This window comes from Pseudomonas migulae NBRC 103157 (assembly GCF_002091715.1).
GTDB lineage: Bacteria > Pseudomonadota > Gammaproteobacteria > Pseudomonadales > Pseudomonadaceae > Aquipseudomonas > Aquipseudomonas migulae_A.
Window position 1 is genome coordinate 1 of the sequence record NZ_BDAG01000032.1, and the last position, 56709, is coordinate 56709.

Below are 56709 nucleotides of genomic sequence, written 5' to 3' on the forward strand. Positions count from 1 at the left end.
AGCTTGCTGGCGATGGACGTTAACGATGACGCGGGCTGTCTGAATGAACGCGTCGCCCAGACGCTTTTCGCCAGATCAAGCCGGCTCCTACAGGGAATCCCACACGCTTTTGATTCCCACCACTCATCAGGCCGAGCGTTAGCTCGCCTTCAGCTTTTGATCTGAGCGCCCCCTCGAGAGGCCGAACGAAAGGGGCAAGAGCCCTTGGTTACTTGGGGCTCTTCCAAGTGACTCGCCGTAAGGGCGAAACCAATAGCCGCCATCACCAAAAAAACGGATATTCACACCAACCGTAAAAACACCAAACCTCACTCACCCACCCGCCGCCCCGGAAAAAACAGCTCAAAACACGTCACCCCCTCACTGCTGCTAACGCTGTAACCCCCGTGATGCAACTGCATGATCGTCGCCACAATCGACAACCCCAAACCATTGGAATGAGCCGAGCGCTCGCGGGATTCGTCGACCCGGTAAAAACGTTCAAACAACCGGGGCAAGTGTTCGGCAGGGATGGTCGGGCCATGGTTGCGCACAATCAATCGGATGCCGTCAGCCGTAGGCGTGGCGCGAATGAACAGCTCGGAATGCGCCGCGCCGTACTTGATAGCGTTGGCGCAAAGGTTGGCCAGCGCACGGCGCAACAGCATCGGTTCAGCCCAGATCACGCCGCTGCCTTGGGCGTCGATGCTGATCCCGACGTCTGCTGCCGGCCCTTCGAAGTAGTCGGCCATGCGCTCCATTTCATCGGCGGCGTCCAGTTCCTGGCGTTGGCTCAGGGCACTGGCCGGATCGGTGCGCGCCAGAAACAGCATGTTGTCGAGCATCCGCGCCAGACGCTCAAGTTCTTCGACGTTGGAGGCGAGCAGCTGCTGATAAGCTTCGACGCTGCGGTTCTGCTGCAGCGCGACCTGGGTTTCGCCAAGCAGATTGTTGATTGGCGTGCGCAGTTCATGGGCCATGTCGGTCGACACCTGACCCAGTTGCATGAACCCCTTTCCCAGCCGGTCGAGCATCGCGTTCAATGCCTCGATCATCGGCAGCAGTTCCCGAGGTGCGCCCTGGCCATCGAGACGCTCGGTGAGGTTGCCGACGCCGATGCCGTGGGCGTGCCGGGCCAGGCGCCGTACCGGCAACAGGCCGCGATGTACCAGCAGATAACCGGACAGCGCCAGCAGAATCGCTGCCACGCTGGCAAACAGGTACACGTTGAGGCGGTAGCGGGCGAGCACGGCGGTGCGTTCGGTCATCAGGCGCCCGGTGACCACTTGCAGGCTGCCCATGTCGCCGGAATCGATGGTCGCCGCCAACGCCGCGAAAGGCACGCCATCCACGCCGGGGTAGTGCTGCACGTCGCTCAGACTCAGCGGATGGTCCATTGACACCGGCGCCAGCGACGGCATGGCAAGGTTGCCGGGGTTGACCACCAACAAGGGTTTTTGTCCCGGTGCGCCGATGGTCAACAGGGCTTCACGATTGCCCAGCATGTTCTGGAACAGCGCCGGTTTCGTTCGGATCAGCTCCAGCGTATTGCTGTCGTTGAGGAAGGTGCGCAGCTGATCGATGCGGTTCACCAGCGCGGCGTCGTCTCGGCGGATCAGTTCGCGCTCCAGGTCGCGGTACAGCGCCACGCCCAACAGGGTCAGCGAAACAAAGGCTAGCAGGGCAAACACCAGCGCCAGGCGCAGTGTCAGGGAATGGCGAAGACGACTCATGGCTGAGTATCGAAGCGGTAGCCGATGCCGCGCACGCTATGGATCAGCTTGAGCTGGAACGGGTCATCGATTTTCAGGCGCAAGCGGCGCACGGCGACGTCGACGACGTTGGTGTCACTGTCGAAATTCATGTCCCAGACCCTTGAAGCGATCATCGAGCGCGACAACACCTGGCCCTGATGCGTGGCGAACAGGTGCAGCAGGGCGAATTCCTTGTTGGTCAGGGTGATCTTGACGCCTGCGCGGGTGATGCGGCGCTTGAGCACGTCAATTTGCAAGTCGTCCACGTGCAATTGTTCTTCTTCGCGGGTGGGACCACGGCGGGTCAGGGTGCGCAGGCGCGCCACCAGTTCGGCGAAGGAAAAAGGCTTGATCAGGTAATCGTCGGCGCCCAGTTCCAGGCCCTTGATGCGGTCGGCGATGTCATCCCGGGCAGTGAGAAACAGCACCGGCGTGTCGGCCTCCTTGCGCAAGCGGCGCAGGACCTCCCAACCATCCATTTTCGGCATCATCACGTCGAGGACAATGACGTCGAAATCGTGCTCCAGGGCCAGGTGCAAACCGTCGGCGCCATCCCGCGCCAGGCTGACGGAGTAACCGAGCTCCTGCAGGCCGTTGAGCAGGTAGTTACCCGCTTTGGGTTCGTCTTCGACTACGAGGATGTTCATGGGGTTGTGCCTCAGACAATTGGCGCCAGTGTAGCCGGATCAATGATCATTGGTGCAGCCGGTGCCGTTGACCTGGTAGTCCAGCACATGCTCGCGACCCTGGTGGTCCAGGTAGTCGAGCCGCGCCGGAATCAGGCCGCACTGCTGCGAAATATCGGTGCTGGACAGGACTTTATCGACATCCAGGTGCACGAAAAAGCCGGTCTTGTCGTGGATCACCGGCGCCGTGGTTGTCTGCGTATCGGCAAACGCCGAACCGGTGGCGAGGAGGGCGGCGAAACCGAGGATAAACATTTTCATGATGAGGTTCTCTATTCGGGTTTTTGGTGGCTGCCGGCGGGTGGCCTGACAATGAATTGAGGTTAACCAGGCGATCCGGACAGCCGACCAACAGTTCAATGACAAAGTTGTAATGAAACGGCCTCGGCGTTATGGCTGGCGGCCGGACGCTTCGAGGATCAGGTCGGTGATTTCCTTGGCGTGGGAGACCAGCGACAAGTGGCTCGACGGCAGTTCGATGGTGGTCGCGCCCATGCGCTTGGCGAGGAAGCGTTCGAGGTCCGGATTGATGGTCTGGTCGAGGCTGGAGACCGCATACCACGACGGTTTGCTGTGCCAGGCGGCTGCGGTGGTGCGATCAGTGAACAGGGTTTTGGCGATCGGTTGCTGCACAGCGAACAGTTGCATCGCCTTGTCGTGGGGCACGTCGCTGGCGAAGTATTTGAGGAAGGCGTCCTGCTTCAGGCTGACGAAACCATCGTGTTCTTCGGTGCCAGCGCGCACGGGCATGGTCGGGTATTTGCCCGACAGTGCGACGAAATCTTCCCCGGCGTCCGGCGCGCGGGCGGCGACGTAAACCAGCGAGCTGACCTTTGGATTGACCCCGGCTTCACTGACCACAGTGCCGGCGTAGGAATGGCCGACCAGAACTGTCGGGCCGTCTTGCTGATTGAGTACGCGCTGGGTCGCGGCGACGTCGTCGGCAACCGAAGTCAGCGGGTTTTGCACCGCTGTGACGTGCAGTCCGGCAGCCTGCAACCGCGAGATTACGTCCGCCCAACTCGAGCCATCGGCCCAGGAACCGTGCACCAGCACGACGTTGTCGGCCTTGACCGGCGCGATGTCGCTGGCCATGGCGGACCCGGTGCCGAGCATCAACAGGCTGGCGGCGATCAGGCAGAGTTTGCTTAATGGTTTCATGGTATCGACCCTTGTCGTCTTCAGTGGGAGGCGTCGCCCGGTGTGGGTGACAGACGACGCCACTGTAGGAAGCGAGGGTGCTGGCTACGCTGACAAGTCGATGACAAGTTTGTAATGCAGGGCTTTGGATAGGCGCAGGTCTTTCGCCTGCCATCGCCAGCAGGCCGGCTCCTACAGATTGTTGTCGTTCATGCGATCATCGAGTCCCTGTAGGAGCCGGCTTGCTGGCGAAGGGGTCGCAGAGTTTCATCGATCCAGACGACTGCCGTACGTCGGCGTCGAGGAACGGTCACCCACTCATACACTTCCAATCGAAGACAATACTTGGGAGTTAGACCATGACCGATGTTCTGAGACAGGATGCCCTGGCGGCCTGGTACAAGCTCCTCGCACACCCCGAAATTCGCATGGATGTTGAGGAGCAGTATGACGAGTTGCTCAAGGCAGCCGATGAGATGGAGCGCAAGGGACTGATCAGCAGCGCTGAATGGCGAACCCTGGTACGCGAGGCCGGGGTGGCGTTTTCCAATGCGACAGAAGGGGTGGGCAAAGGCACTTAGGGCCCAATCCGCTCACCGGCTTCCTTTTCAGCCTGCTGCGCGAACCATTGCAGGATCAGCGTGCAGGCGGGATGTGCAGCGGTTGTAGGTTGCAGACTCAACGAGTTTGTTATCCGGCCGTGAAGCAGGACGGTTGAGCACGCGTCTGTGGAGCAAGCTGAAAACCAATACCTGATCGTCAGGTGTAGGCCAGCAGCCGACCGCACACCACCACGGCGAGCCACAACGCGATCGACAGCAGCGCCTGGCATTTTGCGATGCCGGGCGCCGCGACAGCAGTGTTCCATCGATTGACTGAACGATAGACGCCGACGTGGAACAGCGTTGCATTGAGGCCTGCCGTCGCAATCAGGCAAAGCTTGAGGATGAAAACGCTGTTGGAGGCGAAATCATGTGGGTGGGCTGAAAACATCATCAGTCCGGCAGGCACGATCAATAGCAGTGCAGCGACTGACCAGGTCAGGAGGTGGCGAGCGAGGTCGGTCACGGCAATGTTTTTCGACAGCCCGAGCACCCGCAGGTCAAACATCACGACCGAGCCGACCAACACCGCGAACCCGATGATGTGAACCACCTCCACCATCGGATACAGCCACAGGTCGCCCCGCATGGCGGCGCCCAGTGACGAGTCACCCACCCAGTCCAGCCAGCTGTCCGCACCGGGTTCCACGCCGGTATTGAGGGTTTGCATCAGCGTAACTCTGTGGTTTTGCCGCCCACCGTAATGCGTTCGGCGCGCAGTTCATCCGGTTTGTTGCGATTCTGATAGCCGACCACACTGGCCGTGCTGCCGACACTTAGCATCTCCTTGGAAAGACCACGGTTTTCCATGCGCGAGGGCGGGGCCAATACCACGTTCCAGGTCTTGTCCGGTGTTTTGAGGCGCACGAATCCATGAGGATGGGAGTAACCCGACTCTTCGATCGTGCCATTCAATTGCAAGGGATTGTCGGAGTCGTATTCACTCCAGCCGTGATGAGCGAACGCTGCGGTTGCCGTCAGTATCAGTGATAAACCAATGCCGCCGAGGATGCCTTTCATGACCTGTCTCCTGATGCACGTCATCTACAAACTCAAGTCGCGAAGTCCAGTCGGTTTTTAGAATAGCTGTCCGTTTTCAGTGTTACGTCGATGACTCGACGATTAGTGTTTCCAGAAAAGTAACTGGCTGAAAATCAAACGGTTATTCACCTGTCTTGGATCACCCGGCGCTTAACAGCCAACCCGCAACCCCGCAGCCGAGCACCACCAGCCACGGCGGTAGCTTCCAGAACATCAACGCAACAAGGGCAACCAGCGCCAGACCGAAGTCCTGTGCGGTGAAAATCGCACTCGTCCAGACCGGTTGATACAGGGCAGCCAACAGCAGGCCGACCACCGCTGCATTCACCCCGGCCAGTGCCGCCTGTGCGCGCAGATTGCTGCGCAACCGTTCCCAAAAGGGTAAGGCACCCAGGACCAACAGGAACGATGGCACGAAGATCGCCAGCAGGCAGATCAACCCGCCGAGCCATCCCGACGGCGCAAGACTCGTGGATGCGCCGAGGAACGCCGCGAACGTGAACAGCGGACCCGGCACGGCCTGCGTGGCGCCATACCCGGCGAGAAACGCTTCATTGCTGACCCACCCCGAAGGCACCACCTCGGCTTGCAACAGCGGCAGTACGACGTGGCCGCCACCGAACACCAGTGAGCCGGCCCGGTAGAAGGCATCCACCAGCGCCAGGGTTTGACTCGGATAGAGTTGATTGAAAATCGGCAGGCCGATCAGCAGTGCCAGAAACAGCGACAACCAGATCGCCCCGGCCCGGCGGCTGAGGGGGATGGGCAGAGGATCGTGCCCGTCGCGCTGCGCGGGCTTGAACAACAGCAGGCCGGCGACACCGGCGGCGATAATCACCCCGACCTGCGCCCATGCGGACGGTTCAAGCAGAACAACGCAGGCTGAAATCATCATGAGGGCGACGCGCAGCCCATCCGTACACAGGTTTCGCGCCATGCCCCATACCGCTTGGGCAACCACCGCGACGGCCACCACTTTGAGCCCGTGCAGCGCGCCGGGCGAGAGGAGTGCACCGTATCGGGAAAGCCCCAGTGCAAACAGGATCAGGGCAACGGCCGAAGGCAGCGTAAAGCCGGCCCAAGCGGCGAGCGCTCCACAGTATCCCGCCCGGGACATGCCCACCGCAATGCCGACCTGGCTGCTGGCCGGTCCGGGCAGGAATTGGCACAGCGCCACCAGATCCGCATAACTGCGCTCCGTCAGCCAGCGCCGTCGTGTGACGAACTCGTCACGGAAGTAGCCCAGGTGAGCGATGGGGCCGCCAAAAGAGGTCAGCCCGAGGCGCAGGAAAATGATAAACACCGACCATGGGCTGCTGCGGCTATCGGCACGGGGTTCGTCCATGTACGCGTCTTCCTGAAATGAAGTGATTCACTGTTGTATGCCGCCATTCTAACCATGGCCTACGCTTATCCCGAGATGGATGTTCATTGATCGGGGTATTCGCCCTGATCGACGTTCAACCGGCGCCCCATAAAAACAAAAGTCTCGGGAGAAAACGCATGTTTGCATTGTTACGTCGATCCACCCGTTGCCTCGCGGTTGTCGTCACGACCGCTGTGCTCACAACGCCTGCCTTTGCGCTGGATACCGTCAAATTCATGGCCCCCGGTTCGGTCGGCGGCGGTTATGACCAGACCGCCCGTGTCCTGGGCAAAGCCTTGATTGAAGCCAAGGTCGCCAAATCCGCCACCTTCGAAAACAAGGGAGGAGCAGGGGGCACGCTGGGGCTGGCGCAGTTTGCCAACAGCACCAAGGGCGATCCGGATGCGTTGCTTGTGGTTGGCGCGATCATGGTCGCGGGCATCGAGCAGAACAAACCGCAGATTACCTTGAAGGATGTGACGCCGATTGCGCGGCTCTTTACCGAGTACAACGTGATTGCGGTGCGCAAGGAGTCCGAGTTCAAAACCCTGGAGGACCTGCTGAAAGCCTTCAAGGACAAACCGACGAGTATTTCCTGGGGCGGTGGCTCCAAGGGATCGATCGATCACATCGGTATTGCCGAACTGGCCGCAAAAATGGGCATTCCGGTCAACAAGGTCAATTACGTTGCCTTCGCGGGCGGGGGGGAAGTGGTTGCCCAGGCATTGGGAGGGCAGATCAAAGTGATCACCGGCGGTTACGCCGAGCTTGGCCAGTACATCAGGAGCGATCAGTTCCGTGTGCTCGCCATTGGTGCACCGGAGCGCGTTGCCGGCATCGATGCCCCGACGCTCAAGGAAAGCGGGTATGACGTGATCATCGGCAATTGGCGTGGTGTTTACGGTGCCGCGAATCTCACACCCGAGCAGCGCAAGGAAGTAACCGACGCCGTGGTCGCCGCCGCCAACAGCAAAGTCTGGAAAGACAATATTGAAACCAACAAATGGTCTGCCAACATTCTGACCGGTGACGAGTTCGGCAAATTCGTCGACGAGGAGCACGTGAGGCTGCATGCGATGCTGGTCGAGGTCGGGCTGGTTGCGAAATGACTCCGTCGCGCAAAGTCGTACCGGTGCAACTGGCGATTGGCGCCGGAGTGCTGGCCATCAGCGCCGTGCTGGCGTACGGCGCTTTCCTGTTTCCCCCCGAGATGGGGTTCGTCATCCTCGCCGCGTATGTCTATCCCTATGCTGTAGCGGTGTTCCTGGGGGGCGTGGGTGTGTTCCTGATCTATCAAGCCCTCACCGGCGGTTTTCGCGAACTGGCTGACCACGAAGACGAGTCCGCCAAGGCGTTGCCCGGCGGCAAGGCAGGGGTGGCGTGGGTGACGGGCGGGCTGTTGGGGGTGGCCGTGCTGATCAATCTGATCGGATTCGTCCTGTCGGCCGCGCTGTTGTTCGCCTGTTCGGCGCGAGGTTTTGGCAGCCGCCATCCCCTGCGCGATCTCGCCATCGGCATTGCCCTGACGCTGCCGATTTACTGGTTGTTCAATGCCGGGCTGGGGGTTTCCCTTCCGCCGCTTGTCAACGCCTGGATCTGATTCGGGCCGAAGGAGATCAACAGGGTGGACATTCTTGCAAGCCTGGCAATGGGTTTTTCCTCGGCCCTGACGCCGATCAATCTGATGTGGGGGTTCATTGGCTGCCTGCTTGGCACCGCCATCGGTGTCTTGCCGGGCATCGGGCCGGCGCTGACGGTGGCGTTGCTGTTGCCGATCACCGCGAAGGTCGATCCCACCGGCGCGCTGATCATGTTTGCCGGCATCTATTACGGCGCTCAGTTTGGCGGCTCTACGACGTCCATTTTGCTTAATACGCCCGGGGAATCGTCTTCCATGGTGACCGCCCTGGAAGGCAACCTCATGGCCCGCAATGGTCGGGCAGGACCGGCCTTGGCCACGGCGGCCATTGGTTCCTTCGTGGCGGGAACCATTGCGACCATTCTGCTGACCCTGTTTGCGCCGATCGTGGCCAAACTGGCGCTCAAATTCGGACCTGCGGAGTATTTCGCAATCCTCGTGCTGTCATTCACGACGGTGTCTGCCGTGCTCGGCGCGTCGATGTTGCGCGGCTTTGCCTCGCTGGGTGTTGGCCTGACCGTGGGTTTGATCGGCCTGGACTCGACCTCGGGCATTGCCCGCTACACCTTGGGCGTTCCGGAGCTGGTCGATGGCATCGAAGTCGTGCTCGTCGCAGTCGGGTTGTTTGCGGTGGGCGAGGCGTTGTACAGTCTGCTGTATCAGAAAGAAGAAGCGACGGGCCGGCATCGCCTGACCTCCTTGTGGATGACGCGCGCCGACTGGAAACGCTCGGTTCCGGCATGGCTGAGGGGAACGCTGATCGGGTTTCCCTTCGGGTCGATTCCGGCCGGTGGCGCGGAGATCCCGACGTTCCTGTCCTATTCCACCGAGCGCAAGCTCAGCAAATACCCGAAAGAATTTGCCGCCAGCAAAGGCGAGGGCGCCATCGAGGGCGTCGCCGGCCCTGAAGCTGCGAACAACGCGAGTGCGACCGGTTCTCTGGTGCCGTTGCTGACCCTGGGTATCCCGACGTCGGCCACGGCCGCCATCCTGTTGGCCGCCTTCCAGAACTACAACCTGCAACCGGGACCGCTGCTGTTTGAAACCTCGGGGGAGCTGGTCTGGACCCTGGTGGCGTCGCTCTACATCGGCAACGTCATATTGCTGGTGTTGAACCTGCCGTTGGTGGGGCTCTGGGTGAAACTGTTGCAAATCCCGCGACCGTACCTGAACGCCGGGATTCTGGTGTTCGCCACCATCGGCGTGTACGGCATGCGCCACTCTTCCTTCGACCTGTTGCTGATGCTGGCGATCGGCTGGGGCGGGGTGTTGATGCGGCGATTCGACTTCCCCGTCGCGCCGGTGATCGTGGGCATGCTGCTGGGGCCAATGGCGGAAAAACAACTGCGCAACGCGTTGTCGATCAGCGAGGGCGACTGGACGGTGTTTCTGACGCAACCGATTTCCGCTGCGTTTCTCGCATTGACCCTGCTGGTGCTGTTGGTGCCGCATCTGCTGCACGCCAGGGGCATCAAGTTGCATGAGGATGATTGAGCGGGTGCGGGGCGATTATTCAAATGTTTCGTTCCCCCTGTAGGAGCCGGCTTGCTGGCGATTGGTCCTTAAGCCTTGCAATGCCCTTTCGGCCGCTATCGCCAGCAAGCCGGCTCCTACAATTGATTGGTGTCATGGCGAGTACCGCGTTCGCATGAGGTTGCCGTTGTTTTTATTACCGAATGCATTGACGTCAGCGTTATGTCCTTTTGGCGGTATCTACTGGCTTATTAGCGTTAGTCGGCAATCGGCAGGCGCGTTAGAGTCGAGGCACTGTTCCTCGCCACCGCCGGATGACACCGATGACCCGCCCCCGTTTCTTGCCCGACAACTTCACCCTGACCCTGATCGGCGTGGTCGTTCTCGCCAGTCTGCTGCCCGCCAGTGGCCAGGTCGCGGTCGGTTTTGGCTGGCTGACCAACCTCGCCATTGCCCTGCTGTTTTTCCTCCATGGCGCGAAACTGTCGCGTGAATCGATCATTGCCGGTGCCGGCCACTGGCGCCTGCATCTGCTGGTGTTCAGCCTGACGTTCATCCTGTTCCCACTGATTGGCCTGGCGCTCAAACCCTTGCTCTCGCCGCTGATCGGCGACGATCTGTACATGGGCATGCTCTACCTCTGCGCGTTGCCTGCCACGGTGCAGTCGGCGATTGCTTTCACGTCCCTGGCTCGGGGGAATATTCCGGCAGCGATTTGCAGCGCGGCGGCCTCGAGCCTGTTCGGTATCTTCCTCACACCGTTGTTGGTGACGTTGCTGCTGAATGTGCACGGCGAGGGCGGATCGACGCTTGATGCGATTCTGAAGATCAGCGTGCAACTGTTGCTGCCGTTCATTGCCGGGCAGATCGCTCGGCGCTGGATCGGCGCATGGGTGGGGCGCAACAAGAGCTGGCTGAAATTCGTCGACCAGGGCTCTATTTTGTTGGTGGTGTACGGCGCGTTCAGTGAGGCGGTGATCGAAGGCATCTGGCACCAGATTCCGCTCTGGGAGCTGGCCGGATTGGTGGTGGTCTGCTGCATCGTGCTGGGCCTGGTATTGCTGGCGTCCACCGTGCTGGGCAAGGCCTTTGGCTTCAGTCAGGAAGACCGCATCACCATCCTGTTCTGTGGTTCGAAAAAGAGCCTGGCCACCGGCGTGCCGATGGCTCAGGTGTTGTTCGCCGGCAGCACCATTGGCGTGTTGATCCTGCCGTTGATGCTGTTTCACCAGATTCAGCTGATGGTCTGCGCGGTGCTGGCGCAGCGTTATGCCAATCGCCCGGAAAGCGTTGTCGAGTTGATGGCTCAGGTCGATCCTTGAGGGCGCTGGCCTCGACTGAAGCGATGTTTCTTGTGGGAGCTGCGGTGCGGCGATCCGATTTGCTCGCGATGGCGGCCTGACACTGTTCTCGCGCGTGTACCCGGAATCCCTGTAGGAGCTGGCTTGCTAGCGATGGCTGAGCGTCAGGCGACATAGGTTTTGATGGTGTATATATCCATTCCTGCGGTAACGACGGCTATGGGTTCCGCCCTTACGGCGGGTTACTTGGAAGAGCGCCAAGTAACCAAGCGCCTGCGCCCCTGACGTACGGTGGCTCGCTAAGGCTCGCCATCCCCTCGCTCCGGTCCTGCTCCGTGGGCCCGCCGCCATCGGCCATCCATGGCCGGGGGCGGCTAACCCGGCATCCTTGCCGGGTTGCCCACTGCGCAGAACCTGCGCTCGGCCTTCCGACGGGGCAGATCAAGATCAAAATCAAAAACAAAGCGAGGCGGCCTGGTAGCCGACCTGATGTTCGTCAAGGTCATCGGCGGTGAATCCCCATGTCATGGCCGCCAAAACTCCCCTGTGGGAGCTAGCCTGCTAGCGATGGACGTCCAGACACCGCGTTCATTCAGACCGCACGCGTTATCGTTAACCTCCATCGCGAGCAGGCTCGCTCCCACAAGGGATCGACCTACACATCGGGACAATGGACAGGCCAATGCGACGCGGCCTTTAGCAGCAAGCTGCGGAAGGCCGCGCGCAGCGAAATGCCCGCCATTGTCCACTTCGTTGAAATAGCTCAGGTTGGGATAGGCGCGCTCGGTCCAGGTTTTCGGTGCCTGGTAGATTTCACCCTGAAACACCGTCACGGCTACAGGAATCTTGATATCCCGGGGCTTCTGTTCCACGGCGGCCCATCAGTCAAGAAAGGCATTGGCTTGCGTCACGAAGTCGTCGGCATACTGGAATAATGCACCGTGCCCCGAGTTCGGATAGATCAGCAGCCTGGCGTTCGGAATGTGCTGTTGCAGCGTGTACGAGTTCTGGGTGGGCACCATGATGTCCTTGCTGCCGTTGACCACCAGCGTGGGCTGGCCAATCTTGCTCAGTTGCGAAAAAGTGCCGTCACCGGGAGTGTTCCACTTGCCCAGCGCCGCCCCTTGGGCCGCGATGACTTTCATCGAATTGAGCTTGTCGAGACCCTCTTGGCGCTGATGGCGCCGTTCCCAGAATTCCCGGGCTGCCAGTTGGCTTGATGGCGCCGGATCGAAGAACAGATACGCGGTTTCTTCCAGCGTGGCGATGGATTCGCGCAGCGCGATTTCGGGAACCCGTGGATCATTTCCCGCGACCCCGCCGCGCGGCGACGTTCCCGCCAGGATCAGCCGGCGCACCAGATGCGGATGGCGCAACGCAACTTCCTGCGCCACCATGCCGCCGATTGAAAAGCCAAGCACGTCTACCTGCTTCAACCCACGGGCGCGGGCAAACGCGGCGACGTGGTCGGCCATGCCCTCGAACGAATCAGGTGTTTCGCCGCTACTGAGGCCGACGCCTGCATTGTCGAACAGGTAGACCGGGCGCTGCTTTGCCAGGCCATCGGTCACTGCGGGGTCCCAGTAATCCATATTGCCGCGAAAGTGCTGGAGCAAGATCACGGGAACGCCGGTCTGCGCCCCGAAGTGGCGATAGGCATAACGCACGCCGTCAGCTTCGACGAATTGATTGGGTGCGTTGTTGTGCGTGGCAGCCGGCGCCGCAAGGGCGCCGGCGACCGCGATGGTAAAGAATGCAGCCCCGAGGGCCAGCCGCTGGAAGAGTTTCACGGTGTGCTCCTTACGCAACGGTTTCTGGGTTCAGGTAAGCCGCTTGCTCGGTAGACAGGCTGGCCTTGATGGCGCGTGTGCCTTTGTCTGCGAGCACTTCCTGCAGGCCTGCTTCCACACCGTCCAGCGATTGGGTCACGACGTCGGATGGCTGGACTTTCGGTACGTCGAAACCATGCGTCAGGTCAGTGTCGATGAAGCCAACATGCAGCCCTTGCACGCTTGTGCCCTGACCATGGAGTTCGATTCGCAGCGAATTGGTGAAGCTCCACGCCGCTGCTTTCGATGCCGCATAGGCGGACAGGAAAGGCGCGGCAATCCAGGTCGCATCCGACAGTACGTTGACGATTGCCCCACCGCCGTTGGCCTTGAGTACAGGTGCGAAAGCGAGGCTGACGTGCATGACGCCGTAGTAATTGGTTTCGAAGATTTCGCGGGCGGCTTCCACCAGGCCAGGATCAAGCATGGAAGGCAGCACGCGGGCGATACCGGCGTTGTTGACCAGCAGCGTCACGTCGCGAGCCTGGGCAACGGCCGCGGCGACCGATGCCGGGTCGCTGACGTCGAGGCGAATGGCGATGACGCCCGGAATGTCGACACCCTCAGGATTGCGCACCCCTGCGTAGACCTTGCTGGCGCCGCGTGCCACGAGTTCTTTTGCGAAGGCAAGGCCAAGACCACGGTTGGCGCCGGTAACAAATGCTACGGAGTTTTTGATGTTCATGGTGGTGTGCTCTGGCAGGGGAGCGACTTACGCTCATTAAGATTGCGGTTGCAATCAATGTTTTTATAGTGGTAATCGCAATTATTAAAGTCAAGCTAAAAAACAAAACAATTTTAATGCCTAATTAAACAGGGAATTGTCGATAATTGCGGTTGCAACGATAATGTGCCAGAGTGCGCGCGAAGGAGACTCATCATGAAAATCTCGAAAGAAAAAGCACAAGCCAATCGCGCCGCACTGGTGGAGACGGCAAGCCGCCTGTTTCAACAGAAAGGGATCGACGGGGTGGGCGTTGCCGAGATCAGCAAGTCGGCTGGTTTGACCCACGGCGCGCTGTACGCGCATTTCCCATCCAAGGAAGCGTTGGCCGCCGAGGCGCTGGCATGGAGCCTGGAGCAGGGGAATGCCAAGCTCTATACCGGCACGGTTGATGGCGAGCCGGACCTGGATCGTTTCCTGTCCGACTATCTATCCGTCGACAGGCGCGACGATTACGCCGACCACTGTGCAATGGCCGCGTCCGCCAGCGAAATCGGCCGCCAGGATGTTGCGACCAGCGCAACGTTTACCGAAGGTTATATGGTGCTGGTGCGGGCGTTTGAGCGCAGGGTTGCCGCCAACAATCCCGACGTCGACGCGCTTGACACCGCCATGGCCATCGTAGCGGCAATGGTTGGCGCGCTCTCGGTTGCGCGGGCCACGGCGAAGGCCAGGCCAGAGGTGTCGGCCCAGGTGTTGCGGGGCGTGCGTCACATGATCGACAGCGCACTGGGCAAACCGGTCTAGCCGGGTGTTGAAACAGCGCCTACCTGCATTCCATCTGCGCAATCCGGGTCATTTGCCACTGAGCAGTGGCAAATGACCCGCTTGGTTTTGGCAGCAGCGGGTGCCTATTGCCCGTCCACGAGGCTAGGCAGTTTCAACGGGTTGAAATCACGCAGTGCCTCAGGCAACAGCGCATCCGGAAAACCCTGGTAAGCCACCGGACGCAAGAAGCGCTCGATCGACGTCATGCCTACCGAGGTGAAGCGGCTGTCCGAGGTGGCCGGGAACGGGCCGCCGTGAACGGTGGCGTAGGTCACCTCCTGGGGATGGGCAAACGCATTGACGACGATGCGCCCGGTGCGGCGTTCCAACACCGGCAGCAAGCGCCGGGCCAATGGCAAGTCACTTTCTTCAAGGTGCAGGGCGGCGCTGAGCTGGCCTTTGAGCGAGCGCGCAATGGCGAGCAGTTCTGCTTCATCCTCGACAGTCACCAGCAGGGCAGATGGACCGAAGACTTCCTGGGAAAGTACCGCTTCGTTCAGGAAGCGTTGGCCGTCGACTTCCAGTAACGCGGACTGGCCGTCAAAGTCCTCGTTGGCGGCCGAGCCTTCGGCGACGCGGCGCGCACCGGCATTTTCCATCGCGGCCAGACCGTTCAGGTAGGACGCATGAATCCCCGGGGTCAGCATCGTGCGTGCCGAGGCCTCGGCTACGCGTTTCACCATGGCGTCGCGCAGTGCTTCAAGACCAGCGCCCTTGATCGCGATCAGCAGGGCGGGCCTGAGGCAGGCTTGCCCGACATTGACCAGCATGCGCTCGATAAAACCGTCACCGATCTGCGTGCCACGTTCGGCGAGTGCGGTGGGCAGGATGAACGTAGGGTTGATGCTGGTCATCTCGGTGAACACCGGAATGGGATCGGGCCGTAGCTGTGCTCGGCGATACAGCGCCATTCCGCCCTGTTCCGAACCGGTAAACGTCACCGCCTTGATCAGCGGATGATCGACCAGGGCTTCACCGATCGTGTTGCCGGTGCCGCGCACCATCGAGAAAACACCCTCGTGCAAGCCGTGGTCATGCACCGCTTTTTGGATGGCGCGCGCCTGGATTTCCGAAGCACCCGGATGGGCGTTGTGCGCCTTCAGAATGACGGTCGCGCCAGCGGCCAGTGCCGATGCGGTATCGCCGCCCGCCACCGAATAGGCGATCGGGAAGTTGCTCGCCCCGAAAATGGCCACCGGGCCGATGGCCATTTTTTGCAGCCGATGGTCCATGCGCGGGCGAGGCTGACGATCAGGCTGAGCCGGATCGATGGCCAGTTGCAGGAAGCGGCCTTTGCGCACGACTTCCGCGAATTGACGAAACTGGGTGGCGGCCCTTGTTGCCTCGCCTTCCAGTTGCGCTTGCGGCAAGCCCGTTTCAAGCGCGGCGCGTGCCGCTAACGCTTCGCGGACCGCTTCGAGATTGTCGGCAATGCTGTCGAGAAACGCCGCGCGCGCCGCGAGCGAGGTATGGCTGTAACTGTCGAATGCCTCGTCGGCGAGCGTTGCCGCCTGGTGGACTTGTGCCACCCCACCCAGCGCAAAATCCGGTTCGATCAACCTGTTGATGGCGGGGTTGAGCGCTTTCATTGTCCCTTCTGTGGCCGGGACGTCGTGGGCGCCGATGATCAGGTTTCCTGTCAATTTCATCGGCGGTTACTCCTGCTGTGCCAGGGTGGCAACGAGTTCGTTCGTCGTCACAATGGCGTGGGCGAAGGTGGGGCCGTTCAGTTCGTGGGCGGCGTGCATCATCTCCGGGCGGAAGGCGGCCGTCGCATCACGCACCAGAGTGACGTGGTAACCCAGTTCCGACGCGTAGCGGGCAGTCGCTTCGATGCAGGTGTTGGCCAGCAGGCCGACGATGATCACGTGGGTGATGCCTTTCTGCTTGAGGCGAAAATCGAGGTCGGTATTGGCGAAACCGCTGGACCCCCAATGCTCCTGAACGACGATGTCACCGTCCTTTGGCGCGAAATCCGGATGCCATTCGCCGCCCCATTCCCCGCGAGCGAAGTGATGCATGTGCATGATCTTGCACTGGGTCGGCGTCGGATGATCCCAGCCTTCGTAGTCGCCGTGTTCCCAGCGATGGTGCGGTACGATGACCACCGGAATGTCGCGGTCACGCACCGCGCGGTCGAGGGTGCGCAGGTTGTCCAGCAGGCCGACTTGCTCGGCGATCGGCTTGATCAAGGGGAAGACCTTGCCGTTTTCCGACAGGAAATCGTTGTACGGATCGACCAGCAGGTAGGCGGTCCTGTTGAGCGGATAAGGGGCGTTCGACATGGCGATGTTCTCCACGAAAAGTTGAGTGACCGGTGCCGGGGACTTGCCTGGGCATCTTGTTGATATGATAATCATAGTAACTGTGAAAGAGGCAAGTCCGTATGTCGATAAGTACCACTGTTCCCGACACCCTGTGCCCGATTTCCCGGGCCGAGGCGATCGTGGGCGACCGCTGGACCGTGCTGGTCCTGCGTGAGCTGCTTATGGGGAGTCATCGGTACGACGAGATTCAGGCGCAAACCGGCGGCACCCCGCAAATGGTCGCGGCACGCTTGAAGAGTCTGGAGGCTGACGGCCTGGTCGAACGCCGTCTCTACAACGAACGCCCGCCACGCTACGAATACCACCTGACCGAAAAAGGGCTGGCCTTTTACTCGGTGGTGCTGGCGCTGCGCGCCTGGGGGGAAACCTGGTGCAAGTCGCCGGAGGAAGGCCTGGCGGTGGTGTACACCCACAAAACCTGTGGCGAGCCCGCGGGATTAGGACCGCTTTGCGAACATTGCGGTGAGTTGTTGCGTCGGGATGAACTGATCAGTGAGCAGAGCGAAGCCTACGCCGCAGAACGACAAGCGCGGCGTGAGGCTTTCAAAGGGAGTCGGAGCCAGGCGTAAGGATGCTGTAGCCGCCCACCCCGAGCTTGCGAACGGGGAGGGCGTGGATGAAACGATCGACGATGCTAGAACTGCGGCGTGTATTTCACACTGAACATCACGTTGCGCGGATCGCCGTAGTTGTTGTTGCCATTGATCTGGTTGTAGGCCGCCGTGAAGTAGGTCTTGTCAAACAGGTTGTTGGCGTTCATCGCCAGCTCGATTTCCGACGTGAGCTGGTAACCGACACGGGCATTCCACACGGTGTAACCCGGTACGTTGACGGTGTGGTCGTAACCGATCGTGTGGGTTTGAGCAACGAAGCCCAGGCCCGTGCTGACACGGTTCCAGTCGCCGCTGAACTGGTAGTTGCCCCACACGCGCAGCATGTGTTTCGGCGTCCACCAGCTGAAGACCTTGCCTTCGTTCTCCGGGTCTTTGAGGTACTTGGTGGTGTTGTAGGTGTAGCCGGCAAACAGTTGCAGATTGTCGATCACTTCGCCGCTGATTTCAGCGTCGAGACCCTGGCTGCGCACTTTGCCGGATGCCTTCGAGCAGTACCAACCGTCGCAGATTTGCCCACCGTCCGTGTCGAGAGTGGCACGGTTTTCCTGGTCGTAACGGAACAGGGCCAGGGACGTATTGACCCGACCCTCCATCAACTCACCCTTGAGACCCACTTCGTAGTTCGTACCGATAATCGGTTTAACGACCGAGCCGCCTGTATCGCGTTCGGTTTGCGGTGTGAACACGTCGGTGTAGCTGGCATAGACCGCCCATTCGCGGCTCAGGTCATAGACGATACCGGCGTAGGGCGTCACTTCGCCGTTTTCGTTGCTGGTGCTTTCAGGATCGGCGGTGATGCTGGTTGCGTCCTGGCGCCACGATTTATAGCTGTAGTCGTACCAGCTCACCCGTGAGCCGAGCACCAGGGTCAGCGGATCGATCGGCTTGACCCGCCAGCTGCCATACAGGCCTTTTTGGCGGATGTCATATTTGCTCGGCGTCCCACGACCTCCGGGGCTATCGAGCAAACCGTCGTAACTGATTTCCGGACGATCGTGATCAATGTTGAAGATATTGTCGGTGCTGTTATTGAAGGTCCGGGCGAATTTGTCGTCCGACGTGTACTTGGAATAGTTGCCGCCCACCATGATTTCCTGCTGCATGGACAAGGCTTCGAACTTGCCGTTGAGGTTCATGTCCAGGGCGACTTTGGTGGAATCCATATCCGTCACGAAGTCAGCGTATTGCACACCGCTGCCATCGGCATTGATGCCGGTGCCACTGGATTGCACCCTTGTGTTCTTTGCCTTGTTGGTTTCAGTCATGCGCACAGCGCCGACCTTGAAGGCCCAATCGTCGTTGAAACGGTGTTCCAGGTCGGTGTAGAGCGTGGTGACATCGATATCCGAATGGTTCCACTTTGCCCCGGTGTACGTCTTGCGCGGCAGGTCGATGGGTTTGCCGTCGGCGTAACGCGGGAAGCCGCGGACATTCGAGCGCGATTCGCCGTCGGACTGGCTGACTGCCAGGCCCAGGGTAGTGGCCTCGCTCAGATCGAAGTCCAGCGCGCCGTACAGCGAGGTGGTCTTGTACCACTCGGAATCGACGAACGAGTGGGTGTCATCCTGGTCGGCAACCAGGCGTCCGCGCACAGTGCCGGCCTGGTTCAGCGGCCCGCCGGCGTCCAGCTGCAGACCGTAGTGATCCCACGAGCCGGCCTTGCCGGTGAGGGTTACGGTCGGTGCGTTCTGGCCGCGTTTGCGCACCAGGTTGACCGCGCCGCCGGGGCTGCCGGTGCCCTGCAGCAAACCGGACGCGCCACGCAGCACTTCCATGCGATCGAAGAAAATCAGGTCCTGCGTGGCCCAGTTGCCCAGCGCGTAAGTGTTGCGCGGGATCGGCACGCCGTCGTACTGCCAGTCATCGATCTGGAAGCCGCGCGAACTGAGGACCAAGCCTCTGCCGACGCCTTGAGCCCCGACCACGCCGGTGGTCTTGTTGGCCGCGTCTTTGAGATCGACGATATCCTGATCGTCCATTTGCTTGCGGGTCATCACCGTGACCGACTGCGGAATTTCCTTGAGGGTATGGCTGCCCTTGCCGATGGTCACCGCCCGCGCGGCGTAGGAACCCGAGCCTTCGGTGGTGGCGTCGGTGCTGCGCTCGACAATGGTGGTGACGCCCAGTTGCAACGCTGCGCTGTTGTCCGCGGCTGGCTCGACGCTGAAGTTACCTTGTCCGGTCACTCGCAATTGCAGGCCGCTGCCTGCCAAGGCCATCTGCATTGCCTGTTCCGCGGGCATCTGGCCGACCACTGCCGGCGCCTGTTTGCCCCGCACCAGCGACGGCTCCAATGAAACGATATGCCCGCTCTGGCTGGCGATGGCATTCAGCGTGCTGGCGAGTGGGCCGGCCGGCAAATTGAACGTCAGGTCTTGCGCCTGCGACAGGGCAGAGCTCGCGAGGGTTGCCAGGGCGACGGCGGCGGAAAGGGCGTGGGGCCACGGGTTGAACACAGCGTTCTCCTGAAAATGTGGAAGTGTCAGGAGATAGGTGGGACGAGAAATGAAAACCGGACACGAATGAGAGCGATTTGCAAAAAAAATCTTCCCGCGGGGTTATTTCGCACGAATCAGCGTCAACCATGGGCTGTAGCGGTCCACGCGAATCGGCAAAGTTTCCGCCAACGCCATGAACACCCGATCGGGATCGTTCAACGGAAATACGCCCTGGACGCGCAAGCCTCGAACGTCGGGCGCCACGCGGACAAAACCCCGGCTGTAAGGGCGTAGCGCGTCGACGACTTGCTCCAGTGGATCGTCCAGTACATTCAATCGACCGCTCAGCCAGTCGGCGCGATGACGCTGATCGCCGGCGACCGGTGCAATTTTTCCCGCATACAGCATGGCCGATTGACCTTCCTGCAGGTCGAGCGTCGTGCCATCGAACAGGCGGGCTTCGACCGAGTGCTGCAGCACCACGACGCGAGTGACGTCTTGTTCCTGAGCCACCAGGAATCGGGTGCCCAGCGCACGTGTTTCCCCTTGAGCGGTCCGCACGCGCAGTGGACGCTTGGGGTCAGCCGCCACCTGAATCACCAGTTCGCCATGGCGCAGAATCACCAGTCGTTGCTTGTCATCGAAGCGCAGATCCACCGCGCTGTTGGCGTTGAGACTCAGGCGACTACCGTCGGCCAGCGTGAAGTTTTGGCGCTGGCCGCGAACGGTGTGCAGATCCGCCAGCAGCGAGTCACCCAGCGGGCTGCGAACACCCAGCCATGCGCCGCCGCCCAGCAGGCCCAGGCCCGCGATCACGCGCAGCGTATCGCGGCGTGAACTGCGGGGTTGCAGCAGCAGTTGCCGTGCTTCGTCGGCCTGGCCGGGCAGGCGTCGATCCAGCGTACGAATCGTGTTGAAGGAACCCCCGAGGCGCTCCTGCAATGTTGCCCAGGCGCGGGCGTGTGCGGGATCCATCATCAACCATGCGTTGAACCGTTCTTGCAGTGCGGCATCGGGCTTGCCGGCACGCAGGCTCACCATCCAGTCAATGGCCTGCTCGCTGACCGGGTCAAGGCGCGCTTTGCTCATGGCGCGAACTCGCTCAGATAGCACTGACACAATGCCTGTTTCATGTAGCGGCTGACCGTACGCTCCGACAGCCCCAGTTTTTGAGCAATCGCCACGTAGCTCAGACCGTCCAGCTGGCTGTAGAGGAACGTGGTTTTGACGACCATTGGCAAGCCGTCGAGCGCTCGGTCGATGGCGACCAGGGCTTCGATCAGCTGTAGTTGTTCTTCCGGGGAGGGCGCGAACGCTTCGGGCAGCGTGGACAGGCGTTCGAGGTAGGCCAGTTCCAGTTTGCGCCGGCGATGGCGGTCAAAGATCAGCCGTCGGGCAATGGTCGAGAGGTAGGCGCGGGGTTGTTCGATGCTGTCCGGGTCCACCCGGGCCACCAGCATCTGGCAAAACGTATCGGCGACGGTGTCCTCAGCGTCCGCGTGATTGCGCAGGCGCCGCTGGATATGCTGCAGCAGCCAGCGATGATGGTCGCTGAAAAAGAAGCCCAGCTTGCTGGTTGGAGGAGATTGCACCGGTTGGCTTTCCAGATGTTAGTGTGAATCGTTCTCAATACTACCTTTGAGAGGATGACCACTGCAATCTCTGACTTCGCCAAGGGAACGGGCACTTCTTTGGTTCAACGATCCGCCAGTTCTTCCAGCAGGTCTGCTGAAGGAACGAAGAACAGGCCTCCGGTGACCGCCGTGCTGAAATCGAGCAAACGGTCGTAATTGCCCGCGGGTCTGCCGACAAACATGTTCTCGAGCATCAGCTCAAGCGGGGCAGGCGAGCGCGCATAGCCGATGAAATACGTGCCGAACTCACCGGCGCCCGGGCGACCAAAGGGCATGTTGTCGCGCAGGATTTTTACTTCCTGACCGTCTTGGGTAATCGTCGTCAAGGCGCTGTGCGAGGAGGTCGGTTTGACCGAATCATCGAGTTCGATGTCGGACAGTTTGGTTCGCCCGATAACCCGTTCCTGAGCCTCGACGGACAACGCGTTCCAGGCAGTCATGTTGTGCAGGTACTTTTGCACCAGCACATAGCTGCCTGCGGTGAACGACGGATCTTCGTTGCCCACGAGCGTGAAGTCGACAGCCTTGCGACCGACCGGGTTTTCGGTGCCATCCACGAAACCGATGATGCTGCGCATATCGAAATAGCGAAAACCCTGGATTTCATCGACGACCGAAACCGCCTCTCCAAGTGATGACAGTAACTGCGTTGCCAGTTCGAAGCAGAGGTCCATCTGGTCTGCACGGATGTGCAGCAAAAGGTCGCCGGGCGTCGCAATGGCTCGGCGTCCCTCTACACCAAATTCGCGAAAGGCATGCAGTGAGGCAGGGCGCGGATTGCCGAACAGCGCGTCCCACGCCGTAGACCCAAAACCGCAGACACACGACAGGTTACCGGAGGGAACGCGTTTGCCAACCGATCGTGTCAGGGCCGCGACATCGGCGCACCAGGCCCGGACTTTACCGGCAGCGTCACTGCCAGGCGCCAGCGTTGCCACGATAAAAATTGCGCTGCTGGTTATGGGGTTACAGACGGCTTGAGGTTCAGGCGTTTGGTTATCCATTGGCGTCCACGTTGTCCAGGAGAGTTGCGACACTCTAGCGTTCTCGCCAGTGGAGTGAAACACGCGTGTTCGGTCTGAACGCTGACGCTGTTCCTGGTTGAGATAAAAGGGGACAGGGCTCGAATACCCCATCCCCTTCATCACGTCACAATCAGAACTTGAACGCCTGGCGCCCAACCAGCAGCCATTTGCCTTTCTGCTTCTGCCAGATCTGGAAGTTCTCGATTTCGGTCGGAATCACTTCGGTGCCTTTCAGCGCCTGTGCCGAGAAATGGTTGCGAACCAGGGCGACGTCACCGGAGAGGGTGATGGTCTGGTTTTGCATCTCCAGGGTTTTGAACGCGCTTCGGCCGGTTTCGATGTCGGCAATGTATTCCTGTTTGTTCTGGATCTTCCCGCTGGAATGCCCGTAGGTCAGGTTCTCGGCGGTCAGCGCGTTCAGTTCGGGAATGTTCTTTTTCAGCATGGCTTGGGTCAGGTGGTCGACGGCCTGCGCCACATCTTTCTCAGCGGAGGCTGGTGTGGCGGCGACGTAGCCACTGAACAGGCACAGAAAACCAATCAGCACTTTCATTTTTTTCATGGGTGTTTCCTTGTTGTTGTGGGTGATCGAGTGAGGAATAAAAGGGGTTATTCATCAGTCGTCGTACAACCTAGCATGTGCTGTGGGAAAAACGAACTTGCAGGCCGGGCTTTTCTCGAAGTCAGGAACCGCGCAGGCTTATCGCGTCATCGTTGAAAAACACGGCCGCGCCACCCCGCGAAAGCTTGGAAGCTGCAGCCATCGCGAATGGGTCCTGATGTTGGGTGAAGCCCATTACGTGCGTTACGACGAGACCACCGCTGCACGCTTGTTGAGCCTGGGCAAAAAGCTCAGACCCTGCAGGCGCTTCCGGGCCCCAAGGCCCGCGCTGTATCCAACCTGTGAGGCGCTCAAATCCACATCCCCGGTACGAGCTCACGCTGCTGGTTCCCCTCCGCGGCAAAACGCAAAAAGCGCCGATGACGACCGCATGTCGCAAAAGCACGAACACATCGACATAACCTTCAATTCCCCTGCGTCGCGGTCGATAACCTGTTCAGACGCCATCCACGAATGGCTGTAGCCAACTGACCAGGGGACCCACAGAGTGTCGATAAAATTACGCTTGATCCTGCTGATTGGCACCGGTCTGCTCACGGCCTTGATCATGAGCCTGGTGAGTTACCTGGGAAATTCGCAAATGGCGACCGCGGTGAACGACAACGAGGTCAGCATGACCGCGCTGCGCAATCACCTCGAAGCCGACATGATGCACGACGCATTACGCGCCGATGTGCTGTCGGCGATGTTGGTCGGGCTCGGCAAAAGCACCAGTACGAATGCCGAAGTGCGCAGTTCCATCGAGGAACACGCGTCGCACTTTCGTGAAGTGCTGGGTGAAAACCTCAAGCTGCCGGTCAACGACACCATCAAGGCCGGCTTGAACACGATCAAACCCAGCCTCGATACCTACATCAACGCCGCCGAGCGCATTGTCGGGCTGGCCCTGGGAAATCCGGATGCGGCACAAAAAGAGCTGGGTAACTTCAACACCGCGTTCAGCCAGCTGGAAGACCAGATGGCTGCCCTCAGTGAGCTGATCGAGACCAACACCCAGCAGACCAGCGCAGGCACTCAGCAGGTCATCGGCAACGCCAATCTCACGCTGGGCATCGTGCTTGCCGCCAGCCTGTTGCTGCTGCTCGCCCAGGGACGCTGGGTGATTTTGAGCATCATGGGGCCGTTGCAGACTGCGAGCCGTATCGCCGAGAGCATCGCCCACGGCAACTTGAGCGAAACGATTGCCGAGCCCACCCGCAAGGACGAAGCCAGCGCGCTGATCCGCAGCCTGGCGACCATGCAGCGCGATTTGCGCGGCATGATCGAAGTGGTGCGCAGCAACGCCCATGGTGTCAGTGGCATGAGCGCACAGTTGAGCAATGGCTGCCATGAAGTCGCCGACAGCAGCCAGCAGCAAAGCGCCGCCGCCAGCACCATGGCCGCCGCCGCGAGTGAAATGACCGCGAGCATCGAGGACATTACCCGCCACGCCGAGCGCGCGCTGAACATGGCCAACCAGGCCGAGGCACTGGCCAAGGATGGCGGTCGGGTGATCCATCAGGTGGTCAACGACATGGACGGGATTGCGCGTTCGGCGCAGCAGTCGGCCCAGGTCATCCGCACGCTGGACAAGGAATCCGAGGGCATTTTCAGCATCATTCAGGTGATCAAGGGCATCGCCGATCAAACCAACCTGCTGGCGCTGAACGCCGCCATCGAGGCCGCGCGTGCCGGGGAGCAGGGCCGCGGCTTTGCCGTGGTGGCCGACGAAGTCCGTAGCCTGGCGGGGCGCACCAGCGCCTCTACCCAGGAAATCGCCACCATGGTCGCGCGCATCCAGCAAAGCACCCGCGAGGCGGTCACCAGCATGGAGGCGGGTGTGGCCCAGGTCGACAAAGGCATGGCCGTGACCGCCGACGTCGAACGCGCCATCCGCGAAATCCTCGAGGCCACGCTGAACACCACGCAACTGGTGAACGACATCTCCCGCACGATCGGCGAGCAGAGCCTGGCCAGCAATGAAATCGCGCATCAGGTGGAGATGATAGCGGGCATGTCCGAAGGGAACAGCAAGGTCATTGGCCAGACGGCTTCGACCACGGACGAGCTGTCCACCCTGGCGGGCAAGCTGTCCCAGTCGGTCGACAGGTTTCGTCTCTGAGACATGAAACCCGACCCTGCAGGAGTCGGCTTGCTGGCGATGCTGACAACGCGGTATCCCGTCAAACCGCGTTGATACTTTCGCCAGCAAGCCGGCTCCTACAGGTACTTATCCGTCACCGCCCCTTCTGAAGCGCTGGACACCGTCTTCGCATACTTCGCCAGCACCCCGCGTTTGTACTTCGATTCCGGCCGCACCCAGCGGGTCTTGCGATCGGCCAGTTCCGCATCGGAAACATCGACCGTGATCTGTCTGCTTTGCGCATCGATAGTGATTTTGTCTCCATCTTCGATCAACGCAATCGGCCCGCCATCAAAGGCTTCCGGCGTGATGTGTCCCACCACGAAACCGTGGGAACCACCGGAAAAACGGCCATCGGTGATCAGCGCAACGTCCTTGCCCAAGCCTTTGCCCATGACCGCCGACGTCGGCGAAAGCATTTCGCGCATGCCCGGGCCGCCCTTGGGGCCTTCGTAACGGATCACGATCACGTCACCCGCTTTCACTTCGCCGTTGAGAATGCCGGCCAAGGCGCCTTCTTCACCGTGATAGACCCGTGCCGTGCCTTCAAAACGCAGGCCTTCCTTACCGGTGATCTTGGCCACCGCGCCAGTCGGTGAAAGGTTGCCGCGCAACACAACAAGGTGCGAGTCCTTTTTGACCGGCCGATCGAAGGGCAGGATCACGTCCTGACCTTCCGGATAATCCGCCACGTTTTCGAGGTTTTGCGCGAGGGTCCTGCCGGTCACCGTCATCGCATCGCCATGCAGCATGCCGGCCGCGAGCATGCGCTTCATCAACGGTTGAATGCCGCCGATGGCGACCAGTTCGCTCATCATGTATTGGCCGCTGGGGCGCAGGTCGGCCACCACCGGCGACACCTTGCCCAGCTCGACGAAATCATCCAGCGTCAACTCGACATCCACCGCGTGCGCCATGGCCAACAGATGAAGCACCGCATTGGTCGAGCCGGCGAGGGCGATCACCACGCGGATCGCGTTTTCGAAGGCTTTGCGGGTCATGATGTCCCGCGGCTTGAGGTCCAGTTTCAGCAGCTCCATGACCTGCTGGCCGGCGCGGAAACTGTCCGAGGCCTTGTCGCTGCCGACGGCGTCCTGCGAGCTGGAACCCGGCAGGCTCATGCCCAGCGCTTCAATGGCCGAGGCCATGGTGTTGGCGGTGTACATCCCGCCGCAAGAACCGGGGCCGGGAATCGCCACTTCCTCGATCTGCTTGACCTGGATTTCGTTGATGTCGCCGCGCGCATTCTGGCCCACGGCTTCGAACACGGAAATGATGTCGGTGTGGCCGGCGCCCGGCCGGATCGTACCGCCATAAACGAAAATGGAAGGGCGGTTCAGCCGCGCCATGCCGATCAGGCAGCCCGGCATGTTCTTGTCGCAACCGCCCACCGTCACCAGACCGTCGAAGCCTTCGCACCCGGCGACGACCTCGATTGAATCGGCAATCACCTCCCGCGACACCAGCGAATACTTCATGCCTTCGGTGCCGTTGGCGATGCCGTCGGAAATGGTGATGGTGTTGAAAATCACGCCCTTGGCCCCGGCGGCATTCGCGCCCTGTTCGGCCTCTTTCGCCAGTTTGTCGATGTGCATGTTGCACGGCGTGACCATCGCCCAGGTCGAGGCGATGCCGATCTGCGGCTTCTTGAAGTCCTCGTCGGTGAAACCCACGGCTCGCAGCATCGAGCGGCCGGGGGCGCGCTCCACACCGTCGACCACTTGGGAGGAATATTTGCGCAGATCTTTTTTATCGCTCATGACTGCTCCTCAGCGGCTCGTCGAAAAAACAGATTGAGTATAGTGGCCCCGGCGCGCGTGTTCGGACTATCAGGTCGGGAACAGACGCGCGGGTTTGCGATGTCGTGATATTCTTCGCCTCAACTTGGTTTGACCTATTCAGTTTGCGTGTCCTCGAGACGCGCCAACAGAATCACTGTCGCTCAAGTAGCTGAAGCCAATAAAGATAAAAAGTCAGTTCAGTAGGGACATATAAACTGAGGTCGATGGATCACGTCGGCCTTGTGTGCCCACCCTCCGATTTCATGTGCGAGCACCCACGACATCCTGCCTGAATGCCGTGAAACAAGGGCTTGTGAGTGAAGATCGAAGGGCGGATGGCGTTTTATCAAAGGTGCTACAGATGTTTAAGAAAATGAACACGGCCCTGTTGGGGCTGGCTTTGTCGATGGGGATCACGTCCGTTCACGCGGAAGAGGCAAAGAAAGTCGATGTGTTGCTCATCGGCGGCGGCATCATGAGCGCGACCCTGGGTGTCTGGCTCAATGAGCTGGAACCTGGCACTTCGATGGAAATGATCGAGCGCCTTGACGGCGTCGCCCTGGAAAGCTCCAACGGCTGGAACAACGCCGGTACCGGTCACTCTGCCCTGGCCGAGTTGAACTACACCCCGGAAGACGAGAAGGGCAACGTCTCGATTCCGAAAGCCGTTGAAATCAACGAAGCGTTCCAGATTTCCCGTCAGTTCTGGGCCTGGCAGGTTCAGCAAGGCGTGCTGAAAAACCCGCGTTCGTTCATCAACTCCACGCCGCACATGAGCTTTGTGTGGGGCGACGACAACATCAAGTTCCTGAAGAAACGCTACGAAGCCCTGCAGGCGAGCCCGCTGTTTGCCGGTATGCAGTATTCCGAAGACCCGGCCGTGATCAAGAAGTGGGTTCCGCTGATGATGGAAGGGCGTGACCCGAACCAGAAAATCGCGGCCACCTGGTCCCCGATCGGCACCGACGTCAACTTCGGCGAAATCACCCGCCAGTTCGTTGCGCACCTGCAAACCACGCCGAAGTTCGACTTGAAACTGTCTAGCGAAGTGCAAGACATCACCAAGAACGAAGACGGCACTTGGCGCGTCAGCTACAAAAACCTGAAAGATGGCAGCAAATCCGAAACCGACGCCAAATTCGTGTTCATCGGCGCGGGCGGCGGTGCATTGCACCTGCTGCAGAAGTCCGGGATTCCTGAAGCCAAGGAATACGCAGGCTTCCCGGTTGGCGGCTCGTTCCTGGTGACCGAGAACCCGACCATCGCCGAGCAACACCTGGCCAAGGCCTACGGTAAAGCCTCTGTCGGCGCTCCGCCGATGTCGGTTCCGCACCTGGACACCCGTGTTCTGGACGGCAAGCGCGTTATCCTGTTTGGCCCATTCGCGACCTTCAGCACCAAGTTCCTCAAGGAAGGCTCGTACCTGGACCTGCTGACCACCACCACCACGCACAACGTGTGGCCAATGACCAAGGTCGGCATCAAGGAATACCCGCTGGTCGAGTACCTTGCCGGTCAACTGATGCTGTCGGATGAAGACCGCCTCAACGCCCTGAAAGAATACTTCCCGAACGCCAAGGCTGAAGACTGGCGCCTGTGGCAAGCCGGCCAGCGCGTGCAAATCATCAAGCGTGATGAAGCGGCGGGTGGCGTCCTGAAACTGGGTACCGAAATCGTTGCTTCCGCTGACGGCACCATCGCCGGTCTGCTGGGCGCTTCGCCGGGTGCCTCGACTGCTGCGCCGATCATGCTGACCGTGCTGCAGAAAGTGTTCAAGGACAAGGTCGCTTCGCCTGCCTGGCAGGAAAAGCTGCACCAGATCGTGCCGAGCTATGGCACTCAGCTGAACGGCAGCCCTGAAAAAGTGGCTGAAGAGTGGGCCTACACCGCCAAGGTGTTGCAACTGACTCCGCCGCCGGCGATCGGTCAGGTGGCGGCTCCGGCTGCCGCTCCGGCCGAGGCGCCAAAGGCACCGAAAGCCAACGCTGCGAGCGACATGGCTCTGTAATCAGGGCGTAATCTGAAAGCCCACTGAACCGGTGACGGTCAGTGGGCTTTTTTGTGGGCGAAGACACTGCAGGAGCGAGCTTGCTGCGGGTGGCGTTCCGACGATGGTCGTCAACGATAATGCGAAACACCAGATGCCCCGTGGCGACCTTGGTTTTTTCGCGAGCAGGCTCGTTCCTACAAAATGAAATGTGGTGTAAACCGATTTGAGCACTAGACACGGGTTTCAATCCGGAAAGACCGGTAGGCCGCCTTGCAAAGTCCCGGCCTTATATCTTTACTGTTACTCAATGTAATCGCGCTGCATCATAAAATATGTCTTGTTTTTCAAGGTTTAAGCGCGCTTATTGAAGTTCCGCCCGGATCTTTTATATCTGATCTGCCTAAGATAAAGCTCAAAGGATGACGAAAAGTGAAAGATAACTTGGCGGCAGTTATCCGAAAACTCATTTCCCCTTCAATGCGGTATGAAATGAGGCAGGCTTCAAGTTGTCTGCGAGACATCCTTGGGCGTGCGTGTGTCTGGCGTTGGGAAATTGCCAGGTTCAGGCTGCAAAAGGACAGTCCTTACGAGATCCTCTATATCGGGAGGAAACAGCAACGGGAAATGGCCAAGCTACTCATCGGGGGGAAGAACACCTCTGTGACTGACGGCGAGCCGAAACCCGCCGAGTCGAATCATGTGGTGGTCAGTGAGGTGCGGACCCCGGGGACTTTGTCTATTCCCTTGTATCTGAGTGCCGTCGTTCCGCTGGGGCGCTCCATCGAGGACATCACCGCAAAATACGATGGTGAGCTGCGTCGAAACATCCGCAAAAACCGACCGCACTATCACATGAGGCCGGCGCTGCTGGATGAAGAAATAGACAAGGCCGACAGGGAAATGCTTCGGCCTTATGCCCAGGCAAGGCATCCACGCTGCGCAATTTCCCACCGAGGAAGTGTTCAGGATCGCCAGGACTGTCGGGCGGCTCGACCTGATCATGCGGGATGACGAAGTAATTGGCTGTCACCTGGGCTGCGCCGTAACGCGTGGCGGAAAACGCTATTGGAGCACGCTGCGTTTCGGGTACACCGAGGCGGTTTTTTCAGATGCCAAGCGACTGGGCGAGGTCAACGCGATTACCACCTTCATGGCGCTTGAGTCGGCGATCCATGAAGGCTTCGATTATTACGACATCGGTCTTTGCGTGGCACGGCCGGATGAAGGACTGCTGAAATGGAAACGAAGGCGCGGCGGTGACGTTGATTCCCTGGGCAACCACGCTTATATGTTTCTGCGACTGCCCAAGGCAGGAGTCGCCAGATTCCTTTGGGACACGCCGCTTTTTGCTGCCGAAGGAAAGGAATTGACCCTTCACCTTGGCTTGCCTGACGGGCCAAGCGATGAGGAGGCCGCCAGCCGCTATCATGAAATGGTATTCGGCGGGCTGCACAAGATTTATCTCTACTGCGCGCAGAACTCGGGCGAACAGTTTCTCGAAACCTTGCGCAGTCGCTACGCTAACTTGCAGACCCCACCCGTTATGGAAAGGATTCCATCCAGCTGAGTATTTTCAGAACGTTCTGTCCAGAAGGGAGGACTTTTCATGGAAAGCGATGTCTCGCACATCAGCACTTCGACCGCTGGCAATCGAAGGAAATGGACCCTTGCCGCCTACAGGTACATGGCAAGAAAAAGACTCGCGCGCAAGGCAGAGATCAACCTGAAAAGCCTGGCGGTCAAACGCTGGGACGTTGCGCCGGGTGGCGTATCGTACTCTCCACCGGCTTTCTTCCTGCCCGGTCAGATGGAACGCGTGACGGGGTGGGAGGCAAAGCGTTTTTATCCGTTCGAGCATCCGGCGCGCACGATGGAAGGGCTGGGTGACGTGGTCCAAGGCCCGACACGCGGTTATTTGCTCGAGAATGTCTGGCTGATCGATGGAGCGCTCTACAAGGACAACGCAAGTTTCTGGTTGTCTCTCAAGCCCGGCAGGTTTCCGCGCATTGTCGTGGAGCATGAGATCGACCGCGCGGCCGTCTTCTGCACGCAGAATGGCAATACCTGGTTTGGTACGCGGTTGATGGAAGACTTCCCGACCTATCCATTGGCCTGCGATGAAGGCGTCCCGGTGACCACCGCGCCATCCGCCCGGTTTCCTCTCTCTGCCCAGACTCTCGCGTACGAAGAGTGGCTTGGCATGAAGCCGGTTCGCTTGAACGGCGCGTTTTTTCATGAGCTCGTGCTATTCGACGATTTCAGCAACAACCAAAGCAGGCACCTGCGTTACCGGGCCATGGGGGAAAAGCTGCTGTCGCACGTGAGCCATGAGGATCACCCGGGCGTGTTCATTCTTCGCGGTAGCGCCGGCGACTTGCGCCTTTTGCGCAACGAACTCGAGATTGCCGAACATCTGCGCAAGACTCGAGGTTTTCGTGTACTCGATCCTTTGAAAACCGACGTCCCGACCATCGTGGCGACCTGCGCCGGAGCGCGGACCGTGATCGGGGTCGAAGGCAGTCAGCTCGTACACGGTGTCAATGTATTGCAGCAGGGCGGTTCGTTGCTGACGCTGCAGCCACCGAACCGCTTCGTCAGTTACTTCAAATACCTGACGGATCGCGACCAGCAGAATTTTGGCTTTGTGGTCGGTACGCCTGAGGGCGATGGCTTCAAAATCGATATTGAAGAGGTGGAGCGCACATTGGACCTGTTTCCTTCATGACGGCCGCCCGGGCTCTGTGATCCGCAGTTTTTTACCCAATCTGCCACTTTCGCCACAAGGGCGGCGGATCTAAAGTCGAGGGCGCCTCTTCAGGGAACTTCTGGTCATGTACAGCCCGCTTGCCCTCCCGGCTACCGCTCGCCACTTCCACGACCGCATCTACGCCGGCGACATCATGCTTGTCGCGGACTTGCAGCCCATGACAGCACTGGTCGAGTTCACCCGTGCCTTCCTCGAAGAGGCGCTGCATCCCTGGCCGCCACAACACATCCATCGCTACTTGAGCCACGAACAGCAGACGGTGCTGTTCGCAAAATGCCAGAACGAATTCGCTCGCTCGGCCGAGATCCAGCGCCTGTGGCAGGCGGTCATCGCACAGCTTGGGTTGACCCCGGATTCTCTGGCGTGCGATCGATTGCACCTGCGTTTCCAGCCCCACCGGGAAGCCGAGCAGTTCACCCCACGCGCCCGCACCACGGCCACCATCGCCTTCCACCGCGATACATGGGGCTCGAACATGTACGCGCAGACCAATTGGTGGGCGCCGGTCTATCCGGTCACGGCCGGTCGGACGTTCGCGTTGTACCCCGGCCTGTGGCAGCGGCCGCTGCTCAATTCGAGTGTCACCTTCGATATGCGCGCCATTTTGCAGCGCTCCCATCAGGACGGACGCAACGCAGTGGACGCCGACGAGGCCATCCCGCACCTGCTGGAGGCAATAGATTGGGAAGAGGGGATTGCCGTTGAGATCGCGCCGGGCAGTCTGATCGCCTTTTCCGGTGCCCATGCCCACGTCGGTGTCGGCAACAGCACCGGCCTGACACGGATCTCGTTCGAGACGCGCTCGGTTCTGATCGCCGACGTGATGGCCGGGTTGGGCGCCCCCAACATCGACGGTTACGCGCCGTGGCAGACGCCGGGGTTGTTTCGCCGGATGAGCGACGGCATGCGCCTGAGCGAAATTCTTGGCTGTGGAGTAGTTGAGCGCTATTCGCGGCCAGCTTGAAAAAGCGCTGCGAATGGGGCTAGATCCTTCCCACATCCCTCGTCGCCTGGATCTGTTTATGCCGCTGAGTTTTCACAAGATGCACGCCAATGGCGATGACTTCGTTGTTGTCGACGCACGAAACTCGGCCAACCCAGTGACCAGTGCCATCGCTCGGCGAATGGGCGATCGCAACCGCGGCATCGGATTCAATCAACTCGCGGTACTGCTCGATTGCGATGACGCCGCCGCGCGCGTGGTGTTCTGGAACGCCGATGGCTCACCGCTGGATGCTTGCGGCAGCGCAACGCGCGGTGCCGCGGACAGGCTGATGCGCGAAGCCAATTCCACCTCGATTGTGCTGCGCACCAACCGGGGTTTGCTGACGTGCGAACGAACCTCGACCGGCGCCATTTCGGTCAGCATGGGCGCGCCGCTTTTTGGCTGGTCGGATATTCCTTTGGCTCAGGAACTGGATACGACTGTCCTGCCCCTGGAGGGAGGCCCGACCGCGTGCAGCATGGGCAATCCGCACTGCACTTATTTTGTGGATGACCTGACGGCGATTGATATCGCGAGCATCGGGCCGGCCATTGAAACCAACCCGCTGTTTCCCCTTAAAACGAACGTGCATTTTGTTCAGGTTATTGACCGCAAGCACATTCGGTTGCGTATTTGGGAACGTGGGGGTGGAATTCCGCTGGGTTCAGGTTCTTGCTGTTGTGGTGCGGTTGTTAATGGGATTCGTCGGGGTTTACTGGATGAATCCGTTGAGGTCGAGTGTGATGGTGGGAGCGTGACGGTTCAGTGGGATGGCGTAGGGGCGGTGTTTCTTACTGGGCCGGTGGAGGCGACTTTTTCGGGGACCATCGCGGATGGCTTATTGAACGCTTGATTGGCGCTTTTTCGTAGTAAGCGGTGCAGCCCCGTTGGGCTTCGAAGAAGACTTAATGGATTCATTCATCGTCATGTATTAGCTCCAAGGCCTTGATCCACTCGGTCGGAGCTTCAAATTTTGCGTAATACGACTGTTTTTCTGAATCACTTAATTGAGTGAAAAAAGGCAGGAAGTAGTTGTCGTTGTAGTAACCCTGCGCGCCTTGCATATGGCCACCCCCAACGCGCCGCCGATGCCTTGCAGCACGCGGGCCAGAACAAACATTTCGATGTTCTGGCTTAGCCCGCACAGGAGCGAGGCGAGGGTGAACACGACGATTGCGCCGGCGAAGACTCGCCGCGCTCCAAAGCGGTCGGCGATCCAGCTGGAAAGCGGGATGAAGATTGCCACCGCCAGAATGTAGGCGGTGATGCCCACGTTCATGTCGACCGGTGTGATCTCGAAGGCGCTGGCCATGATGGGCAGCGCGGTCGCGATGACGGTCGCGTCGAGGTTTTCCATGAAAAAGGTCACCGCCACCACCAGCGCGATCAGCCGGGTTTGCAGGCTCAGGCCGGACTCGGTTGTGGTACGTGGATCGGGCGTGGCGGGTGACTTCACCGAGGTGATCCTTTTTCGAGACGCGTCAAACAGAAAACGTCGCGATGAGTTTTACCACTCCGAGCCCACTCAGTCCCTAACTCCGGGACTTGAGACGTTCGACGATCGCCTTGCCCACGTCCAGTGCTGAGCCCGGGTTTTGTCCAGTCACCAGTTCGCGGTCAATGACGACGTTGGAAGTCCAGGGCGAGGTGTTGCTGCGATAGACGCCGCCCGCTTGTTCCAGTGCCGTTTGCGGATAGAACTTCATGGCGCCGCCATTGAGCAAGCCCTTGGCCAGTTCCTCTTCCTGATTGCTGATGACCGTGAATTTATAGCCGGTGTAGGTCCAGCCTTTTGTCGAGGCTTTGCCGCCGGTCTCGAGTTGTCGGGTGAAAGCGACAGGATCGGCCAGGGTCGACAGCAGGGCAATCGGGCCGTGGCAGACGAGGGCAGTGGTCTTGCCGTTGTCATGGAAGTTATTCAGCAGCTTGCCCAGCGCGGCGCTGTGCAGCAGGTCCTGCATCGGCGCATGGCCGCCGGGGACGTAGACGGCATCGAACTGTTCGTAGCCGATCTGTTCGACCCGCGCCAGGCTGATGACCGGCGACTCACCTTTCGAGGTGATTTTCAGGTGATCCAGCAGTGCCTTGTGGGCCTGCAAGGCCGCCACGTCATTGTTGAAATACATCTTGTCGTTGGACGACTGGTCCAGAGTCGGCGCCTTGCCGGTCGGGGTGGCGAAGGTCACCGAGTGCCCGGCATCGAGCAGCAGTTTTACCGGTTGCATCAGTTCGTTCAGGTAGAAACCGGTGGCGAAGACCTTGTTGTCCTTGAGGTCGAGGTGGTCGGAATCTGACAGCACGATCAGGACATTGCCGGCCTGTGCGTTGAAGGCGGCGGCGGAAATGGTCATGGCGAGGGCGAGTCGGGCGATAGGGCGCATGGGGCTTCCGTGAGTGATCGATCGGCGGGTGCTGATCGTTGATTCACTATATTCATGCCTCCGTGGGCGATAAACTCGCTGCAAAGGAAAGCACTTGTTCTTTGGAGGTCAAGGTGAGCCGGCGATTCGATTATCTCGCGGACGTTGAAGTGTTCGTCACCGTGGTGGAACAGGGTTCGTTGAGCGCCGGGGCGGTGTTTCTGGCGACCACACCGTCGGTGGTCAGCCGGGCGATTTCGCGCCTGGAAGCGCGTCTCGGGGTCCAGCTGTTGCGACGCACGACCCGACGCCTGAGCCTGACCGAGGCGGGCCTGCTGTACCTTGAACAATCACGCGCGGCGTTCGGGTTGATCGATGATGCCGAGCGGACGATCCAGGGGCAGGAGGGCGAGTTGACCGGGCGGGTGCGGCTCAGTGTGCCGACGACCTACGGGCATTACCGGTTGCCGCCCTTGCTGTCTCGATTTACGCGGCAGTACCCGCAGGTGCGCATCGAGTTGAGCATCAGCAATCGCAATGTGGATCTGGTGGCGGAGGGGTATGACCTGGCGATTCGTCTCGGGCAATTGCCGGACAGTGGCCTGATCGGCCGCAAGCTTGAAGACGCGGGTTTGTGCCTGGTCGCCGCACCGGATTACCTGAGTCGTGCCGGCACGCCGCGCAGTGTCGACGAACTGTCGGCGCATGCCTGCCTGCCGTTTGTGATGCCCAGCAGCGGTCGCGTCGGGCCCTGGCTGTTTCGCGAACAGGGGGTGGATCGGGAGTGGATACCTGAGGCGAATGTGCAGGTGTCCGACGACGTGCTGGGCATTGTGTCTCTGGCCGAGCACGGCATGGGGATCTGTCAGAGTTACGACTTCATCGTCCGTGAGCGGATTCAAAGTGGCCGCCTGGTGCCGCTGCTCGAACAGTCGGGCGGACGCTCCCGACCGTTCTCTGTGATCTACCCGCCCCATCGCCAGTTGTCCGCGACAGCGCGGGCCTTGATCGACTTTCTGACCCGGGAAGTGGCCACCGACGACCTTCTTTGAAAAAGCACTCACCGTTGCAGTGAGCGCCGGCCGGCCTGGCTTCGCGCGTCAGATTTTATCGATCGGCACCCCGTGGTTGTTCTTCCACATCAACACCACGGCACTGGCGATCACGGCGACCACGATCAGGTAAATGTTGAACATCCACCCCATGTTTTCCGAGTACAACCAGGTCGTCAGGTACGAAGCCGTTCCGCCAAACACCGCCACACCCAAAGAAATGCACACCCCAAACATGCGTGTGCGATAGCGGGTCGGAATCTGCTCCGAGATCGAAGCAGGTTTGCAGCCGGTGATAAAGCCTACCAACAGCAAGCCTGCCGTCTGCGCCACCATCAACGTCCACGGCTCATTGGAGATCAAACCCCACAGCGGGAACAGCGTCGCGGCAATCCCCAGCAAGGAAATCAGCGCTGAAATCTTGCGTCCCCACTGATCCGAGATCCAGCCGGAGATCGGCAGGAACACCAGGTAAATGACCTGTGCAATACAGCTCATGGTGAACGCACTGCGCGGGTCCATGCCCTTGACGCTGATGGCGTAGATCGACGCTGAAGTGACCCACGTGTAATACGTCAACGTGGCGCCGGCTTCATAGAGAAACAAGCGAACGCCGTGTTGAATGATGGTGCCGCGGCTCCACGCCGGTTCTTCGGACATGCCACCGGCACTTGGGCTGTGTTCGCTTTCCATCATGTTGCGCCGCAGCCACAAGGCAAAAACCGCCAACAGGCCACCGGTGGCGAAAGGGATGCGCCAGCCCCATTCCTGCATTTCACTGACGGACAACAACGACGTCAGCAAGGCCATGTAAAACGTCGCCAGCAACGATCCGCAACCGACGGCCAGAAACACCGTGCTCGACCATAGCCCGCGGTGTTTCGGCGGCGCGATTTCAGCGATGTAGGCGTAAGAGGTGGTGGTTTCGCCGCCATGGGCAAAGCCCTGCACCAGCCTGGCCAGCAGCAGGAGTGCTGAGGCCCAACTGCCAATCGCGTCATACGAGGGAATGAACGCAATCAGCAAACTGGCGCCGGCCATCAGCAACATGGTGCTGAGCAACACCACGCGCCTGCCCAGCCTGTCGGCGAGGATGCCGAAGAAGATGCCGCCAATCGGCCGTAACAGGAACCCGGCGGCAAACACCGCCAGCGTGTTGAGCAGGGCAGAGGTGGCGTTGCTTTTATCGAAGAGTGCCGCCGCGATGTACACCGATGCGACGGTGTAGATCGTCCAGTCGAACCATTCCAGCAGGTTGCCGACGCCGGTGGCCATCAATGACTTTCTGCGCAGGGTGGTACGTGTTTTGGCCTGCCCGATCGAGTAGTCGGGCATGGTCTCGGTGATGTTATTCATTGTTGGCTCCGAGATGTTTCATGAACCACGGGATGTGGTGGGTGACGATGCGGTGCGGAAAGCTCCCTGAAAAAACGAGATGTCCCTGAAATACACAATTCTGTAGGAGCCGGCTTGCTGGCGATCCAGTCGCTGCGGTGTGTCAGGTGCACCGTGGTGATTTCATCGCCAGCAAGCCGGCTCCTACAGGTGGGGTCAGCGTCAGGCGTTGATGTGCGCCAGCGCCACTTCCTCGATCCCGGCAGCGTCGAGTTTGTAGTGCTCGTACAGGTGAGTCGGCGGGGCGATCAGGCTGTATTCGTCGTAGATGCCGTGACGCTTGAGCTTCACGCCGACGCCTTCGTCCGCCAGTACTTCAGCCACTGCGGCCCCCAGGCCACCGAGCACGTTGTGCTCTTCGACGGTCATCATGCGTTTGCTGCGGGCAGCCGCTCGCAGGATGGCGTCACGGTCGATCGGCTTGATCGACGCCATGTCGATTACGCCCACCGAGCGGCCTTCAGCGTTCATCTTGCGAGCCGCCGTCAACGCCGCATGCACGGTGATGCCGCAGGCGATGATGGTCAGTTCCTCGCCTTCAAAGTGCTCATGAGCCTTGCCGAATTCGAAGACCACACCGTCCTCGTAAACGATCGGGTCGCGACCGCGACCGATGCGAAAATACACCGGCTTGTCGTAGGTGGCCGAGGCTTTGATCGCCGCCACCAGTTGTGCGCCGTCCGCCGGCGACACGACCGCCAGATCAGCAATCGAGCGCATGGTGGCGATGTCTTCGGTGGCGTGATGCGAGGTGCCGTAGAAACCCAGGGAGATGCCGGTGTGGTGACCGATCAGGCGCACCGGTTGCGCCGAATAGGCGACGTCCATGCGGATCTGTTCGCAGCACAGCAGGCCGAGGAACGAGGCAAAGGTCGCCACGAACGGCATCACGCCGCAGGTGGCCAGGCCGGCGGCCGCCGTGACCATGTTCTGCTCCGAGATACCGAATTGCAGGTAACGCTCGGGGTAGCGGCTGGCGAACTTGTTCAGGCCGTTGGAGTACTGCAAGTCGGCGGAACCGGCCATCACCGGATAACCGGCCTCGGTCAATTCGATCAGCGCATCAGACAGGTAGGACAGCCCCGGGTTAAGCGCGTTAAGGCCACGGTACTGCCAGGAATTGGGGGAAAGAGGGGCATTCATGTTCAGATCTCCATGGCTTCAATTTCAGCGATAGCGCGTTTGGCGTCTTCCGGGTCGAGGTAACCGAGGTGCCAGCCGGGTTCGGTTTCCATGTAGGAAACGCCTTTGCCTTTGACGGTTCTGGCGATGATGCACACCGGCTTCTCACGGGTTTCATCGGCTTTGACACGGCGCAGGGTTTCAGTCACTTCGGCGATGTTGTGGCCGTCGATGACGTGCACTTCCCAACCGAACGCACGCCATTTTTCGTCCAGTGGTTCGATGCCGATCACGTCGTCGACCGAGCCGTCGAGCTGGAAGCCGTTGCGGTCGACAATCGCGATCAGGTGCCTGGCCTTGTGATGGGCGGCGCTCATCGCGGCTTCCCAGACCTGGCCTTCCTGCATTTCACCGTCTCCCAGCATCACGAACACGTCGTAGACTTCGCCGGTGAAACGCTGGGCCAGGCACATGCCCAGGCCGCCGGAGAGGGCGTGGCCGATGGAGCCGGAAGAGAAGTCGATGCCGGGCACTTTGCGCATGTCAGGGTGATCGCCCAAAGGGCTACCCAAGCGGGTGTATTCATCCAGCCATTCCTTGGGGAAGACCCCGAGGTCGGCCAGGATCGGAAACTGGCCCACGGCGGCGTGGCCCTTGCCCATCAGGAACCTGTCACGCCCCGGCCATTTCGGTTCTTCCGGGCGAATGGTCATCACGTCGTAGTACAGCGCGGAGAACAATTCGGCAGCGGAAAACACCGAGGTGTAGTGGCCGGTCTTGGCAATTTCAATCAGGCGGATCGTTTCCAGACGGACGAATTTCGCCCGGTCTTTCAACAGGCGCACAGTCTCGGCGGAGGGCACAAAATTGCTGGCTTTCCACTGTTCGAGTGTTTTGCGGGGTGCAGACATCTCTACCTCCAATCACAGGCATGAATTTGTTGAAGTTGAATCTCAGTGGCGGGTGTTGAACTTCAACGGGGTGGTTGTGGGTTCAACGGCGCTTTTGAGTCGGTGCTCAGTGGGTCAGGCCTTCAAGCGCGTGCATCGCCCCGATCAGTCCGTCGCAAGTCAGTGCGCCGCCCGATGCCGAGAAAAAATTACGCGCGTGGGGGGCTTTCAAGGTGGGCTCGGCCACTTGCATCAGCACCGAATCGTCGACGCTGAGGACGCCCAGTTCGGCCAGGTTGCGAGGCAAGCCGATACGTTGATAGAAGCTCAACATATCGCCCATGAGTTCGGCGTCGCGGTCTTCAAGCACCAGTTGCACGAGCAAGCCATACGCCACTTGAAAACCGTGAACCTGCTGTTGCGCGCCGGGGATTTTCGACAGGCCGCGGGTCATCGCGTGGGCAATGGACAGGCCACCGCTTTCGAACCCCAGGCCGCTCATCAACAGCACCGCTTCAATCAAGTGATCGAAGGCGACCGTGACTTCACCGGTACCTGCCTGTGCCAGCGCAGGTTCGGCGTATTGACGAATGAGGTCATAGCACTCGCGCGCCAGCACCAACCCTGACAGTGCCGGGCGCGCGCCAAACATGTTCACCCCACCGGACTTGAAACATTGCTCGGCTTCGAACTTTTTGGTTAACGCATCGGCAATCCCCGCGAGCAGGAACTGACGCGGTGCCTGGGCGATCAGCGACGTGTCCACCAGCACGTAGCGAGGGCTGACGAGCAGGTGACCGACTTCGCTGAGTTGATGATGGGCGTCGTAGATCACGTAGTTTTTCGAGGTGGGTGCATCGTTGGACGCTACGGTCGGCATGGTGATCAGTGCGCGACCCGAGGTGTGGGCGAGGGCTTTGCCGGCGTCGATGCACTTGCCGCCGCCGACCGCCAGGATCATGTCGAACTCGACTTCAGCAGCCGCCTTTCTCAGGCCGGCAATCCCGTCGGCGGTGATCTCGCCGTCGAAGGTGAGGTAGTGCAACTCGACGCCGGCTTGCGCACAGGTGTCGTCGAGTCGTTGCCGGATCAAACCCAGCACGTAGCTGTCGATGACGACCACGGCCTGGCGTCCGCAATGCGCCAGATAAGTGCCCGCCTGGGCGAGCACTTCAGTGCCCTGGACGTACCGTCCGGGCGAGCCGAAAACCAGATTCATTCAGCACCTCTCACTTCACTGCTTTGTTGTTATTCGAGGACTCGGCGGCAGACTGCCGGCGCCTCGGTTTTGTGTGATGCATGATATATCATGTTTTTAGACGGTCAAGCGCTCAATCGACGAGAGGCCGTCAGGCGATCGAATAACCGCCATCCACCGGCAACGTTGTGCCCGTGACGTAACGTGCGTTGTCCGACACCAGGAAGGCGATCACATTGGCCACGTCTTCCGGCGCGCCCCAGGTTTTCATCGGGATACGCGCCATGATGCCTTCGGAGCGTGCCGGGTCTTCGAAGGCGCGGCGCGACAGATTGGTCAGAATCCAGCCCGGCGCCACGGCATTGGCGCGCACGCCATCGGTCGCCCAGGCCACGGCCATGCAGCGCGTCAGTTCGGAGATGGCCGCTTTGCTCGACGCGTAGGCCGGGGTCTTGGCCGAGCCGAAAATCCCGTACATCGAGGCGAAGTTCACCACCGCACCCCGAGCGGCTTTCAGGCCGGGCAGGGCGGCGTTGGTGATGCGCAGGACCGCGGTGAGGTTGACATCCATCACGCGGCTGAAGCCTTCAAGTTCCCACTCACGGTTGTGGTCGATGATGCCGGCGGCATTGACGATGGCGTCGACGCGTTCGAATTGCTCGAAGAAGCCCGTCACCGCCTCGTCGTTGGTCACGTCCAGTTCCTGGTAATGAATGCCCTCGACACGATGCTCGGGTTCGCCGAGCCCAACGGTGAACACTTCATAACCGTCCGCGTGCAGGCGTTGCGCAGTGGCCAGGCCGATGCCGGAGCCGCCGCCGGTCACGATTGCAGTCTTTTTCATGGTCGTTCCTTATACGGAGAAGGGCGTATCAGACGCCGGTTTTGGAAAACAGAAACTCGGCCAGCAGATCGATCTGGCCCGTGATCATGTGCGCGCCTTTGTGGATGACACAGCCACGTTCGGCGGCGGCGTTCAGCAGCGGGGTGATGTCCGGGTTCATCACCACTTCGCCGACCACCGTGCCGGGGGCGAGGGTGTCGACGGGCAGTGGCAGCGGGTCCTCGGCTTTGAGACCCAACGCGGTGCCGTTGATCACCACATCGAAACCCGTCGCGTCGGCGGGGCCGGCATTGACCTGTCGATCGGGGAACAGCTGGCGCAGTTCACGGGCCAACGCTTCGGCCTTGGCCGGTGTGCGGTTGCTGATCACGAGTTCTTGAAGGGGTTCGGCGAGCAGCGCATGAGCAATGCCGGTCGCCGCGCCACCCGCACCCAGCAACAGCACACGTTTGTGGCTCAGGTCATGGCCTTGCTTTTTCAGACCGCCGACAAAGCCGTCGCCATCGAACATGCGCCCACTGAAACGTCCGTCGGGCAGACGTTTGGCAACGTTGCAGACCTTCAGCACACTCGCCGTGCCTTGGAGCTCATCGCACAGGTTCGCCACCTCCAGCTTGTGCGGGACGGTGACAATCACTCCCGCCAGATTTTCAATTCCGCGCAAACCTTCCCACGCCGTGGCGAGGTTTTCCGGTGAGACTTCCCAGGGTACGAGCACGCCGTCGTAGCCGAGTCGTTCCAGCAACGGGTTGAAAAATTCGGGGGTGCGCAGGTGTTTGGCAGGGTAGGTGAGGTGAACCACGACCCGGGTTTTACCGGTGATAGGCATTGCGACGTTCCTGTGTGATTTTATTGTGATGCATGATATATCCTTGATACTGGCGTGAGTCAACACGGGGATGAATGCGGGCGCAGTGGCAGCCGAAAACCGATGATGTATGATGCGTTATCCGCGCTTCAGGCCTGCAGTTGCTTGATCTGCCGAGCCGGCGCACCTTCATTGACCCTGGAGATCGAGTAACAGTGACCGTGCATAAGCCCATTGATAAAGGCAACTTGAGCGAACGGGTGTATTCCATTATTCGCACTGCGTTGATGGACGGGCAGTACCAACCCGGCGACCGATTACGCATCAGTACGTTGGCCGAAGAATTCGGTGTGTCGATCACCCCGGTGCGGGAAGCGATTTTCCGTCTGGTCAGCGACCATGCGCTGGACATGAAGGCCGCGACCTCGATTTATGTGCCGGAACTGACGGTCAGCCAGTTGCGTGAAATTCAGTTGATCCGCCATTTGCTGGAAGGCGAGGCGGCAGGCGTGGCGGCCCAGCGGATCACTCAACCGGAACTGGAAAAACTCGAAGCCATCCAGGAGGCGTTCCAGAAGGCAGTCCCCGTCGACTACAAACAAGCGGCCCTGCTTAACCGCGAGTTTCACTTCGGGTTGATCTCTGCGGCGCGCATGCCGGTGGTGTCGAAAACCCTCGAAAACATGTGGGTCATCATGGGACCGCTGCTGAGCCGGTTCCATGCCGAAGTCCCCAAGCGCGAGCTGGCCAGCGCCGATCACAAGCATTTCGAGGTGCTGGAAGGTCTGCGCACCCGCGACTCGGCCAGAGCCAAAGACGCGTTGCAGGCGGACATCGCCTGGGGTGAACTGATGATCGATTGGCTGGAGCAAAAGGAAACCCTCGCTGAGGCGTAACCACGTCGCAACTGCCGATCCCGCTGAACCTGTCGCCCGAGCGCTCCCTTCCGGAGCCTCGGGCGATGTCATTTTTACGGCTGTGCCCCGTTCAACCCGATATCACTCGGCCTGCTGGGATCAGTATCCCCGCCGGACGCCTTGAACAAAACGGCTGTTTTCGCAAAGGTGTTGTGACCAGAAATCAGTAATCTCTTCGTCGTCGCAGCCGCAACCGACCCCGCTCAAACCACAGTCTGTGAACGCCCACCCCACGTTTTGCACCTTGAAGGCCTACCCCGTCGGCCTAGGATGTCCACAGCGGTTGCACCCAGGCGTCGGCCCGCAAAACCGGGCTTGCTCCCAGGTGCTCCGATAACAAGAAAGACACATCTTGACCGGACTGGAGAGAATCTGATGAAACCCCTGATTGGACTTATGCTCGGCGATGTCACCGGCATTGGCCCTGAGTTGGTCGTCAAGCTGTTGTCGACACCTGAGGCACGTGAGCGGGCGGATGTCGTGATCATTGGTGATGAACGGGTGCTCGAACTGGGCATGCGCGATGCGGGTCGGCGCATTCCGTACCAGAAGATCACGCATCTGAGCGAGGCCGACCACACCCAGACGGCCGTGCCCCTGATCGATCTGCACAACGTTGACCCTGGGTTGTATGAACGCGGCGTGGTCAACGCGGAGTCCGGTCGGCTGACCGGCGAAACCCTGAAGATCATGACCGACATGGCCCTGGCCGGTGAGCTGGACGGCATCTGCTTCGCGCCGCTGAACAAGGCCGGCCTGCACCGCGGTGGCTGGCATTATCACGACGAGCACCAGATGTTTGCCGCCTGGACCGAGCACGTCGGTTACTTCGGGGAGGTCAACATCATCCCGCAGTTTTCGACCTTCCGCGTGACCTCCCATGTGGCGCTGCGCAAGGCCGTCGATATGGTGCAACCGGATCGTATCGAAGGGGCGTTGCAACTGGCCCACGACACCTTGCGAGCACTGGGCAACGACGCGCCGCGAATCGGTGTCGCCGCACTCAATCCCCATGGCGGCGAGAACGGTCTGTTCGGTGACGAAGAGATCACGATCATTCGCCCGACCCTCGAAGCCTTGCGCTTGAAAGGCCTGGCCTGCGAAGGGCCGTTTCCTTCCGACACGGTGTTCATCAAGGCGCGCAACGGCGATTTCGACGCGGTGGTGATCATGTATCACGACCAGGGGCAGATCGCGACCAAGCTGCTGGGCTTCTCGTCCGGCGTGACCCTGACCGGCGGCCTCAAGACCGTCTATGCCACCCCGGCCCATGGCGTGGCGTACGACATCGTCGGCAAAGGCATTGCCGATGTCGGCGCCATGGCCGCTGCGTTCCGCGTGGCCGCCGATAACGCCGCCGCGCGCAAGCTCAAACGCTGAGCCCTCCACGAATAACAAGAGCAGGGCGTAACGCCCAGGCCAGGCATACCCATCGAGGCTGAGACCATGTTCGAGAACTTCACCAAAACCATCACCAAAACCAGTGGCGCCGACATCGTCACTGTCGTGGGAGGCGAGGGCCCGCCCTTGCTGCTGATGCACGGCAACCCGTTCAATCACCTGTCCTGGCACAAGATTGCACCGCGCCTGGCCAAGGACTTCACCGTGGTCTGCACCGACTTGCGCGGCTATGGCGACAGCTCCAAGCCGGAAGGCGGCGGTGATCATTCAGCTTATTCGTTCCGCGCCATGGCCCAGGATCAGGTCGAAGTCATGCAGTCGCTGGGCTTCGAGCAGTTCTATGCCGCCGGCCATGACCGAGGGGCGCGGGTGTTGCATCGCATGTGCCTGGACCACGGCGACAAGGTGCTGAAAGCCGGTTTCGTCGACATGCTGCCGCAGCATTACTTGCTCAACAACGTCACGCGCCAGTGGGGCAAATTTTCCTGGCACTGGTTCTTCATGACCCAGGACGCGCCGACGCCGGAGCGCATGATGAACGCCGATCCGGAATTCTTCATCCTGCGCAAACTGTCGAAGACCGACCAGGGCACCAGCTTCTTCGGGCCCGAAGCGCTGGCTGATTACATCCGCTGCATCAAGAACCCGGCCACCACCCACGCCATGTGCGAAGACTATCGCGCCACGTTCGGCATCGACCTGGACATGGACACCGTCGACTTCGACGCGGGCCGTCGCATCGATAACCCGGCGCTGATCCTCTGGGGCGAAAAGGGCGGCGTTGGCCGCAACCACAACGCCGCGCAAATCTGGAGCCGCTACGCCACCAACATTGTGCAGACCGCCACGGTGCCTTCGGGGCATTACTTGCAGGAAGAGTGCCCGGACGAGACCTACGAGGTGCTCAGCGGCTTCTTCAAGTAACGCCATGACAGGCGGTCCGGGATGACCGCCTGCCCACTACAACTATAAAAAAAGGTGGAAAAAATGATTCCGACTACGCTTGCGCAAAAACGCAGGGCAACGCTGACCTTCGTGTTGCTGTGCGTCATGGCGTTCATCATGTACGTGGACCGCACCAACCTGGCGGTCGCCGCACCGACGATCAGCAAGGAACTGGGTTTCAGCAACACCAACCTGGGCCTGATGTTTTCCGCGTTTGCCATCGCCTATAGCTGCTTCATGATTCCCGGCGGCTGGTTCAGTGACCGGATCGGTTCGCGCAAGGCGATGTTGCTGTACGGCATCATCTGGTCGGTCGCGACCATTGCCACGGGCCTGGTCAGTGGCCTGGTGGTGCTGGTGATTGCGCGTTTCGTGGTCGGCATCGGCGAAGCGCCGATCTACCCGACCGCAGCACGCATGATCGCCCGCGCCATCCCCATCACCCAGCGCGGCACAGCCCAGGGCATGATGCACGCGTCAGGCCGCTTGGCGAATGCCCTGGCACCTTTGATCGTGACGTTCATGATCATCCAGTTTTCCTGGCGCATGACTTTCGTCATTCTCGGCGTGGTGACACTGATCTACATGTTCGTCATGTATTTCAGCCTCAGCGAATCGAAGAAACTGGTCGAAGCCACGGCCGCTGCACCGATGGCGCCTGTGGTCGCCGCTCCGGTCAACTGGCCGCAGATGCTGCGCCGTGTCTGGCCGGCGGCCGCCACCTGTTTTTGCCACGGTTGGGTGTTGTGGTTTTTCCTCAACTGGATTCCATCGTTCTTCACACAGCGCTACGGCATGGACCTGACCCACACCGCCATGTTCTCGACCTTCGTGCTGCTCGGCGGAACGGTTGGCACCGCGGTCGGCGGCATGCTCTCGGACTGGCGCTTCAAGGTCACCGGCAATCGCTTGCGCTCACGTCGCGACCTGATCATTTTCGGCTTTCTGGCCTCGATCATTGGTCTGATTCCACTGATGTTCACCCATGACCTGATGATCTGCGCCTGTGGCCTGAGCTTCTCGTTCTTCTGCTCGGAACTGGCCGACTCACCGCTCTGGGTGATTGGCACCGAGGTATCCCACGCCCACTCCGCGACGTCCAGTGCCTGCACCTTCACCGGCATGGCCTTGGCCGGTGCCGTGTCGCCGGTGGTGATCGGCTGGTTACTGGACATCACCGGCAATAACTGGTCGGTGGCATTCGGCGCGTCGATCGCCGTGGTGCTGATGGGACCGATATTGGCGATGTTCATCAAACTGGACGACGAACCGGCTCCGGAGCCCGTTTCATCGTTGCGTTCGAGCGCGCCTGTCGCCCAAAGCTGAAACCGCTGACGGGCCAGGGCGCTTGCGACCTTCCGAGGCGTTGTCGCGTCCTGGCCCCGTTTGGTTATCTTGATTCGAGATAGCCCTGATCGAATTAATTCGCTTCTTTGGATATCTGCGCCTGCGTAGTGTTGGCCTGTCTGAAGAGCAACTTCCATTCGATCAAAACGGAACACCTTTCCACGTGAATTACTCCGATCGTAACCGGCGGTACTGGCGCCGAAACCTCGCCGTGTGTGTTTTCGGCTCGTTCACCACGCTGGTCAGCCTGAGCATGTTGTTGCCCTTTCTGCCGCTGTACGTCCAGCAATTGGGGGTTACTGTGCAGGGTGACGTGGTGCAATGGTCGGCGGTGGCCTTCGGTGCGACGTTTTTGGGGACTGCTGTAACGGCCCCGATCTGGGGACGCCTCGCGGACCGCTTTGGCCGCAAACCCATGCTGGTCAGGGCGGCCATCGGCATGGCCATTGTGATGTCGCTGATTGGCCTGGCGCGGGACGTGACCGAACTGGTCGCACTGCGCCTGGTCGCGGGTCTCATCGGTGGCTACGCATCCGCCTCGATTGTCATGATCGGCTCACAGGTTCCAAAGGAGAGGGCAGGTTGGGCCTTGGGTGTTCTGTCTACGGGCGCCTTGTCCGGCAATCTGATCGGGCCATTGGTGGGCGGTTTCCTGCCCGAGTTCGTTGGCATCCGCGGTACGTTTTTCGTCGGCGGCGGGATGATCACGGTCGCTGCCGTTGCCACCATTCTGTTGGTGCGCGAGGACTTCGATCGCGTGGTGGATGCAAGACAACGGGACCGAAAAAACCAGCCTGAGGAGGCGGGGTCAAAATGGCCGGTCATCGGCGCGCTGCTCGTGACCGCGATGATGGTGCTCCTGGCCAATATGTCGATCGAGCCGATCATTACCGTCTACATCGGCGACCTCGGCGTACCGTTTGATCGTCAGGCGCGTGTCGCGGGTTTTGTCATGGCCGCTTCAGCGCTGGGCAGCATTTTGACGGCCGCCAGACTCGGGGCGCTGGCAGACCGGGTCGGCAGCTGGAACGTGATCGTCGGCTGTCTGCTGTTGACGGGGCTGGTCATGGTGCCCCAGGCCTTCGTCACGCAATGGTGGCAACTGGCGGTTTTACGCGGTGTCATGGGGATGACCCTTGCTGGCCTCCTGCCGGCGATTGCCAAGCTGATCCGGCATTCGGTCGAAGAGCACAGCACCGGGAAAATCCTCGGTTATCTGCAATCGGCGCAGTTTTCCGGGCAGGTGATCGGGCCACTGATCGGTGGGCAGATCGGTGCTCATTTCGGCTTGCATCATGTGTTCCTGGTGACTGCCGCGCTTCTACTGTTATGCGCCGCAATGAACGGCTGGATGAGCTATCGCTACGTCGGCGCCAGAGCAGGCACCCCGTCCAGACGAACGCTGTCCAGAAAGGTCGATAACGCGCTGGAAAAATAGCCATCGATGCGTCGCACGAACACTGTCTCTACGTCGGCGATGTCCGGTGTCAGCTCATGCACGTTGACCAACCCGTCACGCAACGCACTGGCGACGACGCCTCTGGGTAACAGCGTGACGCCGACGCCGGCGGAAACGCAGGCAACGATGGCTTCGATCGACCCGAACTCGAGCGGCTCGGGCGCCGGGATGCCCAATCGGGTGAGCAGGGAATCCAGGCGCTGGCGGTAGGAACAACCGATTCGAAAGACGACGGTCTTCAGGTTGTCGACAGAAGCGACCTCTTCCAGGCGGTTGACGGCGGTAGACGTTACTAAAACAAGCTCTTCGCGAAAGGCGATCTCACTCAGCAGTTCCGGGTGATTCACCGGCCCCACCACAAATGCGCCCTCGAGCTGACAGTCGATGACCCCCAGGATCAGGCTGCACGTGGTGCCGGTGCGTATCAGCGGGCGAACGTCCGGGTAGGCCTTGGCGAACCTCGCGATCAGCCGTGGCAGACGCAGCGCCAGCGTTGTCTCCAGCGTACCGATCTCGAATACGCCCCTTGGATGTCCATCGTCACGCGCGGCGCTGGAGGCATCGAAGAGCAGCTTCGACAGGCGCGCGGCGAAGGGCAGGATCCGTCGCCCGGCCGGCGTGATCTGGACCCCTCGGGCGCTGCGTTGAAACAGCGCCACGCCCAGCTCCTCTTCCAGCGCCCGGATCTTCGCCGAAACGTTCGATTGCACGGTGTTCAGTTCGCTGGCGGCCTTGTTCATGCTGCCGTGCCGCGCCACCGCGTCAACCACCTTGAGATCCGTCACATCCATCGAATTCACCTATCTCTAAAAGCAATAACTGATTCAAACAATACACGTTGAGGAGATTAGGTTTCACGCATCGCAAAAGGCAAGAAAAGAGGCTACTAGGTTCATCAAAAGAGATCACAAGCATCATTAATCATCGTTTTACATGATCCGGTGCCAGGCATAGGTTGAAGGTGCAAATACCCCGCAGCCAGTGGCAAATCGAGTCTTCGAATTGAGGCTGTGGAACAACAATAAACGCTTCCACTGCAACACGGAGTCAACGTGAACCATGCAATCGAATCAGCCAGAATTCGCAACCATCCCCGGTATCAGGAATTGGTCTCACGGCAGCGAAGATTCGTCGCCTGTCTTGTTGCCGCAACCCTCGTTCCTTACTTCACTTTCATCCTTATCGCCGCGTTCGCACCGCACCTGCTGGCGCAGAAGCTCTCCGCGACCAGCATCATCAACATAGGCTGGCCGCTCGGCGTCGCCTTCATCGTCGGGGCCTGGTTGTTCACGGGTCTTTACATCCTTCGGGCCAATGGCGAGTTCGACGCACTCACTGCAGAAATTCGCGAAGGAGCCATCGTATGAAACCTCTCTTTCGCGTCCTCATCGCGCCTGCTCTCCTGAGTGCGGCAGCCACGTGTGCTTCGGCCGCCGAGACCTTGCAGGCGGTTGAAAAACAACCCCTCAACATCACCGCCATTGCGATGTTCCTCGTCTTCGTGCTGACGACGTTGGGCATCACTTACTGGGCGGCCAACAAGACTAAATCGATGGACGATTTCTACAACGCCGGTGGCGGCATCACCGGCTTTCAGAACGGTCTGGCGTTGGCCGGGGACTACATGTCGGCGGCGGCGTTACTGGGTGTCACCAGCATGATTTTCTTCAACGGCTTCGATGGGGTGCTGTACTCGATCAGTTTCTTCGTCGCCTGGCCATTGCTGTTGTTCCTGTTTGCCGAGCGCATCCGCAATCTGGGGCGGATCACGCTCTCGGACATTGCATCGTTTCGACTCGATCAAAACCGCATTCGCACCCTGACGGCCTTCGGTTCGTTGACCGTGGTCTGCTTTTATCTGGTGGTTCAGATGGTAGGCGCGGGGCAGTTGATCCAGCTGCTGTTCGGTCTTCCCTACAACTATGCGGTGATTGCTGTCGGGTTGTTGATGGCGGTCTACGTCACGTTTGGCGGGATGGTCGCCACCACGTGGGTGCAGATCATCAAGGCCGGATTGTTGTTGGTGGGCGGAACCTTGCTGGCGGTGCTGGCATTGAGCAAGTTCGGGTTCTCCTTCGAGCAGTTGTTCAAGCAAGCGGTGGCCGCTCATCACGATGGCGAGCTGATCCTGTTGCCGAGCAAACTGGTGGCCGACCCGTTGGCGCTGATCTCGCTGTCCCTTGGCCTGGTGTTCGGCACCGCCGGATTGCCGCATATCCTCATGCGCTTTTTTACCGTGCCGGATGCGCGGCAAGCGCGTAAATCGGTGTTTATCGCGACGGGTTTCATCGGTTTCTTCTACCTGATCGTTGCGGTGCTCGGGCTGGCGGCCATCGTGATTGTCGGGCGCGATCCGGCGTTCTACGAGTCCGGCATTCTGGGTGGCAAGCTCATCGGCGGTGGCAACATGCCGGTGATGCACCTGGCCAAGGCCGTTGGCGGTGACCTGTTACTGGGCTTCATCTCTGCCGTTGCGTTCGCCACGATCCTCGCGGTGGTCTCCGGACTGACGATGGCGGGGACTTCGGCGATTTCCCATGACCTCTACGTCATGGTCTTCAAGAAAGGTCGGGCCGAAGCGAAGGACGAGCGACGTGTGTCGCGGATCGCTTCGGTTGGCATCGGCATCGTTGCGGTCGTGTTGGGCATCCTGTTCAAGGACCAGAACATCGCCTTCCTGGTGGCGCTGACGTTTGGCGTGGCGGCCTCGGTCAACTTCCCGATCCTCGCGCTTTCGATGTACTGGAAAGGGCTGACGACACGCGGGGCGTTGATCGGTGGGATTGCCGGACTGGTGAGCTCGGTCAGCCTGGTGATTCTCTCGCCGGCGGTGTGGGTCAAGGTGTTGGGCAATCCCGAGGCGATTTTCCCCTTCGACTATCCGGCGATCATTTCGATGAACGTGGCGTTCTTCTTTACCTGGCTCGGCTCCGTCACCGATCGCAGCGGCGAGGCCATGCTGGAGCGGGAGCGTTTCGATGACCAGCTCATCCGTGCCCAGACCGGCCTCGGGGCATCGCAGGCGGTCAACCATTAGGGCCCGGTTCGTACACTTTCCTATCCTGATTTGCGCACTCTGCCAAAGGAGTCTGCCATGCAACTTCGAGACAATGGCTTAAGGTTTTCACCCATTACCGTGGCGCTGCACTGGGTCGTGGCACTGTCGCTGCTGACGATTTTCGGTTTGCAGCTGATGATCGGCCAGGCCTCCAGCGACGCAGTACGGATGCCGTTGGCCCAGCTTCAAAACCTGGTCGGGCTGATTCTGTTTCTGGTGTCGGTCTATCGATTCTGGGCCAGGATCACCTCTTACCATCCGCTGCCCGTGGGCACGCCCAACCCCATCGAGGTCATCATCAGCCGTTCGGTTGCGGTGGCACTCGCCCTGGCGATGGTGCTGCTGCCGATTGCGGTCTGGGCTTCCCGGTCGGCGGGCGGCGAGGCGGTGGTTTTGCCGGGAGGATTCGCCATTCCGATGCTCTTGCCCACGCACGCCGGGCTCAAGCATGTCGTCGATGTGCTGTTCGATATCGGTGCCTCGGCGTTCCTTGCCGGCCTGGCCTTGCATGTCTTTGGTGCGGTCAAGAATCACTTTCTCCTGAAGAACAACACGCTCAAGCGGATGCTTGGAAAACATGTGGAGCTGTGAGTCATGAACGAAGCCAGATTCGATTTTGCAGGAAACGCCATCACTCAACTCTGCGGCGTGAAGTACCCGATCTTTCTTGGTGGCATGGCAGCCATTTCCGGCCCTCAGCTCGTTGCGGCGGTGGCCAATGCCGGGGGGATGGGCGTGCTGGGTGGTTTGCGCCTGCCGCCGCTGACCTTGCGCCGGTGGATACAGGAAACCCGCGCACTGACCGACAAACCGTTTGGTGTGAACCTGGTTCCGCAGTTCGGCGGCCCTGACGTATTCGAAGCGCAGTTTCAGGTAGTGCTTGAAGAAAGGCCGCGACTGCTTTCACTGTTTTACGCCGAGGCCTATTCCGCCGACATGATTCCCCGCGCGAAGGACGCGGGGCTGACGGTCATGGTGCAAGTGGGGTCAGTGGAACTGGCCAGAATTGCCATTGCGCAAGGTGCCGACATTCTTGTGGCGCAGGGCAGCGAAAGTGGTGGTCATCTGAATCGGGGCACCATTGGCATCATGCCGTTGTTGTCCTCGATCCTGCGTGTTTCGGAAGGGCGACCGGTCCTGGCGGCGGGCGGCATTGTGGCGGGCGACGATGTCCGGGCACTGATGTCGCTCGGTGCGTCAGGGGTGGTGGTGGGCACGGCGTTTATTGCCACCGACGAGTCGAATGCACACCCGCTCTACAAGCAAAAGATCGTTGAAGCGACGACGGATGACACCGAGTACCGGACCGGTTATTCGTTCGGCTGGACCTACGGCACGCCTCATCGGGTGATTCCCAATCGGGACAAGTGGAACCTGCTGCGATTCATCGGTGGCGGCGCCCGGGCGATCGACAAACCGCGGATGGCTAAAAAGCTGTCGCTGTACGCGGGGCAGGGGGTGGGCAAGATTCACAGTGTCGTTCCCGCGGCCGAGCGCGTGGCGGAGCTTGCCTTAGGCTTGCCGACAACACCGGGTTTACTGTCGGTGCAGGAGAGCGGCGCCGTGACAGGACGATTCCTGCAGGAGGAGAGAAGGTCACTCGGCTGGCAGTGAGCCGAAACTCGAACAACCTGTAGGAGTGAAGCGTGCTCGCGAAGGCGGCGGTACATTCAGCGTCAATGTTGACTGTCCTGACGCTTTCGCGAGCACGCTTTGCTCCTACAGTGGTCGTTTGTCGATGCAGACATATTACGCCGTGGCCGGCCGGGCGATCTGGTCTTGTGCCAGGCCGATGAACGCGCTCATGGCCGAGGTGATCATCGTGTCGTTTCGGCGGATGAAGACGGTCGAGACGTTGGCGAATTCCGGCGGTAGCGCGTGGCAGCGAATGGCATGGCGCACACTGCAATTTTCGGCGATGGCCTTGGGCAGCAACGTCACGCCCATGCCGGCGGCAACGCACGACAGGATGCCGTCGAGGGTGCCCAGTTCCATGATCTGGTTGGGAACCAACCCGACCTGATAAAACCAGTTTTCCAGGGTTGAGCGGTAGAAGCAGCCCGTGCGGAAGACCAGTACGGTTTGCTGGGGGATTTTCTCGATCAGTGCGGGCAGCGACGGGAACTGGTTACTGCTGACCAGCACCAGTTCTTCCTGGAAAACCTCTTCCTGGGTCAACGCCGAGTTCTGGTGGAAACCGCCGACGAATGCGCCGTCGAGTCGATGCGCTTCAATCGCCTTGATCAGTTCGGAAGTGGTGCCGGTCAACAGCGACAGCTGAACCTCGGGGTATTTCTCGCGGTACTTCGTCAGCACTTGCGGCAAGCGGATGGCGGCGGTGGTTTCCATCGAGCCCAACCGCAGCAGGCCCGCCGGAATGCCGGTGTCCATCAGGGCGCTGCGACTCTCTTCCGTCAGTTGCAGGATGCGCCGTGCATACCCGAGGAAGGTCTGGCCCGCCGAGGTGAGCACCACCCCGGACTTTTTGCGGATGAACAGTTCCCGGTTCAGTTCGGCTTCCAGTTCCTTCACCCGCATGGTGACGTTGGACTGCACCGTATTCACATTGACGGCGGCCGCTGTGAAGCTGCCAAGCTCGGCAACCGCGCAGAAAATCTTCAGTTGGCGCATTTCCATGATCATTGCCACCTATCATAAAAAGTGATGAATAGCATCACGAGTCATCATTTTACGGGCTTTGTCGACGGTTAGTAAAGTCAACAAAACAGACGAATGAGCGCGGCCCGGACGATGAACCTGACTTCAATAATTGACCATGTCTTTGCCGGCGGCATGGGCGTCCTGAAGCCCGAGGGGCAGCGTTCGGGCATCTTCAAACAACGACGCTCCGGCCCCGCTCGCGTGGAGCTCCAGGGGATTGTCGGTGATGAGCACGCCGATCGCCGGGTTCACGGCGGTCCGGAAAAAGCGGTACATCACTATGCGGCAGAAAACTATCAGCGCCTGGCGCAGGCCTTTGCGCAGTGCGCTCCTGAACTGATCCCGGGCAGCCTCGGGGAAAACATTTCAGCGTTCGGGCTCTCTGAGCGAAACGTGCACATCGGCGACGTGTTCCGGGTGGGCAGTGCGGTGTTGCAAGTCTCTCAGCCACGCAGCCCGTGCTGGAAAATCAATCATCGTTTTGACGCCGAGCGCATGTCGATGCATGTCGCCAAAGAGCGCATCACCGGTTGGTATTACCGGGTTCTTCAGCCGGGCTTTGTCGAGGCCGGGGACACGATTGAACTGCTGGAGCGGCAAACGCAGCGATTTTCCATCGATGAGTTCTGGCAGGTGCAGCTGTCGCACCGGCCGGTGATCGACGATGTACTCGCGCTGGCTGACACCGGTGGTTTGGCCGAGGACTGGAAGCGGCGGCTGTCGGAGCGGGCGAAGTGGCTGCAAAAAGCGCTGCAAAACAAATAGCCGTACATGCACCCGGGTAACAGTTTATTCACCATTTGTGATCTACAGGATCATTAATCATCATTTTACATGATCGTAAGGCTGGCCTACTTTGACCCTGAGGCGCGCCGACAGGACCGCCTGGCATTCCCGAACAACAAAAAGAGATGGCTCTTATCCACCACCAGGGGACACCCGCCATGAGCACCCAGCCAGCAGACATCGCACATTACATTCACGGCCGCGTGACACACGGTTCTTCAGGCCGTACGCAGAACGTCACCAACCCCGCCCTCGGTTCCGTCATCGGCAAAGTGGCGCTCGCCAATGCCGCTGAAGTCGACGCGGCGGTGAAGTCGGCAGCGCAAGCTTTTCCGGCCTGGTCGGCGCTGCCGCCATTGCGTCGGGCACGCATCATGTTCAAGTTCCTGGCGTTGCTCAACGAGCACCGCGACACCCTGGCGCGCATGATCACTGCCGAGCATGGCAAGGTCTTCACCGATGCCCAGGGTGAAGTGACGCGCGGCATCGAGGTCGTCGAGTTCGCCTGCGGCATCCCGCAATTGCTCAAGGGTGACTACACCGAGCAGGTTTCCACCAACATCGACAACTGGACCGTGCGCCAACCGCTGGGCGTGGTAGCCGGCATCACCCCGTTCAATTTTCCGGTGATGGTGCCGATGTGGATGTTCCCGGTGGCCATCGCCTGCGGCAACACCTTCGTGCTCAAGCCGAGCCCGATCGACCCGTCGCCCTCGTTGCTGATCGCCGAACTGTTCAAGGAAGCCGGGCTGCCCGATGGCGTGTTCAACGTCGTGCAGGGCGACAAAGAAGCGGTGGATGCGCTGATCGATCACCCGGACGTCAAGGCCGTGAGCTTTGTCGGATCGACGCCGATCGCCAATTACATCTACGAAACGGGCGCCCGCCAAGGCAAGCGTGTACAGGCGCTCGGCGGCGCGAAGAATCACATGGTGGTGATGCCGGACGCCGACATCGACCAAGTGGTGGACGCGCTGATCGGCGCGGCATTCGGCTCCGCCGGCGAGCGTTGCATGGCGATCTCGGTGGCGGTTTTTGTCGGGGATGTCGCCGACAAGGTGATGCCAAAACTGGTGGAACGCACCCGTGCGCTCAAAGTCCTCGAAGGCATGAACCTGGCCGCAGAGATGGGCCCGATCGTGTCGCAAGTGGCTTTGCAGCGCATCACCGGGTACATCGAACAAGGCATCCAGGAAGGCGCAGAACTGCTGGTCGACGGTCGTGGTTTTGACGGTGCTCAGGCCGGCGCGAACTGTGCCGAAGGGTTCTGGCTCGGTGGCACGGTGTTCGACCATGTCACGCCCGAGATGAAAATCTACAAAGAGGAAATCTTCGGCCCGGTGCTGGCGTGCATGCGCGTCAAGGATTTTGCCGAAGCGGTCAATCTGGTCAACGCCCACGAGTTCGGCAACGGCACCGCCTGCTACACACGTGACGGCCACATCGCCCGTGAATTTGCCAGCCGCATTCAGGTGGGCATGGTTGGCATCAACGTGCCGATTCCGGTGCCGATGGCGTGGCACGGCTTCGGCGGCTGGAAGCGTTCGCTGTTCGGCGACACACACGCCTATGGCGAAGAGGGCGTGCGCTTCTACACCAAGCAGAAATCGATCATGCAGCGCTGGCCGAACAGCATCGCCAAGGGCGCTGAGTTCGCCATGCCGACGTCCAAGTAATACGGTTTTCTGCTCCACAGGTTTGGGGGTGGATGACGTGTTGGCACGGGCTGTCACGGCATCTTTTTTCCCAGGGGGAGCGAACTGCTCGCTCCCGGTTTTTTCGCACAGGTGAACCGCTATGCCATTGCTCAAGTTCGACATCATCCAGGGGCGCAATGACGAGCAGCTCAAGACTCTTCT

51 protein-coding genes and 5 pseudogenes (1 of these 56 only partly in view) are annotated in these 56709 nt (G+C 60.2%); 28 read left to right on the top strand and 28 right to left on the bottom strand.

Going from position 1 to position 56709, the window contains the following annotated elements; translation table 11 throughout:
• Window positions 1-308 precede the first annotated feature (308 nt).
• The 4 genes from PMI01S_RS21635 to PMI01S_RS21650 all read right to left on the bottom strand — a co-directional run bounded on the left by PMI01S_RS21635 (window position 309) and on the right by PMI01S_RS21650 (window position 3580).
• The gene (locus PMI01S_RS21635) at window positions 309-1712 is read right to left on the bottom strand and encodes a heavy metal sensor histidine kinase (protein WP_084322150.1); all 1404 of its coding nucleotides are present in this window, start codon (window positions 1710-1712) and stop codon (window positions 309-311) included.
• Window positions 1709-2380, bottom strand: coding sequence for a heavy metal response regulator transcription factor (locus PMI01S_RS21640; protein WP_084322151.1), 672 nt, complete (start codon window positions 2378-2380; stop codon window positions 1709-1711). The genes PMI01S_RS21635 and PMI01S_RS21640 overlap by 4 nt, the downstream gene beginning before the upstream one ends.
• 39 nt (window positions 2381-2419) lie before the next feature.
• The gene (locus PMI01S_RS21645) at window positions 2420-2680 is read right to left on the bottom strand and encodes a DUF2790 domain-containing protein (protein ID WP_084322153.1); all 261 of its coding nucleotides are present in this window, start codon (window positions 2678-2680) and stop codon (window positions 2420-2422) included.
• 129 nt (window positions 2681-2809) lie between these two features.
• Window positions 2810-3580: an alpha/beta hydrolase gene (locus PMI01S_RS21650; protein ID WP_084322155.1), complete on the bottom strand. Its 771-nt coding sequence runs from the start codon at window positions 3578-3580 to the stop codon at window positions 2810-2812.
• 338 nt (window positions 3581-3918) lie between these two features.
• On the opposite strand from PMI01S_RS21650, the gene PMI01S_RS21655 reads away from it, so the two are divergent.
• Window positions 3919-4140 carry a hypothetical protein gene (locus PMI01S_RS21655; protein ID WP_084322157.1) on the top strand — a complete coding sequence of 74 codons (222 nt, stop codon included), beginning with the start codon at window positions 3919-3921 and terminating at the stop codon, window positions 4138-4140.
• A 178-nt stretch (window positions 4141-4318) separates the two neighbouring features.
• On the opposite strand, the gene PMI01S_RS21665 is transcribed toward PMI01S_RS21655, so the two are convergent.
• From PMI01S_RS21665 to chrA, 3 genes are all read right to left on the bottom strand, one after another.
• A complete protein-coding gene (locus tag PMI01S_RS21665; RefSeq protein ID WP_084322161.1) occupies window positions 4319-4831 on the bottom strand; it encodes a DUF6644 family protein in 513 nt (170 codons plus the stop codon).
• Window positions 4831-5181: a DUF6152 family protein gene (locus PMI01S_RS21670; RefSeq protein ID WP_084322163.1), complete on the bottom strand. Its 351-nt coding sequence runs from the start codon at window positions 5179-5181 to the stop codon at window positions 4831-4833. The genes PMI01S_RS21665 and PMI01S_RS21670 overlap by 1 nt, the downstream gene beginning before the upstream one ends.
• A 160-nt stretch (window positions 5182-5341) precedes the next feature.
• On the bottom strand, window positions 5342-6547 hold the full coding sequence (gene chrA / locus PMI01S_RS21675; RefSeq protein WP_084322165.1) for a chromate efflux transporter: 1206 nt from the start codon (window positions 6545-6547) through the stop codon (window positions 5342-5344).
• Window positions 6548-6705: 158 nt separating this feature from the next.
• On the opposite strand from chrA, the gene PMI01S_RS21680 reads away from it, so the two are divergent.
• From PMI01S_RS21680 to PMI01S_RS21695, 4 genes are all read left to right on the top strand, one after another.
• A complete protein-coding gene (locus PMI01S_RS21680) occupies window positions 6706-7677 on the top strand; it encodes a tripartite tricarboxylate transporter substrate binding protein (RefSeq protein ID WP_084322167.1) in 972 nt (323 codons plus the stop codon).
• A complete protein-coding gene (locus PMI01S_RS21685; protein ID WP_084322169.1) occupies window positions 7674-8168 on the top strand; it encodes a tripartite tricarboxylate transporter TctB family protein in 495 nt (164 codons plus the stop codon). Before PMI01S_RS21680 ends, PMI01S_RS21685 begins: the two co-directional genes overlap by 4 nt.
• A 24-nt stretch (window positions 8169-8192) precedes the next feature.
• Window positions 8193-9701, top strand: a complete 1509-nt coding sequence (locus PMI01S_RS21690) for a tripartite tricarboxylate transporter permease (RefSeq protein ID WP_084322170.1) — start codon at window positions 8193-8195, stop codon at window positions 9699-9701.
• Between the two features lie 302 nt (window positions 9702-10003).
• Window positions 10004-11002 carry a bile acid:sodium symporter family protein gene (locus PMI01S_RS21695; protein ID WP_084322172.1) on the top strand — a complete coding sequence of 333 codons (999 nt, stop codon included), beginning with the start codon at window positions 10004-10006 and terminating at the stop codon, window positions 11000-11002.
• 683 nt (window positions 11003-11685) lie between these two features.
• On the opposite strand, the pseudogene PMI01S_RS32080 reads toward PMI01S_RS21695, so the two are convergent.
• The 3 genes and pseudogenes from PMI01S_RS32080 to PMI01S_RS21715 form a co-directional block, all read right to left on the bottom strand.
• Window positions 11686-11862, bottom strand: a pseudogene (locus PMI01S_RS32080) (epoxide hydrolase); the annotation flags it as partial.
• Window positions 11863-12771, bottom strand: coding sequence for an alpha/beta fold hydrolase (locus PMI01S_RS21710; protein ID WP_174602682.1), 909 nt, complete (start codon window positions 12769-12771; stop codon window positions 11863-11865). It lies immediately after the preceding pseudogene.
• Window positions 12772-12781: 10 nt separating this feature from the next.
• Complete coding sequence (locus PMI01S_RS21715) at window positions 12782-13495, bottom strand: SDR family oxidoreductase (RefSeq protein WP_084322176.1); 714 nt, start codon at window positions 13493-13495, stop codon at window positions 12782-12784.
• Between the two features lie 195 nt (window positions 13496-13690).
• Between PMI01S_RS21715 and PMI01S_RS21720 the strand changes: the two genes are divergently transcribed.
• Window positions 13691-14281 (top strand): TetR/AcrR family transcriptional regulator, encoded by a 591-nt coding sequence (locus PMI01S_RS21720; RefSeq protein WP_084322178.1) that lies wholly within the window; start codon window positions 13691-13693, stop codon window positions 14279-14281.
• 104 nt (window positions 14282-14385) lie between these two features.
• On the opposite strand, the gene PMI01S_RS21725 is transcribed toward PMI01S_RS21720, so the two are convergent.
• Both PMI01S_RS21725 and PMI01S_RS21730 read right to left on the bottom strand, forming a co-directional pair.
• A complete protein-coding gene (locus PMI01S_RS21725; protein WP_084322179.1) occupies window positions 14386-15951 on the bottom strand; it encodes an aldehyde dehydrogenase (NADP(+)) in 1566 nt (521 codons plus the stop codon).
• Window positions 15952-15957: 6 nt separating this feature from the next.
• Window positions 15958-16587 (bottom strand): cysteine hydrolase family protein, encoded by a 630-nt coding sequence (locus tag PMI01S_RS21730; protein WP_084322181.1) that lies wholly within the window; start codon window positions 16585-16587, stop codon window positions 15958-15960.
• Between the two features lie 101 nt (window positions 16588-16688).
• Here PMI01S_RS21730 and PMI01S_RS21735 point away from each other — a divergent pair, with 101 nt between their 5' ends.
• Window positions 16689-17198 carry a winged helix-turn-helix transcriptional regulator gene (locus PMI01S_RS21735; protein WP_084322183.1) on the top strand — a complete coding sequence of 170 codons (510 nt, stop codon included), beginning with the start codon at window positions 16689-16691 and terminating at the stop codon, window positions 17196-17198.
• 65 nt (window positions 17199-17263) lie between these two features.
• Here the strand turns inward: PMI01S_RS21735 and PMI01S_RS21740 are convergent, their stop codons facing one another.
• From PMI01S_RS21740 to PMI01S_RS21760, 5 genes are all read right to left on the bottom strand, one after another.
• Window positions 17264-19699 carry a TonB-dependent siderophore receptor gene (locus PMI01S_RS21740; RefSeq protein WP_084322185.1) on the bottom strand — a complete coding sequence of 812 codons (2436 nt, stop codon included), beginning with the start codon at window positions 19697-19699 and terminating at the stop codon, window positions 17264-17266.
• Window positions 19700-19801: 102 nt separating this feature from the next.
• Complete coding sequence (locus tag PMI01S_RS21745) at window positions 19802-20770, bottom strand: FecR domain-containing protein (protein WP_084322187.1); 969 nt, start codon at window positions 20768-20770, stop codon at window positions 19802-19804.
• On the bottom strand, window positions 20767-21273 hold the full coding sequence (locus PMI01S_RS21750; RefSeq protein WP_084322188.1) for a sigma-70 family RNA polymerase sigma factor: 507 nt from the start codon (window positions 21271-21273) through the stop codon (window positions 20767-20769). The genes PMI01S_RS21745 and PMI01S_RS21750 overlap by 4 nt, the downstream gene beginning before the upstream one ends.
• A gap of 104 nt (window positions 21274-21377) precedes the next feature.
• Window positions 21378-22319, bottom strand: a complete 942-nt coding sequence (locus PMI01S_RS21755) for a Dyp-type peroxidase (protein WP_084322190.1) — start codon at window positions 22317-22319, stop codon at window positions 21378-21380.
• 151 nt (window positions 22320-22470) lie between these two features.
• Window positions 22471-22902, bottom strand: a complete 432-nt coding sequence (locus PMI01S_RS21760; RefSeq protein WP_084322192.1) for a nuclear transport factor 2 family protein — start codon at window positions 22900-22902, stop codon at window positions 22471-22473.
• 130 nt (window positions 22903-23032) lie between these two features.
• Here PMI01S_RS21760 and PMI01S_RS32085 point away from each other — a divergent pair.
• The 3 genes and pseudogenes from PMI01S_RS32085 to PMI01S_RS32505 all read left to right on the top strand — a co-directional run.
• Window positions 23033-23194: pseudogene (locus PMI01S_RS32085) on the top strand (DNA methylase); the annotation flags it as partial.
• Window positions 23195-23449: 255 nt separating this feature from the next.
• A pseudogene (locus PMI01S_RS32500) lies at window positions 23450-24205 on the top strand (MCP four helix bundle domain-containing protein); the annotation flags it as partial.
• Window positions 24206-24337: 132 nt separating this feature from the next.
• A complete protein-coding gene (locus PMI01S_RS32505) occupies window positions 24338-25063 on the top strand; it encodes a methyl-accepting chemotaxis protein (protein ID WP_371850933.1) in 726 nt (241 codons plus the stop codon).
• A gap of 98 nt (window positions 25064-25161) precedes the next feature.
• Here the strand turns inward: PMI01S_RS32505 and ilvD are convergent, their stop codons facing one another.
• Window positions 25162-26844, bottom strand: a complete 1683-nt coding sequence (gene ilvD / locus PMI01S_RS21775; RefSeq protein WP_084322196.1) for a dihydroxy-acid dehydratase — start codon at window positions 26842-26844, stop codon at window positions 25162-25164.
• Window positions 26845-27226: 382 nt separating this feature from the next.
• On the opposite strand from ilvD, the gene mqo reads away from it, so the two are divergent.
• The 5 genes and pseudogenes from mqo (at window position 27227) to dapF (ending at window position 33460) form a co-directional block, all read left to right on the top strand.
• A complete protein-coding gene (gene mqo, locus PMI01S_RS21780) occupies window positions 27227-28873 on the top strand; it encodes a malate dehydrogenase (quinone) (protein WP_084322198.1) in 1647 nt (548 codons plus the stop codon).
• A gap of 411 nt (window positions 28874-29284) precedes the next feature.
• Window positions 29285-30422 (top strand): annotated as a pseudogene (locus PMI01S_RS21785) (hypothetical protein).
• Window positions 30423-30461: 39 nt separating this feature from the next.
• The gene (locus PMI01S_RS21790) at window positions 30462-31580 is read left to right on the top strand and encodes a glycosyltransferase 61 family protein (RefSeq protein WP_084322200.1); all 1119 of its coding nucleotides are present in this window, start codon (window positions 30462-30464) and stop codon (window positions 31578-31580) included.
• A gap of 106 nt (window positions 31581-31686) precedes the next feature.
• Window positions 31687-32586 (top strand): hypothetical protein, encoded by a 900-nt coding sequence (locus PMI01S_RS21795; protein ID WP_084322202.1) that lies wholly within the window; start codon window positions 31687-31689, stop codon window positions 32584-32586.
• A 58-nt stretch (window positions 32587-32644) separates the two neighbouring features.
• Window positions 32645-33460 carry a diaminopimelate epimerase gene (dapF, locus tag PMI01S_RS21800; RefSeq protein ID WP_084322204.1) on the top strand — a complete coding sequence of 272 codons (816 nt, stop codon included), beginning with the start codon at window positions 32645-32647 and terminating at the stop codon, window positions 33458-33460.
• Window positions 33461-33643: 183 nt separating this feature from the next.
• Here dapF and PMI01S_RS21810 read toward each other — a convergent pair.
• Both PMI01S_RS21810 and PMI01S_RS21815 read right to left on the bottom strand, forming a co-directional pair.
• A pseudogene (locus PMI01S_RS21810) lies at window positions 33644-34015 on the bottom strand (MFS transporter); the annotation flags it as partial.
• Window positions 34016-34139: 124 nt separating this feature from the next.
• Window positions 34140-34988: a type 1 glutamine amidotransferase domain-containing protein gene (locus PMI01S_RS21815; RefSeq protein ID WP_084322208.1), complete on the bottom strand. Its 849-nt coding sequence runs from the start codon at window positions 34986-34988 to the stop codon at window positions 34140-34142.
• Between the two features lie 113 nt (window positions 34989-35101).
• Here PMI01S_RS21815 and PMI01S_RS21820 point away from each other — a divergent pair, with 113 nt between their 5' ends.
• The gene (locus PMI01S_RS21820; protein ID WP_084322252.1) at window positions 35102-36019 is read left to right on the top strand and encodes a LysR family transcriptional regulator; all 918 of its coding nucleotides are present in this window, start codon (window positions 35102-35104) and stop codon (window positions 36017-36019) included.
• Window positions 36020-36067: 48 nt separating this feature from the next.
• On the opposite strand, the gene PMI01S_RS21825 is transcribed toward PMI01S_RS21820, so the two are convergent.
• The 6 genes from PMI01S_RS21825 to PMI01S_RS21850 form a co-directional block, all read right to left on the bottom strand.
• Window positions 36068-37375, bottom strand: coding sequence for an MFS transporter (locus tag PMI01S_RS21825; RefSeq protein ID WP_084322209.1), 1308 nt, complete (start codon window positions 37373-37375; stop codon window positions 36068-36070).
• A 201-nt stretch (window positions 37376-37576) separates the two neighbouring features.
• Window positions 37577-38557: a transketolase family protein gene (locus PMI01S_RS21830; RefSeq protein ID WP_084322210.1), complete on the bottom strand. Its 981-nt coding sequence runs from the start codon at window positions 38555-38557 to the stop codon at window positions 37577-37579.
• A 2-nt stretch (window positions 38558-38559) separates the two neighbouring features.
• Complete coding sequence (locus PMI01S_RS21835) at window positions 38560-39447, bottom strand: transketolase (RefSeq protein ID WP_084322211.1); 888 nt, start codon at window positions 39445-39447, stop codon at window positions 38560-38562.
• A 106-nt stretch (window positions 39448-39553) separates the two neighbouring features.
• The gene (locus tag PMI01S_RS21840; protein WP_084322212.1) at window positions 39554-40645 is read right to left on the bottom strand and encodes a glycerol dehydrogenase; all 1092 of its coding nucleotides are present in this window, start codon (window positions 40643-40645) and stop codon (window positions 39554-39556) included.
• Between the two features lie 130 nt (window positions 40646-40775).
• Window positions 40776-41468: an SDR family NAD(P)-dependent oxidoreductase gene (locus PMI01S_RS21845; protein ID WP_084322213.1), complete on the bottom strand. Its 693-nt coding sequence runs from the start codon at window positions 41466-41468 to the stop codon at window positions 40776-40778.
• Between the two features lie 28 nt (window positions 41469-41496).
• Window positions 41497-42297 carry a shikimate dehydrogenase family protein gene (locus PMI01S_RS21850; RefSeq protein ID WP_084322214.1) on the bottom strand — a complete coding sequence of 267 codons (801 nt, stop codon included), beginning with the start codon at window positions 42295-42297 and terminating at the stop codon, window positions 41497-41499.
• 200 nt (window positions 42298-42497) lie between these two features.
• Here PMI01S_RS21850 and PMI01S_RS21855 point away from each other — a divergent pair, with 200 nt between their 5' ends.
• The 5 genes from PMI01S_RS21855 to PMI01S_RS21875 all read left to right on the top strand — a co-directional run bounded on the left by PMI01S_RS21855 (window position 42498) and on the right by PMI01S_RS21875 (window position 48324).
• Window positions 42498-43172, top strand: coding sequence for a GntR family transcriptional regulator (locus PMI01S_RS21855; protein ID WP_235864418.1), 675 nt, complete (start codon window positions 42498-42500; stop codon window positions 43170-43172).
• A 396-nt stretch (window positions 43173-43568) separates the two neighbouring features.
• A complete protein-coding gene (locus PMI01S_RS21860; RefSeq protein ID WP_084322216.1) occupies window positions 43569-44573 on the top strand; it encodes a PdxA family dehydrogenase in 1005 nt (334 codons plus the stop codon).
• A 66-nt stretch (window positions 44574-44639) separates the two neighbouring features.
• Entirely contained in the window at window positions 44640-45518 is an 879-nt protein-coding gene (locus PMI01S_RS21865; protein ID WP_084322217.1) for an alpha/beta fold hydrolase, read from the top strand.
• A gap of 63 nt (window positions 45519-45581) precedes the next feature.
• Window positions 45582-46865: an MFS transporter gene (locus PMI01S_RS21870; RefSeq protein WP_084322218.1), complete on the top strand. Its 1284-nt coding sequence runs from the start codon at window positions 45582-45584 to the stop codon at window positions 46863-46865.
• Window positions 46866-47049: 184 nt separating this feature from the next.
• Window positions 47050-48324 (top strand): MFS transporter, encoded by a 1275-nt coding sequence (locus PMI01S_RS21875; protein ID WP_084322219.1) that lies wholly within the window; start codon window positions 47050-47052, stop codon window positions 48322-48324.
• Here PMI01S_RS21875 and PMI01S_RS21880 read toward each other — a convergent pair.
• Window positions 48249-49136, bottom strand: coding sequence for a LysR family transcriptional regulator (locus PMI01S_RS21880; RefSeq protein WP_084322220.1), 888 nt, complete (start codon window positions 49134-49136; stop codon window positions 48249-48251). The genes PMI01S_RS21875 and PMI01S_RS21880 overlap by 76 nt on opposite strands.
• Before the next feature lie 261 nt (window positions 49137-49397).
• On the opposite strand from PMI01S_RS21880, the gene PMI01S_RS21885 reads away from it, so the two are divergent.
• The 4 genes from PMI01S_RS21885 to PMI01S_RS21900 are packed head-to-tail and all read left to right on the top strand — an operon-like array spanning window position 49398 to window position 53017.
• Entirely contained in the window at window positions 49398-49712 is a 315-nt protein-coding gene (locus PMI01S_RS21885; protein WP_084322221.1) for a DUF485 domain-containing protein, read from the top strand.
• On the top strand, window positions 49709-51382 hold the full coding sequence (actP, locus tag PMI01S_RS21890) for a cation/acetate symporter ActP (protein WP_084322222.1): 1674 nt from the start codon (window positions 49709-49711) through the stop codon (window positions 51380-51382). The genes PMI01S_RS21885 and actP overlap by 4 nt, the downstream gene beginning before the upstream one ends.
• A 57-nt stretch (window positions 51383-51439) precedes the next feature.
• The gene (locus PMI01S_RS21895; RefSeq protein ID WP_084322223.1) at window positions 51440-51994 is read left to right on the top strand and encodes a cytochrome b; all 555 of its coding nucleotides are present in this window, start codon (window positions 51440-51442) and stop codon (window positions 51992-51994) included.
• A 3-nt stretch (window positions 51995-51997) separates the two neighbouring features.
• Window positions 51998-53017: an NAD(P)H-dependent flavin oxidoreductase gene (locus PMI01S_RS21900; RefSeq protein WP_084322224.1), complete on the top strand. Its 1020-nt coding sequence runs from the start codon at window positions 51998-52000 to the stop codon at window positions 53015-53017.
• A 135-nt stretch (window positions 53018-53152) separates the two neighbouring features.
• Here the strand turns inward: PMI01S_RS21900 and PMI01S_RS21905 are convergent, their stop codons facing one another.
• The gene (locus tag PMI01S_RS21905) at window positions 53153-54040 is read right to left on the bottom strand and encodes a LysR family transcriptional regulator (protein ID WP_084322253.1); all 888 of its coding nucleotides are present in this window, start codon (window positions 54038-54040) and stop codon (window positions 53153-53155) included.
• 96 nt (window positions 54041-54136) lie between these two features.
• Here PMI01S_RS21905 and PMI01S_RS21910 point away from each other — a divergent pair, with 96 nt between their 5' ends.
• From PMI01S_RS21910 to PMI01S_RS21920, 3 genes are all read left to right on the top strand, one after another.
• Window positions 54137-54829 (top strand): MOSC domain-containing protein, encoded by a 693-nt coding sequence (locus PMI01S_RS21910; RefSeq protein WP_235864419.1) that lies wholly within the window; start codon window positions 54137-54139, stop codon window positions 54827-54829.
• 179 nt (window positions 54830-55008) lie between these two features.
• The gene (locus PMI01S_RS21915) at window positions 55009-56526 is read left to right on the top strand and encodes a CoA-acylating methylmalonate-semialdehyde dehydrogenase (RefSeq protein WP_084322226.1); all 1518 of its coding nucleotides are present in this window, start codon (window positions 55009-55011) and stop codon (window positions 56524-56526) included.
• 121 nt (window positions 56527-56647) lie between these two features.
• Window positions 56648-56709, top strand: the 5' portion of a protein-coding gene (locus tag PMI01S_RS21920) for a tautomerase family protein (protein WP_084322227.1). It continues 328 nt past the right edge of the window; 62 of the gene's 390 nt are visible here — the first part of the coding sequence; it begins with the start codon at window positions 56648-56650; its stop codon lies beyond the right edge, outside the window.

Excerpts from the sequence above, each read along its gene's own strand:
- PMI01S_RS21635 (WP_084322150.1), bottom strand. The coding sequence starts at position 1,712 with ATGAGTCGTCTTCGCCATTCCCTGACACTGCGCCTGGCGCTGGTGTTT.
- PMI01S_RS21640 (WP_084322151.1), bottom strand. The coding sequence starts at position 2,380 with ATGAACATCCTCGTAGTCGAAGACGAACCCAAAGCGGGTAACTACCTG.
- PMI01S_RS21645 (WP_084322153.1), bottom strand. The coding sequence starts at position 2,680 with ATGAAAATGTTTATCCTCGGTTTCGCCGCCCTCCTCGCCACCGGTTCG.
- PMI01S_RS21650 (WP_084322155.1), bottom strand. The coding sequence starts at position 3,580 with ATGAAACCATTAAGCAAACTCTGCCTGATCGCCGCCAGCCTGTTGATG.
- PMI01S_RS21655 (WP_084322157.1), top strand. The coding sequence starts at position 3,919 with ATGACCGATGTTCTGAGACAGGATGCCCTGGCGGCCTGGTACAAGCTC.
- PMI01S_RS21665 (WP_084322161.1), bottom strand. The coding sequence starts at position 4,831 with ATGCAAACCCTCAATACCGGCGTGGAACCCGGTGCGGACAGCTGGCTG.
- PMI01S_RS21670 (WP_084322163.1), bottom strand. The coding sequence starts at position 5,181 with ATGAAAGGCATCCTCGGCGGCATTGGTTTATCACTGATACTGACGGCA.
- chrA (WP_084322165.1), bottom strand. The coding sequence starts at position 6,547 with ATGGACGAACCCCGTGCCGATAGCCGCAGCAGCCCATGGTCGGTGTTT.
- PMI01S_RS21680 (WP_084322167.1), top strand. The coding sequence starts at position 6,706 with ATGTTTGCATTGTTACGTCGATCCACCCGTTGCCTCGCGGTTGTCGTC.
- PMI01S_RS21685 (WP_084322169.1), top strand. The coding sequence starts at position 7,674 with ATGACTCCGTCGCGCAAAGTCGTACCGGTGCAACTGGCGATTGGCGCC.
- PMI01S_RS21695 (WP_084322172.1), top strand. The coding sequence starts at position 10,004 with ATGACCCGCCCCCGTTTCTTGCCCGACAACTTCACCCTGACCCTGATC.
- PMI01S_RS21715 (WP_084322176.1), bottom strand. The coding sequence starts at position 13,495 with ATGAACATCAAAAACTCCGTAGCATTTGTTACCGGCGCCAACCGTGGT.
- PMI01S_RS21720 (WP_084322178.1), top strand. The coding sequence starts at position 13,691 with ATGAAAATCTCGAAAGAAAAAGCACAAGCCAATCGCGCCGCACTGGTG.
- PMI01S_RS21725 (WP_084322179.1), bottom strand. The coding sequence starts at position 15,951 with ATGAAATTGACAGGAAACCTGATCATCGGCGCCCACGACGTCCCGGCC.
- PMI01S_RS21730 (WP_084322181.1), bottom strand. The coding sequence starts at position 16,587 with ATGTCGAACGCCCCTTATCCGCTCAACAGGACCGCCTACCTGCTGGTC.
- PMI01S_RS21735 (WP_084322183.1), top strand. The coding sequence starts at position 16,689 with ATGTCGATAAGTACCACTGTTCCCGACACCCTGTGCCCGATTTCCCGG.
- PMI01S_RS21745 (WP_084322187.1), bottom strand. The coding sequence starts at position 20,770 with ATGAGCAAAGCGCGCCTTGACCCGGTCAGCGAGCAGGCCATTGACTGG.
- PMI01S_RS21755 (WP_084322190.1), bottom strand. The coding sequence starts at position 22,319 with ATGGATAACCAAACGCCTGAACCTCAAGCCGTCTGTAACCCCATAACC.
- PMI01S_RS21760 (WP_084322192.1), bottom strand. The coding sequence starts at position 22,902 with ATGAAAAAAATGAAAGTGCTGATTGGTTTTCTGTGCCTGTTCAGTGGC.
- PMI01S_RS32505 (WP_371850933.1), top strand. The coding sequence starts at position 24,338 with ATGGCCGCCGCCGCGAGTGAAATGACCGCGAGCATCGAGGACATTACC.
- ilvD (WP_084322196.1), bottom strand. The coding sequence starts at position 26,844 with ATGAGCGATAAAAAAGATCTGCGCAAATATTCCTCCCAAGTGGTCGAC.
- mqo (WP_084322198.1), top strand. The coding sequence starts at position 27,227 with ATGTTTAAGAAAATGAACACGGCCCTGTTGGGGCTGGCTTTGTCGATG.
- PMI01S_RS21790 (WP_084322200.1), top strand. The coding sequence starts at position 30,462 with ATGGAAAGCGATGTCTCGCACATCAGCACTTCGACCGCTGGCAATCGA.
- PMI01S_RS21795 (WP_084322202.1), top strand. The coding sequence starts at position 31,687 with ATGTACAGCCCGCTTGCCCTCCCGGCTACCGCTCGCCACTTCCACGAC.
- dapF (WP_084322204.1), top strand. The coding sequence starts at position 32,645 with ATGCCGCTGAGTTTTCACAAGATGCACGCCAATGGCGATGACTTCGTT.
- PMI01S_RS21815 (WP_084322208.1), bottom strand. The coding sequence starts at position 34,988 with ATGCGCCCTATCGCCCGACTCGCCCTCGCCATGACCATTTCCGCCGCC.
- PMI01S_RS21825 (WP_084322209.1), bottom strand. The coding sequence starts at position 37,375 with ATGAATAACATCACCGAGACCATGCCCGACTACTCGATCGGGCAGGCC.
- PMI01S_RS21830 (WP_084322210.1), bottom strand. The coding sequence starts at position 38,557 with ATGAATGCCCCTCTTTCCCCCAATTCCTGGCAGTACCGTGGCCTTAAC.
- PMI01S_RS21835 (WP_084322211.1), bottom strand. The coding sequence starts at position 39,447 with ATGTCTGCACCCCGCAAAACACTCGAACAGTGGAAAGCCAGCAATTTT.
- PMI01S_RS21840 (WP_084322212.1), bottom strand. The coding sequence starts at position 40,645 with ATGAATCTGGTTTTCGGCTCGCCCGGACGGTACGTCCAGGGCACTGAA.
- PMI01S_RS21845 (WP_084322213.1), bottom strand. The coding sequence starts at position 41,468 with ATGAAAAAGACTGCAATCGTGACCGGCGGCGGCTCCGGCATCGGCCTG.
- PMI01S_RS21850 (WP_084322214.1), bottom strand. The coding sequence starts at position 42,297 with ATGCCTATCACCGGTAAAACCCGGGTCGTGGTTCACCTCACCTACCCT.
- PMI01S_RS21860 (WP_084322216.1), top strand. The coding sequence starts at position 43,569 with ATGAAACCCCTGATTGGACTTATGCTCGGCGATGTCACCGGCATTGGC.
- PMI01S_RS21865 (WP_084322217.1), top strand. The coding sequence starts at position 44,640 with ATGTTCGAGAACTTCACCAAAACCATCACCAAAACCAGTGGCGCCGAC.
- PMI01S_RS21870 (WP_084322218.1), top strand. The coding sequence starts at position 45,582 with ATGATTCCGACTACGCTTGCGCAAAAACGCAGGGCAACGCTGACCTTC.
- PMI01S_RS21880 (WP_084322220.1), bottom strand. The coding sequence starts at position 49,136 with ATGGATGTGACGGATCTCAAGGTGGTTGACGCGGTGGCGCGGCACGGC.
- actP (WP_084322222.1), top strand. The coding sequence starts at position 49,709 with ATGAAACCTCTCTTTCGCGTCCTCATCGCGCCTGCTCTCCTGAGTGCG.
- PMI01S_RS21895 (WP_084322223.1), top strand. The coding sequence starts at position 51,440 with ATGCAACTTCGAGACAATGGCTTAAGGTTTTCACCCATTACCGTGGCG.
- PMI01S_RS21900 (WP_084322224.1), top strand. The coding sequence starts at position 51,998 with ATGAACGAAGCCAGATTCGATTTTGCAGGAAACGCCATCACTCAACTC.
- PMI01S_RS21905 (WP_084322253.1), bottom strand. The coding sequence starts at position 54,040 with ATGGAAATGCGCCAACTGAAGATTTTCTGCGCGGTTGCCGAGCTTGGC.
- PMI01S_RS21910 (WP_235864419.1), top strand. The coding sequence starts at position 54,137 with ATGAGCGCGGCCCGGACGATGAACCTGACTTCAATAATTGACCATGTC.
- PMI01S_RS21915 (WP_084322226.1), top strand. The coding sequence starts at position 55,009 with ATGAGCACCCAGCCAGCAGACATCGCACATTACATTCACGGCCGCGTG.